General features: G+C 50.7%; 53 protein-coding genes and 5 tRNA genes (1 of these 58 running past the window's edge). 6 read left to right on the top strand and 52 right to left on the bottom strand.

The features are described from left to right. The 21 genes from DXB70_RS10015 to DXB70_RS09915 form a co-directional block, all read right to left on the bottom strand. Nucleotides 1-1,024: the 5' portion of a potassium/proton antiporter gene (locus tag DXB70_RS10015; RefSeq protein ID WP_118673224.1), read on the bottom strand. 656 nt of this gene lie to the left of the window's left edge; 1,024 of the gene's 1,680 nt are visible here — the first part of the coding sequence; the start codon lies at nucleotides 1,022-1,024; its stop codon lies off the left edge, out of view. 101 nt (nucleotides 1,025-1,125) lie between these two features. Next, on the bottom strand, nucleotides 1,126-2,406 hold the full coding sequence (locus DXB70_RS10010; RefSeq protein ID WP_118652636.1) for a DUF1576 domain-containing protein: 1,281 nt from the start codon (nucleotides 2,404-2,406) through the stop codon (nucleotides 1,126-1,128). Between the two features lie 195 nt (nucleotides 2,407-2,601). After that, the gene (locus DXB70_RS10005; protein WP_022360009.1) at nucleotides 2,602-3,138 is read right to left on the bottom strand and encodes a shikimate kinase; all 537 of its coding nucleotides are present in this window, start codon (nucleotides 3,136-3,138) and stop codon (nucleotides 2,602-2,604) included. Then, nucleotides 3,135-3,821: a flavin reductase family protein gene (locus tag DXB70_RS10000; RefSeq protein ID WP_333489860.1), complete on the bottom strand. Its 687-nt coding sequence runs from the start codon at nucleotides 3,819-3,821 to the stop codon at nucleotides 3,135-3,137. The genes DXB70_RS10005 and DXB70_RS10000 overlap by 4 nt, the downstream gene beginning before the upstream one ends. Before the next feature lie 12 nt (nucleotides 3,822-3,833). After that, the gene (locus DXB70_RS09995) at nucleotides 3,834-4,109 is read right to left on the bottom strand and encodes a type II toxin-antitoxin system HicB family antitoxin (RefSeq protein WP_107001743.1); all 276 of its coding nucleotides are present in this window, start codon (nucleotides 4,107-4,109) and stop codon (nucleotides 3,834-3,836) included. A gap of 94 nt (nucleotides 4,110-4,203) precedes the next feature. Beyond that, the gene (locus DXB70_RS09990) at nucleotides 4,204-5,868 is read right to left on the bottom strand and encodes a putative manganese-dependent inorganic diphosphatase (RefSeq protein ID WP_118652766.1); all 1,665 of its coding nucleotides are present in this window, start codon (nucleotides 5,866-5,868) and stop codon (nucleotides 4,204-4,206) included. Nucleotides 5,869-6,239: 371 nt separating this feature from the next. Next, nucleotides 6,240-7,184: an ROK family glucokinase gene (locus DXB70_RS09985; protein WP_117796613.1), complete on the bottom strand. Its 945-nt coding sequence runs from the start codon at nucleotides 7,182-7,184 to the stop codon at nucleotides 6,240-6,242. Nucleotides 7,185-7,413: 229 nt separating this feature from the next. Further along, the gene (tkt, locus tag DXB70_RS09980) at nucleotides 7,414-9,399 is read right to left on the bottom strand and encodes a transketolase (protein ID WP_022360014.1); all 1,986 of its coding nucleotides are present in this window, start codon (nucleotides 9,397-9,399) and stop codon (nucleotides 7,414-7,416) included. A 46-nt stretch (nucleotides 9,400-9,445) separates the two neighbouring features. After that, the gene (locus tag DXB70_RS09975; RefSeq protein WP_022360015.1) at nucleotides 9,446-10,729 is read right to left on the bottom strand and encodes a DUF5711 family protein; all 1,284 of its coding nucleotides are present in this window, start codon (nucleotides 10,727-10,729) and stop codon (nucleotides 9,446-9,448) included. A 72-nt stretch (nucleotides 10,730-10,801) separates the two neighbouring features. Then, the gene (locus DXB70_RS09970; RefSeq protein WP_118523954.1) at nucleotides 10,802-12,100 is read right to left on the bottom strand and encodes a LysM peptidoglycan-binding domain-containing protein; all 1,299 of its coding nucleotides are present in this window, start codon (nucleotides 12,098-12,100) and stop codon (nucleotides 10,802-10,804) included. Between the two features lie 191 nt (nucleotides 12,101-12,291). Beyond that, nucleotides 12,292-12,891: a spore protease YyaC gene (gene yyaC, locus DXB70_RS09965; protein WP_107001747.1), complete on the bottom strand. Its 600-nt coding sequence runs from the start codon at nucleotides 12,889-12,891 to the stop codon at nucleotides 12,292-12,294. A 215-nt stretch (nucleotides 12,892-13,106) separates the two neighbouring features. Then, nucleotides 13,107-14,201 carry a hypothetical protein gene (locus DXB70_RS09960; RefSeq protein WP_118638414.1) on the bottom strand — a complete coding sequence of 365 codons (1,095 nt, stop codon included), beginning with the start codon at nucleotides 14,199-14,201 and terminating at the stop codon, nucleotides 13,107-13,109. A gap of 45 nt (nucleotides 14,202-14,246) precedes the next feature. Next, nucleotides 14,247-14,513, bottom strand: a complete 267-nt coding sequence (locus tag DXB70_RS09955) for a hypothetical protein (RefSeq protein WP_107001749.1) — start codon at nucleotides 14,511-14,513, stop codon at nucleotides 14,247-14,249. A gap of 150 nt (nucleotides 14,514-14,663) precedes the next feature. After that, nucleotides 14,664-15,467, bottom strand: coding sequence for a sugar phosphate isomerase/epimerase (locus tag DXB70_RS09950; protein ID WP_243099946.1), 804 nt, complete (start codon nucleotides 15,465-15,467; stop codon nucleotides 14,664-14,666). A gap of 78 nt (nucleotides 15,468-15,545) precedes the next feature. Then, complete coding sequence (locus DXB70_RS09945; RefSeq protein ID WP_118673223.1) at nucleotides 15,546-16,694, bottom strand: ABC transporter ATP-binding protein; 1,149 nt, start codon at nucleotides 16,692-16,694, stop codon at nucleotides 15,546-15,548. A 42-nt stretch (nucleotides 16,695-16,736) separates the two neighbouring features. Beyond that, nucleotides 16,737-17,561: a carbohydrate ABC transporter permease gene (locus DXB70_RS09940; protein WP_022360021.1), complete on the bottom strand. Its 825-nt coding sequence runs from the start codon at nucleotides 17,559-17,561 to the stop codon at nucleotides 16,737-16,739. Then, nucleotides 17,551-18,441: a sugar ABC transporter permease gene (locus DXB70_RS09935; protein WP_118673222.1), complete on the bottom strand. Its 891-nt coding sequence runs from the start codon at nucleotides 18,439-18,441 to the stop codon at nucleotides 17,551-17,553. The genes DXB70_RS09940 and DXB70_RS09935 overlap by 11 nt, the downstream gene beginning before the upstream one ends. A 213-nt stretch (nucleotides 18,442-18,654) precedes the next feature. Next, nucleotides 18,655-20,022, bottom strand: a complete 1,368-nt coding sequence (locus DXB70_RS09930) for an ABC transporter substrate-binding protein (protein WP_118673221.1) — start codon at nucleotides 20,020-20,022, stop codon at nucleotides 18,655-18,657. A gap of 428 nt (nucleotides 20,023-20,450) precedes the next feature. Beyond that, nucleotides 20,451-21,800 (bottom strand): glucose-6-phosphate isomerase, encoded by a 1,350-nt coding sequence (locus DXB70_RS09925; protein ID WP_107001753.1) that lies wholly within the window; start codon nucleotides 21,798-21,800, stop codon nucleotides 20,451-20,453. 126 nt (nucleotides 21,801-21,926) lie between these two features. Further along, a complete protein-coding gene (locus tag DXB70_RS09920) occupies nucleotides 21,927-23,012 on the bottom strand; it encodes a hypothetical protein (protein ID WP_118673220.1) in 1,086 nt (361 codons plus the stop codon). Between the two features lie 329 nt (nucleotides 23,013-23,341). Continuing rightward, nucleotides 23,342-24,040, bottom strand: a complete 699-nt coding sequence (locus DXB70_RS09915; protein ID WP_022360026.1) for a 5'-methylthioadenosine/adenosylhomocysteine nucleosidase — start codon at nucleotides 24,038-24,040, stop codon at nucleotides 23,342-23,344. 381 nt (nucleotides 24,041-24,421) lie between these two features. On the opposite strand from DXB70_RS09915, the gene DXB70_RS09910 reads away from it, so the two are divergent. Then, a complete protein-coding gene (locus DXB70_RS09910; protein ID WP_022360027.1) occupies nucleotides 24,422-24,670 on the top strand; it encodes a TIGR03905 family TSCPD domain-containing protein in 249 nt (82 codons plus the stop codon). Between the two features lie 189 nt (nucleotides 24,671-24,859). Here DXB70_RS09910 and DXB70_RS09905 read toward each other — a convergent pair whose 3' ends face one another. Further along, on the bottom strand, nucleotides 24,860-25,396 hold the full coding sequence (locus DXB70_RS09905; RefSeq protein ID WP_118493413.1) for a hypothetical protein: 537 nt from the start codon (nucleotides 25,394-25,396) through the stop codon (nucleotides 24,860-24,862). Further along, entirely contained in the window at nucleotides 25,393-26,238 is an 846-nt protein-coding gene (locus tag DXB70_RS09900) for a DUF4367 domain-containing protein (protein ID WP_118629889.1), read from the bottom strand. The genes DXB70_RS09905 and DXB70_RS09900 overlap by 4 nt, the downstream gene beginning before the upstream one ends. Before the next feature lie 175 nt (nucleotides 26,239-26,413). On the opposite strand from DXB70_RS09900, the gene DXB70_RS09895 reads away from it, so the two are divergent. Beyond that, nucleotides 26,414-27,481 (top strand): undecaprenyldiphospho-muramoylpentapeptide beta-N-acetylglucosaminyltransferase, encoded by a 1,068-nt coding sequence (locus DXB70_RS09895; RefSeq protein WP_118673219.1) that lies wholly within the window; start codon nucleotides 26,414-26,416, stop codon nucleotides 27,479-27,481. A gap of 100 nt (nucleotides 27,482-27,581) precedes the next feature. Here the strand turns inward: DXB70_RS09895 and DXB70_RS09890 are convergent, their stop codons facing one another. The 13 genes from DXB70_RS09890 to DXB70_RS09830 all read right to left on the bottom strand — a co-directional run bounded on the left by DXB70_RS09890 (nucleotide 27,582) and on the right by DXB70_RS09830 (nucleotide 39,523). Continuing rightward, nucleotides 27,582-28,139 carry an RNA polymerase sigma factor gene (locus DXB70_RS09890; protein WP_227589698.1) on the bottom strand — a complete coding sequence of 186 codons (558 nt, stop codon included), beginning with the start codon at nucleotides 28,137-28,139 and terminating at the stop codon, nucleotides 27,582-27,584. A 10-nt stretch (nucleotides 28,140-28,149) separates the two neighbouring features. Beyond that, on the bottom strand, nucleotides 28,150-28,572 hold the full coding sequence (locus DXB70_RS09885) for an HIT family protein (protein ID WP_022360422.1): 423 nt from the start codon (nucleotides 28,570-28,572) through the stop codon (nucleotides 28,150-28,152). A gap of 215 nt (nucleotides 28,573-28,787) precedes the next feature. Beyond that, nucleotides 28,788-30,410, bottom strand: coding sequence for a DUF6382 domain-containing protein (locus tag DXB70_RS09880; protein ID WP_117796601.1), 1,623 nt, complete (start codon nucleotides 30,408-30,410; stop codon nucleotides 28,788-28,790). Between the two features lie 13 nt (nucleotides 30,411-30,423). Continuing rightward, entirely contained in the window at nucleotides 30,424-30,816 is a 393-nt protein-coding gene (locus tag DXB70_RS09875; RefSeq protein WP_118673218.1) for a hypothetical protein, read from the bottom strand. Continuing rightward, nucleotides 30,813-31,376, bottom strand: coding sequence for a prepilin peptidase (locus tag DXB70_RS09870; protein ID WP_117796599.1), 564 nt, complete (start codon nucleotides 31,374-31,376; stop codon nucleotides 30,813-30,815). Before DXB70_RS09870 ends, DXB70_RS09875 begins: the two co-directional genes overlap by 4 nt. A 45-nt stretch (nucleotides 31,377-31,421) precedes the next feature. Beyond that, a complete protein-coding gene (locus tag DXB70_RS09865) occupies nucleotides 31,422-32,261 on the bottom strand; it encodes a hypothetical protein (RefSeq protein ID WP_118472975.1) in 840 nt (279 codons plus the stop codon). A 207-nt stretch (nucleotides 32,262-32,468) separates the two neighbouring features. Further along, the gene (locus DXB70_RS09860; protein ID WP_243099945.1) at nucleotides 32,469-34,403 is read right to left on the bottom strand and encodes a DUF5702 domain-containing protein; all 1,935 of its coding nucleotides are present in this window, start codon (nucleotides 34,401-34,403) and stop codon (nucleotides 32,469-32,471) included. After that, on the bottom strand, nucleotides 34,400-34,588 hold the full coding sequence (locus DXB70_RS09855; protein WP_022360416.1) for a Flp1 family type IVb pilin: 189 nt from the start codon (nucleotides 34,586-34,588) through the stop codon (nucleotides 34,400-34,402). The genes DXB70_RS09860 and DXB70_RS09855 overlap by 4 nt, the downstream gene beginning before the upstream one ends. A 27-nt stretch (nucleotides 34,589-34,615) precedes the next feature. After that, entirely contained in the window at nucleotides 34,616-35,839 is a 1,224-nt protein-coding gene (locus DXB70_RS09850; RefSeq protein ID WP_118673217.1) for a hypothetical protein, read from the bottom strand. 6 nt (nucleotides 35,840-35,845) lie between these two features. Next, a complete protein-coding gene (locus tag DXB70_RS09845) occupies nucleotides 35,846-36,628 on the bottom strand; it encodes a type II secretion system F family protein (protein ID WP_182430903.1) in 783 nt (260 codons plus the stop codon). After that, on the bottom strand, nucleotides 36,579-37,787 hold the full coding sequence (locus DXB70_RS09840; RefSeq protein WP_347559613.1) for a CpaF family protein: 1,209 nt from the start codon (nucleotides 37,785-37,787) through the stop codon (nucleotides 36,579-36,581). The genes DXB70_RS09845 and DXB70_RS09840 overlap by 50 nt, the downstream gene beginning before the upstream one ends. 120 nt (nucleotides 37,788-37,907) lie before the next feature. Beyond that, nucleotides 37,908-38,912, bottom strand: coding sequence for a hypothetical protein (locus tag DXB70_RS09835; RefSeq protein WP_118673216.1), 1,005 nt, complete (start codon nucleotides 38,910-38,912; stop codon nucleotides 37,908-37,910). Nucleotides 38,913-38,947: 35 nt separating this feature from the next. After that, nucleotides 38,948-39,523 carry a prepilin peptidase gene (locus tag DXB70_RS09830; protein ID WP_181357262.1) on the bottom strand — a complete coding sequence of 192 codons (576 nt, stop codon included), beginning with the start codon at nucleotides 39,521-39,523 and terminating at the stop codon, nucleotides 38,948-38,950. A gap of 530 nt (nucleotides 39,524-40,053) precedes the next feature. On the opposite strand from DXB70_RS09830, the gene DXB70_RS09825 reads away from it, so the two are divergent. From DXB70_RS09825 to glgB, 4 genes are all read left to right on the top strand, one after another. Continuing rightward, complete coding sequence (locus DXB70_RS09825; protein ID WP_243099944.1) at nucleotides 40,054-40,467, top strand: metalloregulator ArsR/SmtB family transcription factor; 414 nt, start codon at nucleotides 40,054-40,056, stop codon at nucleotides 40,465-40,467. Nucleotides 40,468-40,548: 81 nt separating this feature from the next. After that, nucleotides 40,549-40,791, top strand: coding sequence for a YaaL family protein (locus DXB70_RS09820; protein WP_107001765.1), 243 nt, complete (start codon nucleotides 40,549-40,551; stop codon nucleotides 40,789-40,791). 23 nt (nucleotides 40,792-40,814) lie between these two features. After that, a complete protein-coding gene (locus DXB70_RS09815; protein WP_233430286.1) occupies nucleotides 40,815-42,359 on the top strand; it encodes an alpha-amylase family glycosyl hydrolase in 1,545 nt (514 codons plus the stop codon). A gap of 4 nt (nucleotides 42,360-42,363) precedes the next feature. After that, entirely contained in the window at nucleotides 42,364-44,310 is a 1,947-nt protein-coding gene (gene glgB / locus DXB70_RS09810) for a 1,4-alpha-glucan branching protein GlgB (protein ID WP_117796594.1), read from the top strand. Between the two features lie 117 nt (nucleotides 44,311-44,427). Here glgB and DXB70_RS09805 read toward each other — a convergent pair whose 3' ends face one another. The 16 genes from DXB70_RS09805 to DXB70_RS09730 all read right to left on the bottom strand — a co-directional run bounded on the left by DXB70_RS09805 (nucleotide 44,428) and on the right by DXB70_RS09730 (nucleotide 57,626). Next, on the bottom strand, nucleotides 44,428-45,600 hold the full coding sequence (locus DXB70_RS09805; RefSeq protein WP_118522887.1) for a MalY/PatB family protein: 1,173 nt from the start codon (nucleotides 45,598-45,600) through the stop codon (nucleotides 44,428-44,430). Nucleotides 45,601-45,860: 260 nt separating this feature from the next. Next, a complete protein-coding gene (locus DXB70_RS09800; RefSeq protein WP_207663864.1) occupies nucleotides 45,861-47,006 on the bottom strand; it encodes a PLP-dependent aspartate aminotransferase family protein in 1,146 nt (381 codons plus the stop codon). Between the two features lie 547 nt (nucleotides 47,007-47,553). After that, complete coding sequence (gene pdxT / locus DXB70_RS09795) at nucleotides 47,554-48,141, bottom strand: pyridoxal 5'-phosphate synthase glutaminase subunit PdxT (RefSeq protein WP_118673215.1); 588 nt, start codon at nucleotides 48,139-48,141, stop codon at nucleotides 47,554-47,556. 1 nt (nucleotide 48,142) lies between these two features. Continuing rightward, the gene (pdxS, locus tag DXB70_RS09790) at nucleotides 48,143-49,018 is read right to left on the bottom strand and encodes a pyridoxal 5'-phosphate synthase lyase subunit PdxS (RefSeq protein ID WP_107001769.1); all 876 of its coding nucleotides are present in this window, start codon (nucleotides 49,016-49,018) and stop codon (nucleotides 48,143-48,145) included. A gap of 364 nt (nucleotides 49,019-49,382) precedes the next feature. Continuing rightward, complete coding sequence (gene rsmI / locus DXB70_RS09785) at nucleotides 49,383-50,234, bottom strand: 16S rRNA (cytidine(1402)-2'-O)-methyltransferase (protein ID WP_107001770.1); 852 nt, start codon at nucleotides 50,232-50,234, stop codon at nucleotides 49,383-49,385. Between the two features lie 15 nt (nucleotides 50,235-50,249). Next, nucleotides 50,250-50,981, bottom strand: coding sequence for a tRNA1(Val) (adenine(37)-N6)-methyltransferase (locus DXB70_RS09780; RefSeq protein ID WP_118673214.1), 732 nt, complete (start codon nucleotides 50,979-50,981; stop codon nucleotides 50,250-50,252). Then, complete coding sequence (locus tag DXB70_RS09775; RefSeq protein ID WP_022360400.1) at nucleotides 50,971-51,882, bottom strand: stage 0 sporulation family protein; 912 nt, start codon at nucleotides 51,880-51,882, stop codon at nucleotides 50,971-50,973. Before DXB70_RS09775 ends, DXB70_RS09780 begins: the two co-directional genes overlap by 11 nt. A gap of 4 nt (nucleotides 51,883-51,886) precedes the next feature. After that, on the bottom strand, nucleotides 51,887-52,876 hold the full coding sequence (gene holB / locus DXB70_RS09770) for a DNA polymerase III subunit delta' (RefSeq protein ID WP_022360399.1): 990 nt from the start codon (nucleotides 52,874-52,876) through the stop codon (nucleotides 51,887-51,889). Between the two features lie 260 nt (nucleotides 52,877-53,136). Beyond that, on the bottom strand, nucleotides 53,137-53,754 hold the full coding sequence (locus DXB70_RS09765) for a guanylate kinase (RefSeq protein WP_117796591.1): 618 nt from the start codon (nucleotides 53,752-53,754) through the stop codon (nucleotides 53,137-53,139). Between the two features lie 98 nt (nucleotides 53,755-53,852). Continuing rightward, nucleotides 53,853-55,445 carry an aminotransferase class I/II-fold pyridoxal phosphate-dependent enzyme gene (locus DXB70_RS09760; RefSeq protein WP_243099943.1) on the bottom strand — a complete coding sequence of 531 codons (1,593 nt, stop codon included), beginning with the start codon at nucleotides 55,443-55,445 and terminating at the stop codon, nucleotides 53,853-53,855. A gap of 92 nt (nucleotides 55,446-55,537) precedes the next feature. Continuing rightward, the gene (locus DXB70_RS09755; protein ID WP_118673213.1) at nucleotides 55,538-56,659 is read right to left on the bottom strand and encodes an MBL fold metallo-hydrolase; all 1,122 of its coding nucleotides are present in this window, start codon (nucleotides 56,657-56,659) and stop codon (nucleotides 55,538-55,540) included. Nucleotides 56,660-56,979: 320 nt separating this feature from the next. Further along, a tRNA-Lys gene (locus tag DXB70_RS09750) sits at nucleotides 56,980-57,052 on the bottom strand. A gap of 3 nt (nucleotides 57,053-57,055) precedes the next feature. Next, nucleotides 57,056-57,127 (bottom strand) — tRNA-OTHER (locus tag DXB70_RS09745). Nucleotides 57,128-57,322: 195 nt separating this feature from the next. Further along, nucleotides 57,323-57,396, bottom strand: a tRNA-Met gene (locus DXB70_RS09740). A 66-nt stretch (nucleotides 57,397-57,462) separates the two neighbouring features. Further along, nucleotides 57,463-57,544, bottom strand: a tRNA-Tyr gene (locus DXB70_RS09735). A 9-nt stretch (nucleotides 57,545-57,553) separates the two neighbouring features. After that, nucleotides 57,554-57,626 (bottom strand) — tRNA-Thr (locus DXB70_RS09730). Nucleotides 57,627-57,671 lie beyond the last annotated feature (45 nt).

Genomic DNA, 57,671 nt, shown 5'->3' with positions numbered 1-57,671 from the left:
GCAGACCCGCCCAGGAAATAACCAGATACTGCCCGATCGGCGGTTTCGACGGCGCGAGCAGCAAGCCAACCGCCACCGGACGAGCCACAAATGTTAAAAACAATGCGATTGCGATCGCCGGAAGCACGATCGACGGCATCTGCGAGGGAAACGCCAGAAGTCCCAGTAGGAAAAACAGAAGCATCTGCATCATGCCGGTAAACGCATCAAAGAAGCCAACCAGCGCTTTCTGGTTCTTCAGCTCCTGATTTCCGAGGATAATACCGGTCAGATACACGCTTAAGTAGCCATTTCCGCCAATCTGGGATGCAAGCGCGTAGGAAATGATTGCCGCCGCAAAGACAAAGATCGTGTCAAATCCCTCGCCATAAAAGGCATACCGCTTTAAAAGCCATGTCACCAACCACGCGACCGCCGCGCCGGTCAAAAGCCCAAATGCGAGCTGGCGGATCAAAAGCAGAACCGCCGAACCTCCGCTCACACTCCCCGTCATCGCAGACAGCAGAATCACCGTCATCATGTACGCAAACGGGTCGTTGCTTCCGCTCTCTAACTCCAGCATGGATGCCGTGCCGTATTTGAGGTTCAGCTTGCGCGAACGCAGGATCGAGAACACGGATGCCGCATCGGTCGATCCAAGGACTGCGCCGAGAAGCATTCCTTCCATCAGTGCCATCTTAAGCACCAGATGACAGAACAGCCCGGTCAAAAGCGCCGTCAGCACTACACCCGCCGAGGATAACAAAATCGACCGCCCCGCGACCGGCTTCGCCTCACTCCAGCGCGTGCCGAACCCGCCGTAAAACATGATAAAAATCAGTGCCACCGAGCAGACCTGTTCCGCCAGTGCAAAATTGCCGAATGGAATCTTAAAAATACCGTCCGATCCAAACAGCATTCCCAGCATAATAAAAATAAACAACGTCGGCACCCCCAGCCGCCCCGAAAGACGGCTTCCCGCGATGCAGACAAGAATAATAATCGCTACGACCAGAAGCGCAAATGAAGTTGAAATATGTATCATTCCTTTCTATGTTTAGTAGGTATCATAAATGTGGTGTTTTTATAATGATACAATATCTCTACGCCTCTTTCGTGTTAAGATTCCATTAAAAAGAAGAAATCTTACAGCGACAGATCTCCCTTCGCCCGCGCCCTCCGGTCGCGGATCGACTGGATCACCGGCACCAGGAACATCGCGACGATACCGCCCGCAAATCCATTGTTATAGAGGTTCATGCCCCCATACACGATCCCGACATTGAGCGCCACCGACGCGTGCAGAAAACCGGCTAACACGCCGCATAAAATTCCAAACTCTCCGGCGATCGGCGCCAGCGTCGTGGAAAAGAGCAGCGCCAGAAGTGCCGACGGATTCGTGATATCCCACGCCCGGACGGTACTCGCAATGCAGACGCCCGCCATGATCGGGAAAATATTCCGCAAATGTTTTCCAGTCGCACTGAATCCAACGATGGTAAAGATTCCGCCGATCGTCGGTCCATTTAGGTTTCCGCCGACTGCCAGCACAAAGAAGGTCGCAAACAGACCATTGAGTCCCATATTGAGAAGCGTCACCGCACCGCCCAATTCCAGCAGGTAATCGGTACCGCCGATTCCCGTTGTCGCAAGGAGTTTTTCATACCCTAAAAGCGTATCTTTTCCGCGCCACAGCACTGCCACCACCGACATGCCTGCAAACAAAACAAATAGCAGCCCTAAAAGCATCGCATCATTGCCGGAGGACCAGATAAGACGCGCCTCCGTCTCAATTCCAAAGGACTTAAACGTGGAGACCAGGACCGTCGCAATGATGCCAGAGGCAAATCCCACATTATAAAGGGAATATCCCTTATGGGCATAGTGGGAATGCGTCGAGAGCGGCGGAAGCACGAATCCGATACAGATTCCCACCAGAATCGTCACACAGAAGCGCTGCCAGAGCGGCAGTTCCACCACGTGCATCAGCTGTGTGATGATCGGAGACAGGCTTGTTCCGTAGATGCCGACATAAATATAGTTGGATAAGTGCATTTTATGATATTTTGCATAGAGAAATACACCCAGAAAAATCGCCCAGATATTCATCAGATTTTTTCCGAACAAAGAGAATCCAAACATCAGACAGCAGGATGTGATCGTATGCCCGTCCATCTCCATCCCAAGACTATAGACAAAGTAGATGCTGATAAGCGCCATCATCCCGGCATTGACAAACGCGGCTCCCATGCCGCCGACCGCAATATAATCGGTGATCAGGAAATCCGGTTCCCTTATGATTTCATAGATACCAGTCACAATGGAGTCAAACGGCTGTATAATCAGCCCCACTGAAATGAAATAGATCGGAATCAGTGCCAGAAGAAAGAATTTCATCTCTCTGGACAGAGATTTCACTGTAGTCATATACGCACACCTTTCAAAAAAGGGATGCAAAAAAGATTCCGCATCTTTGCACCCCCGACTGTTAACATTCTATAAAAATGGTTACTATTCTATTGTATTGGATTTTCAACTGTTTTGCAACTGATTTTTTCTCACTGTAACCCGTTATGAAACCCGTCCGGCAGAACCGGCTGCCCCCATTCTCATGTGAAATTGTTACTCTTCCTCCGGCGCACTTCCCAGCACATAACCGCGCTCTTCCAATATTTCGCGTAGCTCATCAACCACCGCCCCCAGCTCTTTACCTTCCTCGTCGATCGTGATGTCCGCGTATTTCTCAAAATACGAGATCCTCTCATGGTAGAGATCCAGAAGTGTCATGCCGTCTTTCAGCGCTACGCCGCGGTCCTTGACATCGCCGACGCGTTTTACCAGCTCGTCATAGGTAATTTTCAGATAGACAACCAGTCCGATGGATTTTAAATGTTCCATCGCTTCCTTTCCGTAGATCACGCTGCCACCCGGTGCGATGACCGCCTGCTCGGCTTCCACCCCCGCGTTGACGCGGTTCTCCACATCGAGAAATCCGTCCAGTCCCTGTTCTTCGATGATCTCGCGCAGACGCTTACCTTCCTGTTCCTGAATCAGCAGATCCACATCTATAAAGGAATAGCCCAGTCTCTTTGCTAAAAGCACTCCGACCGTGCTCTTTCCTGCGGACGGCATACCAATCAAGGTTACATTATTTTTCATCTTTGGCACCTCTTCTTTTTCTTTACACTCCATCCAAATGTTCCAAGAAGCTCTGAAAGCCCATAATAGCCGCCATGCGAATACACAATCGGTTCCGCCTTTGCAAGCTCCAGGCTGCCGCGCTCGTTGAGCCACTGCTCGTCCACGCTGACACCCGTTACCTCTGCCAGAAACATATGATGTGACCCCAGTTCCTTGACTTCGGTCACCCGGCACTCGATCGCGACCGGGCTTTCGGCGATCACCGGCGCCTTCACCGTCTGCGCCGGAACCGGTGTGAGCCCTGTCTCCTTCCATTTATCCACATTCCTGCCGGAGCGGACGCCGCAGTAATCGGTCGCATACGCCATCGACTCCGTCGCCAGGTTGATGACAAACTCACCGCTCTCCCGCAGCATATGGTAAGAATAGCGCTCCGGGCGCACCGAAATGTACGCCATCGGCGGGTTCGTACAGATCGTGCCCGTCCAGGCAATCGTGATGATGTTGCTGTTTCCTTCGCAGTCCGCCACTGTGACCAGCACCGCCGGAACCGGATAAATCATATTGCCCGGCTTCCACTGGGCGCGCGGTCCCGGAGTGTTCCGGGTCTCCATCCGTTTTTTCAACTGTCCTTCCGGGTTCTGCCTTGCTCCTCCCCGGCGACGCTCTTCTGGCTTTCCAGCCGCTCTCTTCTGTGCCATCCCTATATCCTCTTAATCGTTGTCCGGGAGAAGTTTGATCCGGACCATGATCTGTTTCACCATGCTTCCTTCCGGCAGGCTCATATCATCGATATGCGTCTGTGCCGGCAGATCGCCCTCTTCCTCCAGCTCCAGGCTGATCCAGTTGTACGCTGCCTCCCGCGCATTTTCCACCGCATCCTCCAGATCCGGACCTTCCGCCTCGCAGCACTCCAAATCCGGGAAATATGCATCATACCCTTTTCCATCTTTCTTAGGCGTAAAAACCGCCGGATATACAAATGTCATGGTATCCTTCCTTTCCGTCCGACCTTCCTGCCCTACACGAACTATCACTGGATTTTCCGTATGAAACAATCCCGTCCGCGCACTGTCACCTGATTTACTGCTCCAGTGTCACTGTCAGTGCCGGAATCAGCTGTTTCTTTCTGGAAACAACGCCCGGCAGTGTTGCCGTCTGCTTCAGCTCTTCATTTGCATCACCTACGTGGAACGCATCTGCCACAACCTGTGCCGCCCCCTGTCCAACACAGAGAAGTTCGGTCGTCTCCGTCAGGATATTCGTCAGCATGAAGAAGAGCATATCCAGACCTTCGTCCTCACGCGCCTTCTCCATAAACGGCAGCATACGGTTCTTCAGCTTTCCAAGCTCCTCTGCATTCAGGGAGTTGATCTGACCGACGCCGAAGTTTGTCTTTCCAGCTGAGAATTTCTTGAAATCCAGATACAGAATCTCTGCATCGCTCTTGCCCTTTAACTCGCTGCCTGCCTCAAACATCTGGTTTGCGAACTCATCCAGCTTGATGCCTGCCATCTCAGCCAGAGAAACCGCTGCCGCCCGATCCATCGGTGTGCAGGTCGGAGAACGGAACAGAAGCGTATCGGAGATGATCGCACTGCAGAGCAGACCTGCGATGGTCTTGTCGATCTCCAGCCCCTGTTCGCGGTACATCTGGAAGATGATTGTTGCCGTACAGCCGAGCGGCTGGTTACGGAAGAAGACCGGTCCGACTGTCTCCACAGTACCCAGACGATGGTGGTCAATCAGTTCCAGGATATTGGCATTCTCGATGCCGTCTACCGCCTGGCCGCGCTCATTGTGATCGACCAGAATCACGTTCTTGCCGCGCGCACCCAGTAAGTTACGGCGGGAAATCAGGCCTTTGTATTTGCCTTCTTTATCGAGTACCGGGAAATGACGGAAACGCTTGCTTGCCATCACATCCTTAATATCATCGATGAAATCATCTGTATCGAAGGTGATCAGCTTCTCGGTCTTCATGAAATAGCTGATCGGCATACTCTGGTTAATGAGACGGGCTGCCGTGTAGGTATCATACGGAGTTGTGATGACGGTACAGCCGCGCTCCTGTGCCAGTTTTTTGATCGTCATGGAAACGCCAGCGCCCTCACACACGATGATACAGCTTGCACCCATCTCGATCGCGCACAGCTGCGACTCATAGCGGTTGCCGAGGATAACCAGGTCGTTCTCTTCAATATAATATTCCATCATATCCGGATTAGCTGCCGCAATCAGGACTTTTCCTTTATCAAAGTACGCTTTCTCATCGCCAACAAAAATCGCGCCCTCCAGGGTCTCGATGATATTTGCATACTGGGTGCATGCCTTGGAAAGAATGCTGCTGTCGTATACATTCATATAAGAACGGGTGATATCGCCGACTGTGATCAGACCTTCCAGTATATTCTTATCGGTAACAGCCGGAAGTGTTACCAGACCGTCCTCCTGCATCAGGTTCCATGCTTTTCTCAGGGAAATATTCTTGGAAACACCTGGAGTCTCGCGGATCTCAATATCCTTGACCTGCGTTTTGACGGATTTAATCAGTTTCGGCACATCTACCTTAAAGTAATCCAGTACGAAGGTTGTCTCCGGGTTCAGTTCTCCGGCACGGCACGGTACATATTCGCCACCCGTCTGAAGTGTTTTGAAATTCGCATAGCCGATTGCAGAACAAATCGAATCCGTATCCGGGTTTTTATGTCCAATTACAATCGTTTTCTTTGCTTTTTCTGCTGCCATTTTTTCCTCCTGATTCGCACCGTGCGCTGCAAATTCTGCCATTTTTCTTTCTATCCTCTGTTTTGATAGAGAAACCTCTGATTCATGAAACTTTTTTGTACAAAATCGCCAATTTTCATAATCTGTTTACACGGTGTTCATATTTTATTCATATCTTATTTTTATACTAAAAGCATAAAAGATTTCACTTTTCAAATTTGTTTTATAGTGATTTTGCACATAGATTTTTCATAATTGCCCCGGATGCTTGACCGCTCCGGGGTCTCCTCTTGTCTACAGCATCTTTCGGCATATCTGAACGTTTTTCTATCCCTATTTCCTTCAAACGTCCAGACCATTTACCCTGCACTCTGTCACTCAAAACAAGGCGCCTAATCTAAGATCAGTCTTGCCGCCCCATAGATACCTGCATCATTTCCCAATGTTGCCAGGCGAACCTCGCCCTTATTCTCAGAGATCGGGGTCAATTCGCGGTAATAGCGGTCAATCCAATCCGTTAAAAAAGTCCCCGCCTTGGATACACCGCCTCCGATGACGAAAATCTCCGGATCCACGGTCATCGAAATGGTCGCCAGCGCCCATCCGAGATAATAGCACACGGTGTCCATAACCTCCAGCGCCAGTGCATCCCCGGCTTTTGCCGCATCCAGCACATTTTTTGCGGTGATCGCATCACCGTAGGCACGCATCACCGATGCATCCGGCTTTGCTGCCATCTTCCGTCTCGCCTCCCTGGCGATACCGGTCGCGGACGCTACCTGTTCCAGACAGCCGTGTCCGCCGCAGTTGCAGGTTTCTTTCTCGCCCTCGCGGATATGGATATGACCGATCTCGCCGCCCAGTCCGTGGCGTCCTGCAACGATCTTCTGATCGTGTACCACGCCGCCGCCGACACCGGTTCCCAGCGTCACCATCACGATATCATGGCAGCCCTTGCCGCCGCCCTGCCACATCTCGCCGAGCGCCGCCACATTAGCATCATTACCGGAGCGGACCGGCATTCCATCTAATAACTCACTCAAAATCTTCTGCGGGTTCAGATCGCGCCATCCTAAGTTGACGCAGACCTCCACATAGCCGTCCGGCTGCACCGGCCCCGGAAATCCCATGCCTGCGCCGATCACGGCATCCATCGGGATTCCCCGCTCGTTCAATTTCTTCCTGATCGAAGCGGCTACATCCGGAAGAATGTACGCCCCATTCTCTTCCTTGCGGCTCGGAACCTCCCACTTATAAACAAGCGTTCCGTCCGTCTCAAAAATACCAATCTTAACCGTCGTTCCGCCGACGTCTATCCCAATACATTTTTTTTCCATGTCTGGATCCCTTCCCTTACGGCTGCACTGGCAGCCTTTCTTCTATGCCCTCATCTTTTTTCTGCGCTGGCTCTTATTATACGCAATGCATCCCCGTTTTGCAAGGTTTGGAAAGCAAAATACACCTGCCTGCCGGAGAAAGGCGCATTTCTGCTTAAGCAGTACCGCATTCTTTTCTGCCGACAGACAGGTGCCTGTCTTTTATCTTATTTTTCTTTCAAAATCAGCATTATTTCAGGCTCTTAGCCACCTCTACCACATGCTCAACGGTAAAGCCGAACTTCTTGAACAGAAGCCCTGCCGGTGCGCTGGCGCCGAAACTTTCCATCGCGATGATCTTGCCGTCTAAACCGGTGTACTTGTCCCAGCCGAAGCTTCCAAGCGCCTCTACTGCTACACGGCGGCGTACTTCTCTCGGAAGTACGGACTCCTTGTACTCCTCGCTCTGCTCCTCGAACAGATCCATACACGGCATGGAGACAACGCGGACTTTCTGACCTTCTGCTGCCAGAGTCTCTTTTGCATGAACCGCCAGAGCCACCTCGGAACCGCTGGCAATCAGAATTAACTCCGGTGTGCCCTCGCAGTCGTCGATGATGTAGCCACCCTTTAATGCCTCACGGCTGCTGCCTGCCATCGGCTCCAGATTCTGTCTGGTCAGCACCAGTGCGGTCGGTGTGTGCTCGGAAGTAACAGCACTGTACCAAGCTGCCTCTGTCTCGGTCGCATCACACGGGCGGAATACATGGAAGTTCGGCATCGCACGCAGCGCTGCCATCTGCTCGATCGGCTCATGGGTCGGTCCATCCTCGCCAACGCCGATGCTGTCATGCGTAAATACATAGGTCAGCGGCACGCCCATCAGTGCAGACAGTCTTGCCATCGGTTTGCAGTAATCACTGAATACAAAGAAGGTCGATACATACGCACGCAGACCGCCGTGCAGCATGATGCCATTTCCGATCGCTGCCATCGCAAGTTCGCGGACACCGAAGTGCAGGTTACGTCCAGCTCTGTCCTCCTTGGAGAAGTCGCCCGCATCCTTCATGTTGGTCTTGTTGGACGGTGCTAGGTCAGCAGAACCGCCAAACAGGTTCGGCAGAACATCCTTGATGTAGTTGATCAGGCGTCCGGAGATCGCACGGCTTGCTTCCGGTTTCTCCTGTTTTGCCCAGAATCCGGCGTCATCTTTCAGCGCCTCGCCCGCCTTTGCATTGTGATACTGGTTCCAAAGCGCTTCCATCTCCGGATATTCCTCGCAGTAAGCGGCAAACATCACGTTCCATGCAGCTTCTACCTCTGCCTTCTGCTCTGCGATCTCGGAGTAGTTTTTGTATACCTCTTCCGGTACGAAGAACGGCTCTTCGCTCGGCCAGTTTAAGTTCTTTCTGAGTGCTTCCACATTCTCCACGCCCAGCGGCTCGCCGTGTGCGCTCGCCTTGCCCTGTTTTGCCGGGCAGCCGAAGCCGATCTGCGTCTTGATGGTGATAAAGGACGGATGCTCGGTATCTGCCTTTGCAGCCTCGATCGCCTTGCCGATCGCGTCGATATCATTGCCATCTTCTACCGTGATCGTCTGGAAACCAAATGCCTGCATACGCTCCTGTACATTCTCACGGAATGCGATGTCGGTGCTTCCCTCGATGGAGATGCGGTTGGAATCATAGAGAACAATCAGCTTGGAAAGTCCCAGGGTACCTGCCAGAGAGAATGCCTCAGAGGAAATGCCTTCCATCATACATCCGTCGCCGCCCAATACATAGGTGTAATGGTCAACTACCGGATAATTTTCTTTGTTGAATACGCTTTCCAGATGTGCCTCAGCCATCGCCATGCCGACTGCCATACCCATACCTGCGCCCAGCGGACCGGTCGTTGCCTCAACGCCAACGGTATGACCATATTCCGGATGTCCCGGAGTCTTGGAATCTAACTGGCGGAAGTTCATCAGATCTTCTTTGGAAAGATTTCCGTAGCCAAACAGATGCAGCAGAGAGTACAGCAGCATGGAACCATGACCGCCGGATAAGATGAAACGGTCTCTGTTCTCCCACTTCGGGTTGGCTGGGTTATGGTTCATATGATGTGCCCACAGTTCATAAGCCGCTGCTGCACATCCCAGCGGAAGTCCCGGATGACCGGAATTTGCCTTCTGGATTGCGTCTGCGGATAAAATCCGGATCGCGTTTACGGATAATGTGTCAATCTGATTCATAAGTAACCTCCTGCTATGTATCTTAATTTTAAAAACTAAACGTGTGTTATTTGAGGCGGATCTCGCGCATCCGGTCGCCGCCGCTGATAATCAGTGAATTGAACGCGCGGCCGCGTGTTACCTGCGCCACAGAGAAATCAAACTCCCCGGCAAACCGCTCCTTGCCGGACAGACTGTAGACCCGACAGGAATTTTCGTTATTTAGGATGACGAAATCGCCCTGTATATTTATGTTACGCCACGAATACGAGAAATCTGCCGTACCCATAGCGGTTCCATCGGATTTAAACATGCTCAAACGGCTCTCACTTCCGCCCTCGGTGTTGTCCGAGATGACCGCCACATAGTCCTTCGACCATGCCACGCCGCGGACTTCCCCGTCGATCTCCGCCTGGCGCACCAGCGCCGGGCTTGTTACATTTTCCAAAGAGAAAAATGCCACCTGATCATCCGCAAATGCACACGCGTGATCCTCGTCGAGAAACCGGACGCGCGGACAGATGCTGTCTCCCAGCTCATCAAAACCTCCGACCAGACGGTCTGGATAATTCTTTCCATATTCGGAGAAATTGTAAAATACAATCCGGTTTTTGAGTGCCCCGTCCTGCAGATACAGGTCGGAAAGCATGACCTGCGTACCATCCGGCGATAAGGAAACGTCCATCAGGTAACCATTTCCCGACATAACCGTCTTGATCGCCCAGTCAAGCTCGCTGCCGTCTTTCTTGAAAAAGGTCACATACGAAGCATTGCTGTCCTCCACCAGCGCCGCCACGATGCCGTATGCCGATACGCTGACGCGCAGGATCGGCAGAAGCGTCGTCGCCTGTCCCTGGCTTCCGGTCTTGTCCACAATATAAATATCATTGCCCTGCTGGTCCCCGATCACGGCATAATCGCCGTTGACATAGCAGATCGGTGATTTCAGCTCATAACTCATCGACCAGACCGCCTTGCCGGACTTGTCCAGATAGGAAGCTCCGTCCTTCGTGTATTTCAGGACATTTTCCCCAAACGGGACAAATTCCGTCGTGCTGCTCTCACTCGCCGCAATCTCTTTTTCCCACGCCACCGTATAGTCCGTGTAGGCATGGTTATCTTTATAATACATAAAACCAGCCGCCAAAAGCGCCGCGATTAACACCGCCGTCAACACCCTGCGGAGACGTTTCCGTCTGGAATGGCGCTCGGCTTTCTCCGCCACCTCTTCCTCATTTTCCCCGTGGCTTATGCCCCGGCGGGGAAACATGTCCTGCGTGGCGGTGTCGATCACACGCCCTCTCAGCTGCTTTTTCTTCTGTTCCCGTTCAATCGGGTTCATCTCACTCATTTTTTTATCTCCTGTAGCTGGACTGCCATCTTGATTATACACTATTTTAGATGGTTTGGCATTATCTTTTTGCTATTCTCCGGACACATCCGGCAGCACCAGCGTCTGCCCTGCGATAATGCGGTTTTCATCGGTCAGATGGTTGACCGCAAGGATATCGTCCAGATGACGGATATTGCCATAAAGCTTAAAACAGATCCCATAGAGCGTCTCCCCGTCCCCGACCGTGTACGTGCCGCCGGGCTTCAAGTTTGTGACCGGATAGTCCTGTCCCGCCGTCGAATTGCCGCCCGGATTCGGCAGGTCGCGCTGTGCCTCCGGCTCCGGCAAAATGTACGGGGCTTTCGTCTCCGCCATTTTTCCGTCCTCTTCGCTCTGCCCGCCGGAAGCCTGTCCATTCTGTCTGCCTGCTATGGCAGTGCCCTCTGTATCTCCATCCGCCGCGCTCTCAAGTGTCCATTTATGCGCCTGTCCTCCGTTTTCCGCTGTTGTTCCGTCTGCATCCACATCGCCGCTCTCAAGCGGCGTCACACTGCCGCGGAGCTGTTCCACCGTGACCGCCTCTTTCCCGTCCGCAGTGCCCCGCACACCATCCGGGAGGACGGATACCAGCACACTCTCCATCTCGCGCATTTTCTGGTAATTGCCGAAAAGCACCACGCCGCCGGCAAGCACCGCGACCGAAAGCACGCCGCACAGCGTCCCCAGCGCCCGGATCGTCCCGTAACGCGACGCCGCCTCCTGCTGCCGCTCTTCCATCCGGTTACGGAAATCGCGGATCACCCGATCGCCGGTGCCTGTCTCCACCCGGCGGGCGTCCTTCCGCAGAATCATATAGTCCTGCATCATCTGGTTTTTCTCGTAGTATATATGATATCCTTTCAAACGGTAAAATCCGTCCTCCGACATCACATAGTATGCCGCCTCACCGTCCACACCGCTGTTTATGTACATAAGCTGGTTTTTCCCACCGAAATACTGCTTGTGCAGCCGCCAGTAGGTCAGGGGACTTAACATACACCCCGGCGCGCCGCAGATAAACCACCCCTGCACGGTCTTTTTCGGAAATGTCTCCTCCATCCGCTGGTATGCCTTTTTCCATGCCGCCTCCGAAAAGACAATCTTCTCCCCGGACGGCACAACCTCCTCCATCTCCAGCGCCCCGTCCACAAAGAGGCACGGAACCTCCTGCTGTGGATCCGAATTTCCGAGCAGCAGCCCGACCCGGAGTCCCGGTCCGCCGGATGGATATACCTGTTTCAAATACGTGTTTACATAATCCTCCACATACAACCGGACCACCTCATCCCGCTCGCCGATCTGCCGGATATTTTTCGGCAGTTCTGCGCGGGAACCAGAATATTCTCCCATATGTTCACCCCGCTATGATAGATTCTCCTGAAACCGGGTCTGTACTTGCTTCCATGATTTGATTGCTGCACCGTGCAGCATTTTCAGTGCTGAAAATACCTGCTCAAATACAGTAACATGATTTTCCGTAATTTCAGGAGTATGATGAATTTCTTTCCGCCTATCATAACGCCGATTGCATGCAAAATTTGTCAAACGGAGGCAGCATCCAGGCAAAAATTTTCGACAAGCCCGATCCCCGCGCTGATGCAGTCTGCCAGCTGCATGACGAGTGCCAGGCGGATACTCTGCAGCATCATCGGATCGTAATGGCTGCAGCCCGCCACGATCCCGGTGATAAAGAGATCTCCGACCGCGTGAAGCTCCTTGCAGACGCCAAGCCCCGGCTTTAAAGCCCCACGCCCCAGCGTGACATAGCCGACGTGGCTTTCATCGCCAACCGAGGCATCGACCGCCACCACCAGCGCATCCGGGTACCCATTTTTTAAAACCTGCACGTAATGTTCCAGGTTCATCGCGTGCACGGGGCGATCAAGTGTTCCAAATACCAGCGTACCGCGCCGCCGTTCCTGTTTAAGTTTATATCCGATCAACGGTCCCAGACTGTCTCCGGTCGAGCGATCCGTGCCGATGCAGAGGAAAACCAGTTTCTTTTTATGCCTTCGGGTCATTTCTTCCTGAATCAGCCCACTTAACTGCCCTGCCAGCTCTCCCACCGCGTCCCGGCGGGCTGAATTGTAGTAATATATCTCCGGACTGCCACCGAACCGGCTGCGTCCCCGTCTGTTCATCTCCCACACCGTCCTGTTTTCTCCCTGCCTGTTGGACAGGGGTTGTTTTACCTTTATTATAGGCGGGGTGGCAGGAAATTATGCGAAAATTGAAGGCTATATACACGGACGAAAAAAGATGTGACAGAAGGCAGCTTTACAGCGCCCGGTGTCACATCTTTTTTCTGGTTGTTCCTATATCTAATTATTTATTTTTATGAAATAATTTCCACAGTTTACTTTCCGCCGCGTTCGCGGTACTCTGCGATGACCTCGCTTAAATTAACGGCTGTGCTGTTATCCAGAATATGTTTTAGCGCGTCCAACTTTTCTGGATTCAGAAATTCCTTGCCTAAGTAGCACTCGTAGGTATCTGTGATAAAGATTCTCTTTTCCTTGATTACCGTCTCGGTATAGTGCAGGCGGCTCTCGACCTCCTGATGGCCTTCTTTGAGTTGTTCGAGCTTTGCACGGCTGTTGCTGGTGATCTCATCGGTCAGGATGGTTTTTGTCACATTTTCGAAGGTGTTTAATGCGTCCTTTTTCTTCTTCGCCGTCTCCTCCAGATCCTGCTCCATCTGGGAGATCTCATCGTCGTATTTTTCCAGATCGTAGAGCGCTTCACTGCGATCCCGGCGGATCGAGGAGGTGATCACCGCGATCTTGCGGTTGTTCGCCGCGATCAGACTGCGGATCGAACGTCCTTCCTGCAGCGCCGCCAGATGGCGATCCTTCGTCCAGTTTCCAATCAGGATATACAGTCCGCCAAAAACAACCACATCCACGCCGTAGATCATCGCCAGGTATAAAGTCTTCTGTTCTGGAAGCAGCTTGTAGATGCCGCACGGGATCAACAGGAAACAGATCGCAAAGGTAATCAACACCGTCAGAAATTCTTTGAATCCCCTCGGGAAATACAGCGCATAGTACAGTGGGCTTTTGCAGACAAATGGAACACGATCCGACTGGAACAGCGTCCGCATCCGCACGGAAAGCTCTCGGTTGTGCGCGTGAAGCTCCTGCGTTTCTTCCTTAATCCGCTCCTTGATGCCCTGGTTTTTCGCCTTTTCGCGGCGTGTCCGCGTGCGTTTCAGCTTATCCTGCAGCTTCCCAAGCTCATCGTCATAGCTTTTTTCAATCTCATCCCGGCGCCTTTTCACGGTCGAATTCACGGCATCCGCCACCGCTTTCCGCTCCGTCTCCAGCACGCGCAGACGCTTTTTCTCTTCCTGAGCAAGCGTCTCCTCCTGTTTTTCAAACTCCGCCAGCTCCACCACTGCCTGTCTGGCGTCTTCCAGAAATGTTTTCACATCCGTTATCGCCTGTGCCATCTCGCCCCTCCCGGTCTTTGTCTTTTTGTAACGGCTGCCTGCCCTTTATTCTTCCAGCACCTGTATCTCCAGATAATCGAAATCGATGCTCTCGATAAAGTTGTCCTGGGTAAAACGCGCCTTATCGTGACGTTTGAACTCCTCGATCGTCTTATCCAGCCAGACCGGATGCCCCAGATCAAAGGCATAGCAAATCTGGTCGATCGCGTCAAACACCATCGCCGTTCTCGACATTGTATAATCACCGTTGCTGATCACAATATCCCTAAGCATCCGGTTTTCCTTCATCATTTTTCCCCAAAGACGAAACATCCTGCCGTTCCTTTCCCGCTGTCAAATTTCATTTTTACCGTGTCCGGATGTTCTCTCCGGACATCTTTTCTCACAATCTTATGTCCAGTATATCAGCTTTTTTAAGAGTTGACAAGGCGGGGCTTTTCGGCAAAATTCACTGCCACTGTGTCATCGTGCAGCACTTCCCATTTTCAAAAGAAACTGCAGATCTTCCTCAATCCCCCGCACATTTCCAGAAACGTCCATCGCATACTCCATGACCCACTCGGCATCCGGCGTCGCCTGCTTTGCCAGTTTTAAAAAGCAGTCAAAATCAAGTGTTCCCTCATGAATCCTCTGATGGCTGTCGTGGACACCGTCGTTGTTGTGGAGATGGTACGCCACAATCTGGTCCGCCAGCGCGTTTACGACCCGCTTAAGCGACCAGCCGTTCGCCCAGGCGTGCCCGATGTCGATGAGCACCGCATACTGTTCCCGGCGGCACAGATCGATAAATTCCTGCTCATCGAAGAGACGGTTTCCGCGCTCCAGAACTCCGGCATTCTCCACGACCACCTGGGTTCCCGCCTCCTCACACAGCTGTTTCACGGTGTGATAATTTTCACAGGAAACACGGCCGCGGTCTTCCTTCTCGCCCGGTATGATGCGGCAGTTGTTGTGATGATAAACGAGATATTTGCTTGAAAGCTCTTTCGCATACGAAAGCGTCTTTTCAAGCAGCTCCATCGTGCGCGCATACTCTACAGTCCCCTCCGCTGCCGAATGCTCTGCCTGATAATATGGACCATGGAAGCTGACCGGGACTTCCTTTAAGAGCGGCATGGCGTCCCGCAGGTTCTTCTCAAAGCATTCCTCATGAAACATCGGAAACACCTCGACTCCCACCTGTCCAGGAAACCGTTTGAGATACGGAAGAACCTGACCGAACTCGCTGCCTTTATACATATTAGTGCTGATAAGAATTTTTCTCATGATTGCATGTCTCCTCTTCAAAATATACGTTCATAATCTTGTTTTGAAAACACTTTTTTCGCTCTATTATCTCTATTCTTACTGGGCGATCGCCTTTTCCAATTTCGGCACCGCCAGCTTTTCCTGTGCGCGGATCACCATCTCCGGGTAACCGAGCGATTTCTCCGTCCCGCGGTCAAACAGATGCAGCTTTTCCGTCTCCACATGGATGTATACCTTCTCACCCGGCTGTGGAATCTCGCCCTCGCGGATGGCAATCAGCTCGTTCTTGTCTCCCTCGACCTGAATATAAACACCGTACCGGTTTCCGTAATCCTCCACGTAACGGACCATGCCCTCGATCAACCGCTCCTGCGGGGTGCGGCTCATCATCACGTGTTCCGGGCGGACACCGGCGTACAGCAGTCCCGACGGGCACTGCGCGGCGATCCGCTGCCAGATACCCGGAAGTTCTACCTTCTGTTTCCCGATGACAAGCGCCCCGTTATGATATTCCGCCTCCACGATATTCATGGACGGCGAACCGATAAACTTCGCACAGAACACGCTTGCCGGACGATTGTACACGTGTGACGGGGTATCGAGCATTTCCATCTTGCCCCGGTACATGAGCGCGATCCGATCGCCAACCGTCATCGCCTCGATCTGGTCGTGCGTAACGTAGACTAACGTCGGGTGGTACATTTCATGGATTTTTACCAGTTCTTTTCTCGCACGCATCCTAAGCTGTGCATCCAGGTTTGACAGCGGCTCGTCCAGAAGGAAATAGTCGGCGCGCTTTACCACGGCTCTCGCCAATGCCACTCTCTGGCGCTGTCCGCCGGAAAGCTCCTTCGGCTTCCGATCCTCCAGCCCTTCCAGTTCCAGCATTTTGAGGACTTCTTTTAAGCGCGCATCGATCTCATTCTCATCCATCTTGTGCGCTTTTAAACCATATATGATATTATTCTTGACGCTCATATGCGGAAACAGCGCATAGTTTTGAAACACCATCGAGACACCGCGCTCGCCGCACGGCACATCGTTTACCACCTGGTCGCGCATCCACAGGTTTCCGGCGGTCACATTTTCCAGTCCCGCAATCATGCGAAGTGTCGTCGATTTTCCACAGCCGGACGGACCTAATAAAATCAGGCGTTCGCCCTCCTTTACCTCCATGCAGAGGTCCTCCACGACCACATTTTTGCCATACGCTTTTTTAACATTTTCAAATACAATATTTTTCATTGAATTAATCTATCCCTTTCTTATGTCCGACGCAATCTCCCGTTATCCCTTCAATCCAGACGCCGCAAATGTATTGATGATATAGCGCTGGAAAATGATATACAGTACCAGCGGAATCAGCATCGTGAGCACCGACACCGCCATCGCGATCGTAAATTCCGTACCGCCCTCGGCGCTGATGTACATCTGCAATGCCAGCGACAGCGTATAATTTTCCTTGGATTTTAAGATCAGCACCGGCCACACATATTCATTCCACGAATTGATAAAGAAAATAATGCCGGTGGAAATAATGGACGGACGCACCAGCGGAATCACAATGTCGCGCATGATTTTCATGTGCCGGATATTTTCCATCCGTGCCGCCTCAATGAGTGCCAGCGGGATTCCACGCATTGCCTGGCGCAGCAGGAAAATTCCCAGCACATCCGCCAGCTGCGGCAGTGCGACGCCCCAGATGCGATCGCGCAGACCGATCTTAGAGATCAGAAGATAATTTGGAATCATCGTGACCGTAAACGGGATGAACAGCGTGCTTAACATAATAAAATACAAAAATCCTTTTCCCTTAAACCGGAAATAGACGAACGCATACGCCGCCAGAAGTCCCGTAATTGTCTTAAAAATCGTGACCGTCGATGCGATCAGAAACGTATTCAGCGTGATTTTCACAAACGGCAGTTTGTCAAATACATGCCGGTAATTTTCCAGCGTCGGATGCAGCGGAATCACCTGAAAAACCGTGTTGAACGCCTCCTGCATCGTCTTGAAAGAGTTGGAAATTGCAAATACGATCGGCATCAGAAGGAGGAAAACGACCACCACCAGAAACAGATGCCAGCCGATCTGTCTGTCTTTAGTTTTCATAGTAAACCCCCTTTTCTACAAACCGGAATTCCAGCACCAAAAGAATGATAAAGAGTGCCATCGTCATGACCGATACCGCCGAGGAAGTTCCTGTTTTATAGAGTGTAAACGCCTCATGGTACGACATATAAATCAGGTTCGAACTGGCATAGTTCGGTCCTCCCTGTGTGACGACCTTGATCGGCGTGAACACATACTGGAGTCCCTGCACGATCGTCGTAATAAACACATAGATTCCAGTTGCAGAACTCATCGGCACGACGATATCCTTAAAAATCTTCCACATCGGCACATTTTCCAGACGCGCCGCCTCGATGACCTCCATTGAGACACCGGAGACACCCGCCAGAATGTTGATGAAATTGTAGCCAAACGTCTTCCAGGTCGTGATAATGCAGAGTACCGCGATGACCCAGCCCTCCGTTTTCGACCAAAACGGCAGTTTCAGCCCAAACCAGCCTGCCACAATCGCGACTGGACCCGAAATCGGATTCAGAATCCATGTATACAGAATCGAGCCGACGACCAGCGAAATCACACTCGGCAGGAAAAAGACCGCCTTGTAAAAACTCTGTCCCTTTTTGATGACGCACGAAAGAATGAATGATAAAATGTACGGCATCACAAAGTTAAACACCAGAAGAATCACGATGTACCAGAATGTATTGCCAAAGATTTTCCATGTATTCGGATCCTTCAAAACGGAAATATAATTCCCCAGTCCCACAAACTTCTTGACCGGCTTTACCATGTTCCACTCAAAAAAGCTCAAATACAGCGTGTAAAAAAGCGGATAAAACATAAATACCGCAAACATGACGAACGACGGCAGCAAAAAAACATATCCAAGCGCTGCCTGTTTTTTGTCCTCCCGATTCAAACTATTTCCTCCATTCCAATGCATTTTATGAAGGGGCTGCCGCCAAACAGCTCTTTCGCGCTCCGGCCGCTTCCTGCGTCTTATCTGCACGCAGTCCATTCTGCCAAAACACGTTCTGCTATTCCGCAACAACCCCATTCTCATTTCTGTCCTAAATTTTGTAATGATTTTTCTGCCACCCGAAAGCCGTTCCAAGCGTCAGGCTGCCTGTCCCTACTGTGCATCCAGCAGCTGGTTGATCGCATCCTGTGTGCTCGTCATACCATCTTTCGCAGATACCTGACCGCCCAGAATCTGGTCTCTCATATCCAGAAGAAGCTGCTCTGCCTCAAGGCCTGCATCGCCCGGGAATGCGGTCCATGATACAACGCCGTCCATCTGCTCAATCGCTGCATTCATCATTGTGTTCTCAGCCAGAAAATCTTTCAATCCATTTTCTGCCTCTGCCACATCTTTTCTCGGCGGTACATAACCGGTTCCCTCGGTCCATGCTGCCATTGATTCTACGCTGTAAAGATACTTTTCAAACTCCCATGCCGCCTGAATCTGCTCGTCGCTCTGCGCGGTGATGGCTAAGAAACAGCCGCCTGCCGGAACCTTGCGCTCCTTGTCGTTCCACAGCGGGGATTTCACGGTTGCTACGTCAAACTGTGCCCCCTTCTGTACGGAAGCGCGTCTCGCAATGGTGGTGTAAAGCATCGCGCAGTTGCCGTCGATAAAGCTCTGGCAGCCCTCTTCCCATGAAACATGAAGGGCAGAACCATCTTTTACCATATCCTGCATCATCTGCATTGCCGCAATGCCGTCCTCGGTTGCAAAGCTTGCTTTTTTCTTGCCGGATGCATCCGCAGTCAACATATCCGCTCCCGCGCTCTCAACCAATGCCTGCTGCGCCCAGAAGTCTGCCGGTTCCTGCATATAGAAACCATATTTTCCTGTCTTCTCTTTGACTGCCTCGGCAAATTCCTGTACTTCCTGCCAGGTCTCCGGTCCATCTTCGGAAAGGCCCGCTTCTTTTAAGAGATCTTTATTGATGTAGAGAACCGGGCTGCTTAAGGAGTACGGGATTCCGACCTGCTCGCCGTTGCTGTTGACCGCCAGGTCTAAGACATTTGGAAGGAAATTGTCGGTTAAGAAATTTGCATCCTCGCTGTCGAATTTATCAATCGCATCCTGCGGCGCCACATAGTCAAAGTTATTGGAGAAATAATCCAGAAATGCCCAGCCAATCTGAACAAGCGCCGGTGTATTTCCGGTCGCCGCTTCCGCCTGCAGATTCTGCATCAGACCTTTGTACATATCCGGGTTGTATTTCGCTACTACCTCGATGTGATCATTTTCCTCATTAAATTTCTTTACCAGATCGTCTACGACCAGACCTCCCTGGGTTTCTGCGTTACAGTGCCAGTATTCAATCACCGTTTTATCGCCGGATGCCGCCTTCTCTGCCCCGCTCTCTCCGGACGCGCTCTGTGTGTCGCTGCTTCCTGTCGCCGAGCAGGATGCCTGGCTGCATCCTGCCATCAATGTCATCGTGCCTGCCATCGCAAGCGCCATCAGACGTCTCATACTTACCTTCATTCGTTCTCCTCCTGCTGCGGTGTCCCATCTCCCAGTCTGTCTTACCTTGGAACCAGCCATCTATGTCAAAATCGTGATCGGGAGTCCTTTGCCGCGCTTCTCTTCTGTCAAATCACTTGTGCTGTGTCCAGATTCTATCTTAAAGATGGTTTGTAAAATGCAGGAGGTGATTTATGTAAAAATTATCTATAATTTTTGAAAATTGTTTTTTCGAGGTTCTGCGGCATAAAAGAATGTGCCTTTTTGTGTAATGGGGAATTCCAAGGAATTTCCTATTACACAAAAAAACGCCTCTATCAGTTTTTGCTGATAAAAGCGTTTTTTATTCTATGTTCCGTTTTCTATGTTTATATCCGGGCTGCAGTTTCCTTCATGGAACATGCCGGAGAGAATGCCGCAGAACGCATACTTTTTTATATGTCCGCCCCCTACAGTCTCTTAAGCAGCGCCTCTCTCGCTTCCTCATAGCCCGGTTTGCCAAGCAGTGCAAACATATTTTTCTTATAGCTCTCTACGCCCGGCTGGTTGAATGGATTGACACCCAGAAGGTATCCGCTGACGCCGCAGGCAAATTCAAAGAAATAGAAGAGCTGTCCCAAGCTGTATGCATCCATCGCCGGGATCGTCACTTTCAGGTTCGGCACACTGCCGTCGGTATGTGCCAGAATCGTGCCGTTCATCGCACTCTTGTTGACGAAATCCACGCTCTTGCCAGCCAGATAGTTCATACCGTCCGTGTCAACATCTTCTTTCTTCAAAATGATCTCCGCCGGAGATTCAGCCACTTCCAGAACTGTCTCAAACATGATTCTCGCGCCATCCTGGATGAACTGACCCATCGAATGAAGATCGGTCGTTAAATCAACCGCTGCCGGGAAAATACCTTTCTGATCCTTGCCCTCGCTCTCGCCGTAGAGCTGTTTCCACCACTCCGATACATAGTGCAGGCTCGGCTCATAGTTTGCCACAATCTCGACCTGTTTGCCCTTCCGGAGCAGAATGTTGCGGACCGCCGCATATAACAGAGCAGAATTCTTCTCAAACGGAGTCTCCAGTGCATTCTTTCTCGCGTCTGCCGCGCCCTGCATCAACGCATCTATATCCGCGCCGCTGACCGCGATCGGAAGCAGACCGACTGCCGTCAGGACGGAGAAACGACCGCCAACATCATCCGGAACCACGAAGGACTCGTAGCCCTCTTCATTTGCCAGATTCTTGAGTGCGCCCCGCGCCCGGTCTGTCGTCGCGTAGATTCGCTTGTTTGCCTCTTCTTTACCATATTTCTCAATCAGCATCTCCTTAAATACACGGAATGCGATCGCCGGCTCCGTTGTCGTACCGGACTTGGAAATAATATTGATAGAGAAATCTTTTCCATCGACCAAATCCATCAGATCATGGATGTATTTGCTGCTAATGCTGTTGCCAACAAAGTAAATCTCCGGTGTTTTTCTTTTTTCTTTCGGAAGATTATTGTAAAAACTATGGGACAGGAACTCGATCGCCGCTCTTGCGCCCAGATACGAACCGCCGATACCGATTACCAGCAGGACATCGGAATCCTTCTGAATCTTCTCCGCAGCTTTTTTGATGCGTCCGAACTCTTCCTTATCATAGTCCACCGGAAGGTCGATCCATCCAAGAAAATCATTGCCCGCGCCGGTCTTTTCTACCAGCGTCTCTCTTGCCGCCTGCACGCCCGCCTTGATACCGGCGATCTCTTCCTCATGAATAAATGCAGCTGCTTTTGAATAATCAAAGATCACATCTTTTCCCATATGTTTCCTCTCCTTTGCATTTCAGCCGTCCGCAGGCGGCGTGATTACTTTGTCAAAAACTTAACTTATCTTTATTATAGCAATCTGGACACCCATGTGCAACCGATTTTCAGTTGGAATCATTATTTACAATCCCGATAAATACTCCCTCATAATATCCCCCAGAACCTGCGCCTCCTCGCGGCTCAAACCTTTCATCCAGTCACCCGCATTTGCCTCGCCATTTCGTGTTTTCCGCGTATCCCGGCTTGCTGCAATCTGGTCGAGGCTCTGCTTCAAATACTCCATTTCCTTGTCGCCGGGACGCTCCTTCGCTTCCTGCCTGGGACCCGTATTGTTTCCCGTTTCATTTCCTGATACCATCCGGCGATCCGTAAGATGCCCATCTGTCTCATGCTTGTCCCGTTCCTCCGATTCGCACGGTGCAGTGCGAACTGCCCGCATCAGATTCTGTGCCCGTGCATCCCGCTCACGGAACGGATTCACTCTCATCGCTGTCCGCGATTTTCCTTTTTCAAACTCCGTTTCTCCCAGATCCCGATTATTCGTTTCTGCGTCATCCCGACTGCTCACACCACGCTCTGCCCGCAAAGCACTCTGCAGCCGTTTCGGCATTTCCCGCACATTCGAATCCGCGCCAGCAATTCCGCCGGATACTCCAGAAGCTCCTGACATTTCCTGTCCGCGCGTCTCCTTCTCACGTGCCGCCCGAAGGAACACCGAATTATCCACATACTCCAAAAGCGCCGTTTCCAGCCGCTGCTGTTTCTGGTCAATCTGGAAACAGCTCTCGATAAATGCCAGAAACAGACCGCTCATGACAGCTGCCGACGCATACAGCACAATATAGCTCGCATCCAGCTCATACCAGTACGCCAGAAATGCCTCCGCTGCTCCGGTCAGAAGCCCTAAAAGCACCATTTCCATTGACACGCCGTTCCACGCATCCAGCGAAATATGTAAAAATGAAAATCCGTCAATCTGCTTGTCCAGATATGCCTGCGTGTTCACGATGTTCTGTCCCAAGCGGCAGGTATTTTCCAACCGCTGCTTCAGATTTTGAAGATTCTTGTTCCGGGTCATCGCCATGTTGTCAGTTTCTTTTAATAATCTTTTGTAGAGGCTCCGTGTAATCAACTTGCTGACAAATCCGATCATTCCGATCGCCGCAAGAACGGACAGCGCTTTTCCAGTTTGTAAAAATTCCAGCATAAAAAAGCTCCCCTTTCTCTACTTCCGGATCACTTCCGGATGGCTTGCCACAGGTCAGGTTTAGGCGCTTCGCAGTTTGTCTCTTGCAATTTGCTTTTTACAATCTGCTTTTTGCATTCTGCTTTTCACATTCTGTTTTTTGCGCCTGTCAAATCCCGCCTGCATCGTGGCTTTATTATATCCGCCGAAAGAGTCTTTGTGAAGATGAGAAAGGGGAAAATCGTTCGTCAAATTCTGCCTTAATTCGATTTTTATAGGTATTAATAATGCGTATCATGCAAAATTTCTGGTTGTTAAAAATTCCGTCTGTGAATCATATTTATGACTCATTATGCCTCATACCGGGATGCCATTTCAAGCAGTAGGTTTACCGAATGCTTGATCGCCTGCGCCTCAAATGCCGCATAGTCCATACCTGCGCTGTCATCCGCCTTATCTGAAATGGCACGGATAATCAGGAACGGGATTCCGTTTAAATATGCCGCCTGTGCGATCGCTGCGCCCTCCATCTCGGTACAGCTTGCGCTAAACTGCTCGATCAGCCACTCCTTTTTTGCCTTATCCGAGATAAACTGGTCGCCGCTTACCACGCGTCCCGGAAATGCCTGAATCTCCGGATTGACCTTCTGGTTGCACTCAATCGCCAGCTCGCGCAGCTTCTCATCCGCCTCAAATGCAAAGGTATCTACACGCGGAATCTGTCCGATCCGGTATCCAAATCCGCTCGCATCCATATCATGCTGCACCGCATCCGTCGATACAACGATATCGCCAATGTTGATCTCTGCACGCAGGGAACCGGCGATACCTGTGTTCACAATCGCACTGATATGGAACCGATCCGCCAGAATCTGACTGCACATACCTGCATTTACCTTGCCGATACCAGAGCGAACCACAACTGCGTCCTTTCCGCCCAGTTTGCCCTGATAAAAATCCATACCGGCTACACTTGTCACGGTAACATCCGTCATTTTCTCCTTGATCTGAGCCACCTCTTCATCCATCGCTCCGATGATTCCTAACATCTGTTTGCCCTCCTGTTTTTCTGTTCTTTATTCTTCTGCCTTTCTTTTATAGATTTATAGAAAAAGAAATTCTTACTATTTGATCTTCTGCGCTTATACCCCTGCATCTCTTTCCTCAAATCCATTGGCTGACTCGGCTCTACAGTCAGTGTGTGCCTGCACCATCATTTTTCATTTGAAAATCGTTCATTTACTTTATAATAGCGCAGCCGCATCGTTACCATGTATACCTTGTACAAACAATAACACCGTATCTTTTCATGAGTATACTGGATTTTTGTTATCTTGACAACACCTTTACTGGCAGACTATAATCATTTTACTGCGGTGGATTCCCGCCACAGCAGATTAAAACACATACCATTTTGAGGAGGTTTTACCATGACATACAAGACAAAGGGAGTCTGTTCCCGTGAGATTAATTTTGAAGTAGAAGATAATAAAGTAAAGAATGTGCAGTTCGTCGGCGGCTGCTCCGGCAACACACAGGGCGTTGCCCGCCTGATCGATGGCATGGATATTGACGAGGCAATCTCCCGCATCGAAGGCATCCAGTGCGGCTTCCGCCCAACTTCCTGCCCGGATCAGCTGGCACAGGCGTTGAAGGAGTATAAGGCGAACGTGAAATAAGTATCCTTTGGTAGATTCTTTCTGACCCGCCGACATAGTGAAAAACCATTTTAAAACCCCACCTGAAAACATCTGGAATTTTGAATCAGAAATTCCTGGATGGTTGCAGGTGGGGGTATTTATGTGATCGCTTTTTTCATACTATTTCGTGTTGCAAATATAAATTTAGTAACACTGTCCCCGTTTTAATTAGTCGCCGTATTCAGTGATATTAATCCCTCCTGTTTTTGTCATAAACGACTGTCCCTTTCCATTTGCCTCGACATAATGAATTCCTACCACTCGATATTTATAACCTGTTTTCTGATTCTTCACAGTAAATTCATTTGTCATTCCCGATAAATCCTCTGTCGGAAAATCTTCCTTTTTGGCATCATATGTATATCTAGAAACCTCCACCCATTTACCATCTTCTTCTCGCTGCAATATTGCAATATTTTTTATCTTATCACATTCTACATGAGCTAATGTTTCGATAATAATTCCAATATCTCCCTTTCCCAAATTACTAATACGAGTTGTTGCCGTATCAATAATGCTTCCCCTCGGTTCTATTCCTACTGCTGTTCCTTCTGCAGAATTTTCATCCAATACTACTGTTGTATTATAATCTGCTGTTTCAACAGAAAAGCCATTAACATTTTTTATATCTGCTGCCTGAACTTGCATTGCTGCCATTACCATCATAAATCCAGCACAAACTAATGAATAAAATTTTTTTCTCATAAATCCTCCTCTAAATAAAGATTTTTAATCATTCTACAAAATTCCTTTTGTGGCATTACCCCAGAAATTTGATAATAGGCATCTTCTTTTTTGTAATAAGAACTATATTCTATTTTCCCATTTTCAACATTGGCTCTGTCTATATTAATATAGTCTCTTAAAAGTTCATTATATATTCTTTTTCCTTTTTTCCTATCTGAAACAATGCTCATTGAATTTCCAACATCTCCTGTTTGTTGTACCAGTTTTACCTTATATTCTCCATACTTAAAATATATTACTGCCCTTGTTTCTCCTATATCTGCCTTTACATATTCTAAATTTTTAGGTATATAAGCCAATTTCATTACTTCAATTTTCGTTTTTCGAGCTATCTCTATATATGCTTTATCTAATTCATCCTCCCCAGAAATAGCCTCAACATTATTTAAGACAATCTCATTCCGTACACTGTCCTTCTCCCGCACCACATACCGATACTCCCTCTTCGCCCCAGCCGAAATTCCCATCGCCACAACCATCACTGCGATAGCGGCGGCTGCTACAGAGACTTTCACAATCGTTTTCAGCCGGCGTGGTTTGCGAGCTTCTTCGTGCAGTTTGACAATGTTCTCGCTGGATGATTCTTTTTCACTTTCCGGGCTTGTTCCCACCTCCGCTTCTAACTTTGCCATCAACCTCTCAAAGCCGTCTTCTGGTTCTGGAGGTATGTCGCTGTCTTTTACTTCCGTCTGTGCAAGGATAAAATCCTTCAACAGCTGATCTTCGCTGACTCCAAACGCTTCCTGCAGCAGGCGTTCTGCATCTTCTCCAGTTTTTTTTCCGCGCCGGCTTCTGCTCACTTTTTATCCCTCCTCTCTGTCCTCGTCCTAACTTTTAGGTTGACTTTTCTTTTTTTCCGTTTACTATACTAAATGTAACCCTTTGCGGGTATGATAAAGCATAAAAACAGTTGTTTTCAGGTTATGGTTGTCCCCTCACACCGTAACCAGCGGCTGATGTGTGGAGGAAACTACTATGAAAAAAATCATTCTGACCGGCGGTGGTACTGCAGGTCATGTTACACCGAATCTCGCCCTGCTTCCGGCACTGCGCGAGGAAGACTTTGAGATTCACTATATTGGTTCTTATAACGGCATTGAGCGCCGCCTGATCGAGGCAGCCAGCATCCCTTACGATGGAATCTCATCGGGAAAACTGCGCCGTTATTTTGACCTTAAGAATTTTTCAGATCCGCTTCGCGTTCTGAAAGGATACTTTGAGGCTCGCAAGCTTATGAAAAAATACAAACCGGATATCGTCTTTTCCAAAGGCGGTTTTGTCGCTGTTCCGGTCGTTCTGGCTGCCAAGCATTATAAAGTGCCTGTCATCATCCATGAATCCGATATGACCCCAGGACTGGCAAATAAAATCTGTATTCCAGCCGCTTCTAAGGTATGCTGCAACTTTCCGGAAACACTTAAATATCTTCCGGAAGATAAGGCGGTTCTGACCGGTTCCCCGATCCGTGAAGAGCTTCTGCACGGGGATCGTCTGGCGGGACTCCAGTACGCCCATCTTTCTGCCGATCGCCCAGTAATTCTGATCATCGGCGGAAGTCTCGGCTCCGTCACGGTCAATCAGGCTGTCCGCGGCATTCTTCCGCAGCTTCTGAAAACCTATCAGGTAATACATATCTGCGGAAAAGGCAATCTGGATGAGTCTCTCATCGGCACCGAAGGATATGTTCAGTATGAGTATGTGGATAAACCACTCCGCCATCTCTTTGCAGCGGCAGATCTGATCATCTCCCGCGCGGGCGCAAATTCCATCTGCGAAATTCTGGCACTCCGCAAACCGAACATTTTGATCCCTCTGTCGGCTGCTGCCAGCCGCGGCGACCAGATCTTAAATGCCAACTCCTTTGCAAAACAGGGATTCAGCACCGTTCTGGAAGAAGAAGTTTTAACCGCAGATACTCTCAGCCAGGCAATCGAAGAGACCTATAAAAATCGCCAGCAGTTCATTGATAAAATGTCTGAAAGTCACTTAAACAATGCTGTCAAAACCATCATGGGGCTGATTCATGGTTGCATACGCAGTTAGTAGCATTGCTACGTTTGTATAGTACAAGACTAAAACACTGAATATGTAAGCTTATCATCACATCGGACAGATTCGAAACGGCTCTGCTTCGATGTGATTTTTAAATATCAAACAGCTTTGCCCTCAACACGCGCTTCTGCAGTTCTGCTTTTGCCCTGTAAAGACGTGTACAGCATACCGTTGATTTGATTTTCAAAACCGCACAGGCTTCTTCCGCCGTCAATCCCTCCAGAACACGGAGAATCAAAACATCCCGCCAGTCCTTCTTCATAGATTTGACAATCTTCCATACGTTCCAATAGATATCCCTATCGATAACCTCCTGATCCAGAAGCTGAATTCCTATCTCCCCTTCCAAAAGAAGGTTCATAATCTCTTCTTCCGCATCCGGATCTTCCAGATGCAGCATCTCGCGGCGCCGCATCTGCCTCCGGTTATCGATCCACTTGCTCCGTAAAATGCGGATCAGTAAAACCAACTTCACTTTATGATCCAGATCTAACGAATAGCGCTTGTAATATTCAATGAAAGCTTCATGCACCATATCCTCAATGTCATCGTACCCTACTCCAATTCTATACGCATATTTCTTCAGCGGTACCAGGTACTCTCTGTAAAGCGCTTCAAAAAGCGCCATTTTTTCATTCTCATGGTGCATATCCAAACTCCTATCGCGTCAGTTCTTCGCGGATGGAGCTGCTAATTTCTGCCAGCTCTTCCGGCGTTGCTTTTCCTGGCGCCCATGTCACCATATCCGGTCCATTTTCATATCTCGGAATAATATGTACATGGAAATGAAAAACAGTCTGTCCTGCGGATATGCCATTGTTCTGAACCACATTGAAACCCGTGCAGCCCAGTGCTTTCTTCATCGCCGCACCAATCTTTCCAGCTAATGGAAGAGCTTTTGCCGCAATCGCCGGATCCAGCTCACATAAATCTTTGAAATGCTGCTTCGGCAGAATCAGCGCATGTCCCTTCGATGCCGGTCCCAAATCCAGAATCACACGAAAATCTTCATCTTCATAAACCGTTGAGGATGGAATCTCTCCGCCAGCGATCTTACAAAAAATACATTCTTTGTCTGTCATGTCGGTCTCTCCTTCTCTCTATGCTTCTCCATTCCCTGGAAAAGCGGTATTTTCTTTTGTCACTTGGCTTGAAACTTCCATGTCAAGTGCCTTTATTATAGCATATCCCCATGGCTTGTTCTATGTAAATTTGCAGAAACGCGAAATTGATGTACTTGCAAAATAATTCACATCAATTTCGTGTTTTTGGTTATTATTTCATATTTTCAGACAATTTATCGGTGTTCCCAAAATTTATATCCGACATCCGCCAAATAAATGGAATCCCCATTCCCCAAACTGACTGTTTCATTTGCCTGAAGCGGATAGCCATTGACCGATGTTCCATTGGTTGAATTGAGATCTGTCAGAATGTATACGCCCTCCTTCTGATCGATCCGCGCATGAAGACGGCTGACGGTCGGACGGTCAATACATGCGTCCGACAGCCCCGGATGTTTTCCAAGTGTAAATGGAATATAGGAAATCTGAATCACTGTTCCTCCGGCTTCCACCGGCTCTAAGCGCACCGTTCCTTCCCCATTCTTTGAGGCAGACAGAAGCGTAGTCCCCGCTTCTCTCGCCCGCTCTATCTGTGCTTCTTCTTCTCTTCGAAGTTCCTGCCGATAAGCTTCTTCACTCTCCGGATAGACCTGCCAGCGGTTTTCAGGCGTTGTCTGCTGCCAGTCTTGATATGATAGAGTCCCTTCTATCCCAGACCGTTCTTTCTTTTTCTGGATCACTTTCCTCTCACCATTCCGCACACGACTACTCTTTCCACCTCGTCCAGCTTCATTCGCCTGATCCACTTCCGTGCTTTCCTCTCTATCCTCTCCCTGACCTCGATTTTTCTTCCTGCCACCATATACCTGCCATTTTCTGCGGGCTGCCAACATCTCCCTCAAAAACACGATTCCCCCGATGCCGCCGCTGATTGCATACAGCCATACATCCATTTCTCCCGTCACGTACCAATACACAATGCCAGCTGCCACCGCGCTTCCAAGTACCTTTATCCACCTGTTCTGCCATTGTCCCTTTTGTTTTCCACCTGCCCTTTCAGACTTTTCCCCCACTTCATCTGAATTTTCTACCGACTCCAGGTTCTTTTTCGTCGTTTTCTCCTGATACAACGCTTCCTGCCTATATTTCCAATCCTTCCTGGCTGGCGTTTGAGTGTCAAAAGCCATTTTCCCAGATCCAGATTCCAACGTATCCCTCCGATTTTGCTCCGCTTCAAGCCACTCCTGCCGATCCGCCCACACTCCCGCCGTCTCAGGATCCCCCTCATCCTCGTTTCGTTTTTCTGCCGAAAAGATCCGATCTTCCCCCGAAAGCTGGCGCAGCAGATCTGCCGTTCCGTAATTCTCCCGAAGACTAATCTGGTACAGATTATAAGCTAATACAACAGCCTCCCGATCCTGATGATCCGCACGTTCCAGAAGATACCCCAGCAGTTTTGAGAGCGCCTGCGGCGCCTCTTCCCGATGCCCCGGAACCAGACATAATTCCACAGTAAAATGATCGGGTTCCAGATACAGATATTCCGGATCCAGCAAAAGCTGTTCCTCTTTTAACAGGTACTCTTCCACCCGCTTCAGAACCGCCAGCACACCAAGCAGAATCGACCGGAGTTCTTGTCCCGACAAGGTCCGCTTTTCCAACACCCGTCTAAGTGGCTGTCTCGACGTTATCTCATAATAATATTCTCTCGCCTCCTCCGTCTGGCGGACCCGGAACTTCAAAAGCCCTTCGATGGCATTCGCCGACAGCATCTGTACCGCATAGCCCGTTTCTTCCTCCGGCGCTTCGATTATCATATAATTATGATTCATTTCCCGGCTGTACCGAATCTCCATCCCGTATCCTCCATCACTCTGCATTTTTCAACACTGTCAGCAAACGGATCGCCCGCTCCGGCTCCTGTCCGCGCAGGGATATCTCCGTCTCTGTACTGCTCTTTACCCTTCCGTCCAAGTCTCCCCCATCTTCCCGGATCGTCAAAACTGCATCTCCGCACCGGAAGAATCCATGCAGGCGCTGTCCAGCTCTGCTGCTTATCTCCCCCACAGTCATTCCATCTCCCCGCAACGTTTTTTCCTCCCGATACAGGCACCATTCCATCGCCTCCTGCAGGACAAAACGCCCCGTAATCCTGCCATGCACCTCAAACACTCCATTTAACAGTGCCGCGATAAAAAAGAATGCAACCGCCATCACAAACGAGGCTTCCACCGTATAACTGGCAGAAACCTCCCGCTTCATCCAAGAGATGCTATCAGCATCCAAATCCACACCGGAAGCACACACGGCAGAAATGGCAACTTCTTTTTCCGCATTTTCTCCCATAGACCATTCCCCTTTCCGCCAAGCAGTGCCGTAAGCATCCAGACACCTCCTGCCAGACTGCTCACAAATACAGCTCCCATCAAAAGTTCAAGCGTCCGCCATCCCCCCAGATAGCACCCAGTGATCAGAAAAAAGCAGCCATCTCCCAGTCCGACCGCACCTTTCGTCTGCCGCTCCATCCAGAACAAAAAAATCCCCGGCAGCATTCCCAAAAGCCATACCGTTATCTGCAACACACTTTTTTTCCAATCCCATCCATCTTTTATAACCGACAGCACACACCGTATCATCGTAAGCGCCATTCCTGCCGTTCCAAATCCATATAGCCAGCTTACGCGTATCCGTTTTCTATGAAAATCCTGCCAGGAAAAGACCATCAGAAAAAGTGAAAAAACAACCGCACAGAGGAAACATACTGCACTTTCCAAATCCATCCGCGTAAATCCCATGAAACTTATCTCTGCACTGTTTTCCATCACTCCGCCCTCTCACCCCTCCTTGATTCTTTCCGCCATCCGCACCTATCCACTTCCACAGTATGAACACACCCCCATATATTCCACCTCTGATCGCCGCACCTTCTGCACATAATATGCCAATGACGAACAGTCCTGCTTTCCATGGTAAACCTCGCCGGACGGAAGAATATACACCAGACCTCCCGCCGACACCGTCTTTCCACAGTATCTGCAAGCCTTATAACGGCATCCCCCGCTGTTTCTAAGCACCCCCGAAATTACATCTGCATACGCAGCCGCGGTGATCTGATTCGATATATAATGGCACGAAGGTGAGAGATGGTAGCGCGTACTGTCCCGCCCCACATAGACCCATTTTTCCTCCGGTTCTGAAGCGTTTTTCTCTGAGAAATACCCGCCTTCCGCCCCAATCCATCCCCGCTTCCGGCTCCGGGAAGTAAGCGTCACATGGTCAAGCGCAAATACCGAGAACGGCAGCCGCACCTGATAGGAGGCGCGCAGGTCAATCCATTCTCCATCTTCCGATACGCGGCTGGCACCACACTGGATATTGGACACTTTGTTCCCGCCCGCTGTCTGAATCTTCTCCTTTAAATATCCCTGCAGGATAAGCCCGGACGGAAGTTCTGACCAGCCCCCCGTTCCCTTTTCTTCTGCCTCTGCCGCTTTTCCCGCCTCCATTTCTGCCGGATGCACCGTATGGGATGTCCGATACACCTGCCATCCCAGTTCCCGCCCCGTCACTTCCAGCACCGTCTGCACCTTTCTCTGAGTATCCAGTATTTCCATCGGAACTGACAGGAGAATCACCGTAAACATAAACAATGTCAGACTAAGCGCCGCCTCAATCGTCAGGCTCGCACACAGGGAAGCAGAGGACAATGCCCTTTTCCAGGGTCGTTTTGTTACTTGGGCTCTATGCCGCCGAAGGACGGGTATCCCGACCGCACAGATACTTTCATTTATTCGTTTTGTTAGGTTAGTTGTCATCATCTTTTTTACTGGCTTTCTTTATGTACTTGGAGAGGCACATTCACTTGCATCATCTCCTGAAAAAGGACACTGTCCTCCACTCCCCTGTAATTGTGTTTAATATTCCTTCTGGGACGTTCTACGAAGCGGTATCAACGTTCCCTGTGCCGCATAGGACACACTTACCCCATACTGGCACTGATCCATCCGAAATCCCGGCTCTTTTTCTGAAATGCAGTTCTGAATCATATCCATCATCCGGTAACAGAAACGGCTCTTTCCCTGTATCAGGAAAAAGAGTTTCAGCCAGTCCTGGTAGTCCAGCCCTCTGTCGTCTGTCCCGTTTTTCAATGAAGGATCCGTCCCCGTTTCCAGAAAGATGGACGCGCCCTTTTCCGTCAGAGCAGAAAGCGAAATCTGCCACTCCCCCGGCTGTTTGAAAAAAGGAATTTTTCCGCCCGCCAGCAGAACCTTCACATCTGCCACCGACTCTGCAAACGCCCAGACTGTCATGATAAAGAAGGATGCCGCCGCCGTGATCGGTGTGATTCCCGCCAGCCCCGTGATTGCCAGCGCCAATGCTTCCGCCTCCGACCGTTTTTCAGAATCCGCATATAAAGCTGCCAGATTCACCGCCTCGCGCACAGCCAGAAGTTCATTGACGGTGCGTTTTAAATTTTCCCGCTCCGACGCATTTCCCTGTAAGAGATATTCCTGCTCATAATGGACACTTCCCGTCTTTTCCTGCCCGAACCGGGTAAAAAAATGCGCCGCATACGCATCTAAAAGAGCCCGTTCAAGCCCCGCCGTCCAGACATCCCCAGCTGTCCCCCGCTTTCCGCTCTCTCCGCCTGCATACAATGCCGACGGAAATGCCGCGGTCGAAATCCAGTTTTCTGAAATCACAGTTCCCGCCGGCACACAAAGACTCAGCAGATCCGTCCCCGACAGGCGGCTGACTGCTTCCAGCACATTCATTTTTTTCTTGTCTCGGACTGCCGGAACCCGGAAACGTCCATCCTTCTGAAAACCCGCTGTGATCGTCAGAACCGGCGCCCACAGCGCTTCCTCGTCCAGCTCATCGTCCTCATCGTCAGGCTCCCAATCATCGATATAATCCTGTATCTCCTTTCCTTTCCGGACTGCTTCTGCAACCACCTCTTCATTTCCGTGAGCCGTCTCTTCTGTCTTTTTTACCTCCTGGCGGCGCGCTCCATCCGCATCCAAATACGAACGATACCCCCGCATCTCCTCCTGTACCATGCCCCAGGAGCCTTCTTCCAGATCCGGCTGGGCTTCCTGCGCCTCCTGCTCCGATCCCTGCAGTTCTTTCGCAAGCCGGTCCGCCTGTTTTTCATACGCCGCAACCAGCCCCGGAATCTGCTTTAATTCTTTCTCTAAGCTTTCCGCCGATTGAAAGAACGAGCTTCCATCCGCCTGGCGAACCGCTGCCTCCATCTCCTCCAGATGTTTCTCCTGTTTTTGCAGGCAGGCTCCGATCGCCTCGATCGACTCTTCCAGACGCAGCACTTTTCTGCCATTTTCCTGATATCCTTCCGCAATCCCATGAACCGCCCTTGCTTCCGTCATCCGTTTTTCCATCTCAGGCAGTTCAGACTCCTCACTTTCCAGCGTCCAGACACCCACTTTCATATAATCGGTAACTTCCTTCGCAAAGAAATCCCCATTATGCCCGGTGATCGCATCCATCGCTTCGATCTGTACCTTGCCGCCGCTGACCGGATAAAAGGGCGCTGCCGCCAGATATGTTTCCATCTGCGGCTCCATCTCCGCCGCCAGGCGCTCTTTATCCGCACATTCCAGCACAAAAATCCGGTATTTATCCCAAATCTCCCGGTGATAACAGCTCATCAGCGAATCCAGGGAGGAATTGAGCGCCATCTGCATATACCAGCCGCTTCCGGCTGCCCGGGCGGACTCAAACAGCCCGCCCATCAGCGCACAGATACAGGTCAGAATCAAACTTAGGAAAACTGTGATCCCCCCGCAAACGTCCATTTCTGCTTCAACGTGCCGTTCTGCCCGGATCAATATACCTCCTTCGACTTGCTGTTGATCTGTTTAAAGATATTTGTAAGAAGCGTATTAATCTGCTTTTTAAAGACAATGACCAGACCTATCAGCACCACCAGAATCAGCACTAATTCAATGACCCCCACGCCATCCTCGTCCATCAGAAACGATTTTACTTCTCTTACCAGATACGCTTTATCCATATACTTTTTCTCCTTTCTCCCCATTTTTCAGATCCCAAACGCCAGAAACGCCGGGACTGAAACCATCACCATAATAATCATCAACATCAGAAACAATGGAAGCATCAGCTTTGTGGACGCCTCTTCCCCCCGGCGTCTTGCCAGTGCTTTCTCTTCTTCAAACGCCGACTCCATCTCTGTCTCCAGCGCCTTTCGAAGTCCTTCTGCCCCATTTCTGACATTCTGCTCCAAAAGCCCGGAAAGCTTCCGGTACGGTCTCAGACGGCAGCCCGCACCAAATTCCGCATATGCCTGCAGTTCCGGGACACCGCGCTGCATCCGGTGATATGCCGCTGCCATTTCCCGGTATGCCGCCCGCTCCGTCTGTGTTCCCGCCCGGCATGCCGCCTCGTATTCCAGCACAATCCGTTCCCATGCCCGGCGGACCGGAAGCCCCGCCCCGGAAAATACGGTCAGCTTTGACACAATCTCCGGGTAGTCTTCCATCAGCTCCCGCTTTTTCTTCTTTTTCGCCTCACTCTCCTTCTGTTTTTCATAAAGAGGAAGCAGAATTGCCGCCGCAATCCCCAGCACCGGAAACAGCAGATATTCCCTGTCTCCGCGCACCCGGTAAGATAAATTCTTCCCCTCATACATCTTTGGCAGAACCAGCTGCCCTTCCGTTCTCTGCGCCTCATCCATCTGCTTTAACAGCCGCTTAAAACCTGCCTCTTTTTCCTGCTGCTTCGTCCGAAGCGGCGGATATAGCGTGACCGGAAACCGGTACTCCCGGCTGAATACCCCCGCCTGCAGGGATGCGGTCAGTTCTGTCTGAATCCCCTTCTCCGGGCATTCTTCATTTAAAACAGTCCCATCCGTCTGAATCCATTCCGCATCCTCCGGTGTCCAGCGGACCCGGATGCCCTCTTCTTCCAGCCAGCCGACGAGATGTAGATCTTCCCTTACCTCCTGCAGGGACAGATTGTTTCCCCGAATTAAATCCGCCAGTTTACCTCCCGCCTCCAGCAATGCTTTTTTTGCATCCTCTTCCGCATATTCCCGCTCTCCGAGCGAAATCTCCACCGGAATCTCCTTCTCGCACAGTCCGCGCACCCACACTTCCTGCTGCCGTTCTCCTTCTCCATATGCATAGCGGTTCAGCCGGTTCCCATCTTCCAGCGCCCCATCCCGTTTTTCCACCAGATATCCCGCAACTGCCAGAATTATCCCCAAAAGAATGCATAAAACCTGCTTTTTCCCCATTTTTCCCATGCTGTTTCACACCTCAATCTGAAGAATTTTCCCCGATACCCTCCATGCCAGCAGATAGACCACCAGACACCCGGTCATCACCACCCGCCCCACCGCTGTCTCATACATCTGTGAGAAAAAGCCCGGCGATGACAAATCCACGTAGAGCACGATCAGGTACGGCATCAGGTTCATAATTCTCTGTTCAAACTGCTTTTCTGCCGTCATCGTGAGAATTTCCTCCCGCACCTGAATGCGATCTGAAATCACGTGAACGACATGGTGAACCACGCTTGCCAGCTCGCCCCGGCTCCGTTTGGATACAGTAAAAATAACAGAGAAATTTTCCACCTCATCCAGACCGCTCCTCTTCGCAAAGGAAGAAAGCAGCGCCTCCACGGTCCGGTTCATTTTAAGCTGGCTTGCCAGATATGAAAACTCACGGGTAATCATCCCTTCTTTTCCGTATTGTTCTTCCAGATCGCGCACACTCGCAATAAACGCATTTTCCACCGAATAGCCTGCAGCCAGCGCCGAAGCCACGATCTGAATCGCTTCCTTAAACTGGAGCCGCAGCTCCTCTTTTCTCCGGCGGCAGAGCTCCCGCCTCTTAAAAAACGGCCGCAGCATCCCCGCCGGAAGCATCAGAACGAACGCCAGAAATGAACGGTAGAATACATATGCCGTCACGGCGCACACCGCTGTTCCCTCCAGAAGGTAACGTATCCACTCCTGCCCCGTCAGGTGGTAAACCCGGTAATCAGAAAGCACTTCCTCCCGCGAATCTGCGCTGCCCTTCAAATCTGCCAACCTGGACAAGTGCTCCTTCCACCTGTCCGGAAGCAGTCTCCCCGCTTTCCTGAAACTGATAGATGGGAGAAAGGCGGATTTCCCCATTTTCATAGCCTATCACCTCCGTGATCTCCAGCACCTTCCGGCTCCGGTCCCGCATCCGCCCGACATGGACCATCAGATCGAGTGCTGAACCGATCTGGCTCCGGACCGCCGCAAGCGGCAGCTCTGCTGCCATCAGAACCATTGTCTCCAGTCTTGAGAGCATATCTTTGGCGCTGTTTGCATGTCCAGTTGAGAGCGAGCCATCGTGTCCCGTATTCATCGCCTGCAGCATTTCCAGCGCCTCGCCGCCCCGGACCTCCCCAACGATGATGCGGTCCGGACGCATTCGGAGACTCGCCCGGATCAGATCGCGCATGGAAATCTCCTGCGAACCATCCCGGTTCTCTACCCTTGTTTCCAGGCTGACAAGATTCGTTACATGGCGGATTTGAAGCTCTGCCGAATCCTCGATCGTGATGATGCGTTCCTCCTGTGGAATATAGCCGGACATGGCGTTTAAGATCGTCGTTTTTCCCGATCCGGTTCCGCCGCTGATGAAGATATTGAGCCCCTGCTCGACCGCTTTCTGCAAAAATGCCGCTGCCTCCCGGCTGATACTTTTTAACTCAATCAGACGTTCCATCGTGATCGGTTCCGGGAACTTCCGGATCGTTAAAATCGGACCATTTAACGCCACCGGTGCCAGCACCACGTGAACACGCGAACCATCTTCCAGTCTCGCATCCGCAATCGGAGACGCCAGATTGACCGTCCGGTTGACACGGCTTACAATCTGCTGAATCAGATCCTCTAGTTGCCCTACCGAATCAAAGTGCTTTTCTAATTCTTCCACACGCCCCTGCCGCTCGACAAAAATGTGCTCCGCGCCATTTACCATGATCTCCGTGATCGTCGGATCATCGACCAGCTCCTGCAAAATATCCAGCCGTCTGAATGAATCAAACAGCTCTTTTCTCAAAGAAAGCCGCTCTTTTAACGGCAGATACGCCCCTTCTGCTGCTTCCAGAATCGCCATGTCGATCAGGTCGCGCAGTTCCTCATCCTCCACCTGCATACGGCTCTCCATCTGCTCCATCAGACGCTGCCTCAAAACCATTTTCTGCTCCTGCATACTTCCCCCTGCCAGTTGTTTCTCTCACAACCGTTTACTCTTTAGAATGACTGGCAAAATCCCGCTCAATTTATCCCTGTCAAAAGACTTTGCCCCTTCTAATTTAATCCACAATGAAGATTATCCGCCCACACTGCTTCCCCGCAGCAGCTGTCGTACATAATCACCCAGTTCTCCCCATAAGAGCTGGTCAATATAATCGCCCCGTCCAAAACTGCCGTGATACGGAAGCTTCAGGCGTTTAATACGTTCCCTTAGCATGCCATTTCCTGTCTGTGAAAAATACTGCTCCAGCTCCTTAAGCTTTGCCAAAGACACCGGATCTTCCCGGATCGGCATATAGATTACCCGGCACAGCTTCATTACCGAAAGCGCCGTCCTGCGCCCGCTTCCTATATCCACTACCAGCGTATCATACGCACTCTCCCCGGCAATTGCCCGTATAAGCCCCGCGATCGCCTCCTCTCCTGCCTGATCCAGATCCTCCGGATAGCGCACCGGAGGAATATAGTCCAACTCCCCCATCGTGTGGACAACGCTGCTTAAACGAAGCGAATTATAGCTTCCACCGTTGTAAAAATACAACAGATCCGACAAATCACTCTTGTATTCTTCTTTCATCAAAACCGACAGACCGGAAAAGTCCTCCAGGTTCAGATACAGCACCCGCTCCTCCTGTGCCAGAAGTTTTCCTATTGTCAGGGCAAACGAGGTCTTTAAACACCGTCCAACCGGCGAATACACTCCCAAAACCTTCGCCAGCCCCCGTCCGGACACCTCCGGCAGATCCCCCGGGCTTTCCCCATACCAGGTCATCACGTCGCGCACAATCGCATCACTGGACTGGTATTTGTAGACACAGGGAACTGACGGACTAACCGGCTTTCCCCCATTATCCGATAAAAGAATGACCTTTTCCGCCCGGATAGACTCCTTTTCTTCCGCCGGAACATGCTCGCCCAACAACAGAAGCTTTACCGGATGTTCCGCCGCAAATGCCCGCAGCCGCTCGATCGAGCTGAACGCCACCACCTCAAACGGTATTTTTTCCTTCTGGTTAACTACCTCTGCAAACCGCGCCGCATAGACTGGATCCACGTCATACACAGCCAGAATATGCTTCATCGCACCGCCACCTCCCTAATCACAAGCCATTTTCCTTACAGATACCGAATCAGCTCCGCCCCAATCACTCCCAAAAACAGGCACGGTGCCAGACAAAAAGATGCCTCTTTTCCATCCCGCGCTTCCAGATAGTACGGCTCGACGCTTCCCCCAAGCGCAGACCGGTACAAATAAAACACAAGATATGTAAGCCGCTGCCTGGCAATCCCACGCCAAACCAATAAAACAACTGACCATGCCCCAGCTGCCATCAGCCCGCATAAAAGGATCCGCCCTCCCTGCTGCACCCCCGCAGCACCAAACAGAACCGCTGCCATCTTGATATCTCCCGCACCTATCATGCGAAACAGATACAGCGGAAACAGGACACATAGTAAAATCCCGATACGGACCAGGTATCCGCACATTTCACAGATGCCTGACATAAGCGCCGCCCCAGTTCCCGGCAGCCACCTGCTCCATCCGGCTGTATATCCTATTTTCATCCCCAGACCAGACCGAATTAAAAGAAACAGCAGCCCGCCAGCCAGAATCATACCATTGGAAATACGGCGTTTTTTCAAATCCCAAAGCGCACAGCCGCCGGTAAACAACAGCAGCAGTAAGGTCAATCCATCCCCTCCTTCTCTTTCGCATACATGAAACGGACAGTTCCTGTACAGTATGTCCCGTTTTCAAAACACCTGCCGAAAACAATAGCTGCCAGTCCTGCGCCAGTTTTCACCGCCACCATTTTCCATTCCTTTCCTGTATGCACTTGAACCACTTCTGAAAAATCATCGAACATTTCTCTGAACTTAACTTTTAGAATCTTAATAATAGATCAACGGGAAATCCGGATTCCCGTGACAGATGGAAGAACCCATCCATGAATGTTCCTCCATTATGAACAGTTTTTGTTCAAAAGTCAATCCCAAAACACCCAAAATAAGCGCCAAAAATATTTCAGAAACTTTGTGCATCTGACCCCGTTATTTTAGCTAGACAATTTCGTTATTTGAAAATAATTGCCAAAATATCTCTTTATTTTTTATCTATAAATACCCATTCCAGCATTTTCCTTTTCATTGACTGACGAAACAAAAAATGGTAAAATATTATTAGTTTAAATTTTTAAACCATTCGAGAAGGAGGAAGCGCGATGAAAAAAGGAACAGAACTTAAACAGCATTTTCATACCTGTATGCCTCTTTTTATCGCACTGGGTGATGAAATACGGCTGACGATCATCGAAGCACTGACGGACGAAGCCCTCACGGGACGCACAAAAAACACCCCTATGAACACAAATCAGCCTGATAAAAACGATGACCGTCCAATCAGCCTGCCCACCCAGCCCCGTCCGCACGGCTTAAATGTCCGGGAAATCACCGAACGGACCAGCCTGTCGCGCCCGGCAGTTTCCCACCATTTGAAGATCTTAAAGACAGCCGGGCTGATCGACGTCCACCGGGAGGGAACCTGCAATTATTATTACCTCTCGATCGAAGACAGCACCCGGAAATTGATGCAGCTCGGACATCTGCTGGAATCCATGCTTTCCATGAACGCCTGAACCAGGATGCATATCTTTCCATTTTCTGAATATACTGATCGTTGTACCAATTTATAGGATTCAGAAAGAGAGCATCAAACCATGAAGCACAACCGCACCCACTGCTCCGGGAGCACCAGCACGGACATTTTTTCCGCCCACCCTGACCCGGAGCTGCTGACAGAACTGCGACAGACCATGAGCACGATCAACACCGTTTTCAACCATTTTGAAGAGGTCGTCGATCCGACTCTGATTGACTGCTATATCTACGAACTGAAAGCCGCACACCTCCGGTATCAGTTCCTTTTACGACATATTAAACAACAGGAAAATACCATTTAACCGACACAAGGAGGACCTTTCTCATGACAGCCTGGTACGACAAAGCTATCTTTTACCATATGTATCCTCTGGGAATGACCGGAGCACCGTTTGCCAATCCCTATCCTGTCTCCGATGGGACAGCGGATGGCACCAGGGACGTTTCCTCCGATTCCCGCATGGACGAACTGATGCAGTGGATTCCCTATTTAGAGAGCCTGCATATTTCCGCGATTTACATCGGACCGCTGTTTGAATCATCCACGCACGGCTATGATACCCGCGATTTCCGGCTCATCGACCGGCGGCTGGGAACCAACGTTTCGTTCCGATCTTTCGTGGACTGCTGCCATGAGCATGGCATCCGCGTCGTCGTGGACGGCGTGTTCAACCACACCGGTCGCGAATTTTTCGCCTTCCGCGACCTGCAGGCGCACCGTGACCAGTCCCCTTACGCCGGATGGTACAGGAACGTCAATTTCGGCTGGGGCAGCCCGCTGGGCGATTCCTTCGGCTATGAATCCTGGCACGGCATCTGGGAGCTTCCCTGCTTAAACCACCGAAACCCGGAAGTGCGGAACTATCTGCTTGACACTGTCCGTTTCTGGGTGCAGGAATTTGACATCGACGGTATCCGCCTCGACTGCGCGGGCGATCTTTCCTTTGAATTTATGCAGGAACTGCGCCGGCTGGCAAATGAAATCAAGCCGGAATTCTGGCTGATGGGCGAAGTCATCCACGGCGAATACGCCCGCTGGGTCAATCCGCAGATGCTTCATTCCGTCACCAACTACGAGATGCACAAAAGTATCTATTCCGCGCACAACGACCACAATTATTTCGAACTGGCACACAATGTCCGCCGCCTCGAAGCGGTGGGGCGGGATCTCTACACCTTTGTGGACAACCACGACGAAGACCGGATCGCAAGCAAACTGTTAAATCCGGCACATCTTGCGCCGCTTTACACGCTGCTGTTCACTCTTCCGGGCATTCCGTCCATCTATTATGGAAGTGAATGGGGCATTCAGGGACGCCGCGGACACAACTCTGATACGGAACTCCGTCCGAGAATCCTGCCGCCGAGACCGCTTGCAGAAGAAATGCAGACCAGCGACGGACAAAACACCGGCATCCGCACAGATGGCAACTGCCAGAGCTTTTCGAGCGCCACAGGCCCAAACATACACGCAGGCGCAAACACCTGCTGCCAGACCACTTCAAGCACCACAGGCTCAAACACAGATACCAGCGCAGGCACCGTGACACCGCTTACACTTCTGATCCAGAAACTCGCCGCCATCCACGCCGCCGAACCGGCGCTTCACGGTGGGCGTTATCAGGAACTTCTGCTGACAAACCGGCAGTACGCATTTGCCAGACACGGTGACCACCAGGCGATCCTTACCGCTGCCAACAACGATGACAACGCCGCTTATTTACAAGTTCCACTTCCATTCCACACGACAGCGGAACAAGCTACGGATCTGATTACCGGAAAATCGTTTTTGATCGATAAGAATACAAACAAAATTCAGATAGAATTAGAGGGTAACAGCGCTGTTATTCTCGGAATCACGGAGGGGTAACCTTATGAAAAAAGCAGCTTCCACTACTAAACGAACCACATCGAAAAAACCAAAGACAGAAGGACTCGGCGTGATCGGCGAGCTTGACCGGTATCTCTTCGGAGAAGGCCGCCACTACCAGCTCTACCACAAGCTGGGCGCACACCCTTATACATATCGCGGACAGGACGGCTACTATTTCGCGGTCTGGGCGCCGCACGCAGCCGCCGTCAGCCTGGTCGGCGACTTCAACGCCTGGAATCCGGATGCAACCCCGATGAAGCCGGTCGCAGACAGCGGCATTTACGAGCTCTTCGTACCGGGACTTGGCGTGGGACAGCTCTACAAATTCGCCATCACCACGCACACAGGAACGATTTTATTTAAGGCAGATCCATATGCATTTTCGGCAGAATACCGTCCTGGAACCGCTTCCGTGACCGCCGATATCCGCGGCTTCAAATGGAACGATTCCAAATGGATGGAATCGCGCGCGGGCACCGATCCGGTCAAGGCGCCAATCTCTATCTACGAGGTTCACTTAGGATCCTGGAAAAAGAAAAACCGCCCGGAAAAGGACGGTTATTACACTTACATGGAAGCCGCGCATGAGCTGGCTGACTATGTCCTGGAAATGGGCTACACCCATGTAGAGCTCATGGGAATCGCCGAACATCCGTATGACGGCTCCTGGGGATATCAGGTAACCGGCTATTTTGCCCCGACCTCCCGCTACGGAACCCCGACGGAATTTATGTATTTCGTCAATTACTTACATAAAAAAGGCATCGGTGTCATCCTAGACTGGGTTCCGGCGCATTTTCCGAAGGATGCACATGGACTTGCCGATTTCGACGGACAGGCGCTCTATGAGTATGCCGACCCGCGCAAAGGCGAGCACCCGGACTGGGGTACCAAGGTCTTTGATTATGCCAAAAACGAGGTATCCAATTTTCTGATCGCCAACGCGCTCTACTGGCTCGATGAATACCACATCGACGGTCTGCGCGTGGACGCCGTCGCTTCCATGCTTTACTTAGACTATGGGCGCCAGGACGGACAGTGGGTACCAAATAAATATGGCGACAACAAAAACCTCGAAGCCATCGAGTTTTTCAAACATTTAAACAGCGTGATCCGCGGCCGGAAGGACGGCGCCATCATCATTGCCGAGGAATCCACCGCCTGGCCGAACGTTACCAAGAGCCCGGAGGAGGACGGTCTTGGATTTACCTTCAAATGGAATATGGGCTGGATGCATGACTTCCTCGAATACATGAAGCTCGACCCGTATTTCCGTAAATTTAACCACAACAAAATGACCTTCGGCATCACCTACTGCACCAGCGAAAACTTCATTCTGGTGCTCTCGCACGACGAGGTCGTCCACCTCAAATGCTCGATGATCAACAAAATGCCGGGCGAATACGAGGATAAATTTGCCAACCTGAAAGTCGGCTACACTTTCATGCTCGGACATCCGGGCAAGAAACTTCTCTTCATGGGACAGGATTTCGGTCAGTTCCATGAATGGGATGAAAAAGTCTCCCTCGACTGGTACCTTACGAAAGAGCCGTTCCATGCCGACCTCCAGAATTATGTGAAAGGACTTTTGACGCTCTACCACAAATATCCGGCGCTCTACCGCCTGGACGAGGAGTATGACGGCTTCCAGTGGATCAACGCCAACGACGGAGACCGCAGTATTTTCAGCTTTATCCGCCGCGATGAAACACAGAAAAAGAATCTTCTCTTCATCTGCAACTTCACCCCGGTAGACCGCGACGATTACCGCGTCGGTGTTCCGAAACGCGGCACCTACACGCTGCTGCTTGACCAGGAACACGGCTACTACAAGCGCGGCGATAAGATCAGCCATTACCGCTCCATCAAGAGCGAATGTGACGGACAGCCATACTCCTTCGCGTACCCGCTTCCGGCGTATGGAACTGCGGTGTTCCGGTTCTCATAAAATAATGTTCCTATGAATTCAAAAAAACTGCCGCAGACAGACTGTTTATATGGGGGGATACAGTCTGCCTGCGGCAGGTTTTATTTATACGGGTTCTGATTCGTGACCCAATCAATTTTATCCGCGGATCGCCGCTTCCAGCTGCTTCAGCGCTTTCTCCACCGTCGCCCGCGGGCATGCGATATTGATCCGCTCGAAGCCCTCGCCGTCCGGTCCGAACATCGCGCCGCTGTCCAGCCACAGATGTGCCTTGTCCACGATCAGATGTTCCAGCTCTTTTTCATTCAAATGAAGCGCCTTAAAATCCAGCCACAGAAGGTAGGTTCCCTCCGGCTCGATCAGACGGATTTCCGGCAGATGCTCTTCCAGATACGCCTTCACAAACTTCCGGTTCTCCTCCAGATACGCTTTTAGCTGTGCAAGCCACTCCGCTCCCTCTTCATACGCCGCCTGGCATGCTACCAGTCCCATCAGACCGACCTGGCTGTAGCCTGCCGCCGCGATCTCCTTTAAGAGTTTCTTCCGAAGCTCTGGGTTTGGCACAAAGATATTGGAAATCTGCAGTCCCGCCAGATTGAACGTCTTGGATGGTGCCGTGCAGATCAGGCAGTTCTGCTCAAACTCTGCACCCAGCTTCGCAAATACTGTGTGCGGATGTCCCTCGCGGGTAAAATCACTGTGGATCTCATCGCTGACCACGAGCACACCGTGACGCAGGCAAATCTCGCCAACCCGGCGCAGTTCTTCCTCGCTCCAGACACGTCCGACCGGGTTGTGCGGACTGCAAAGCAGGAACAATTTTACCTTATTTTCGACGATCTTCGTTTCCAGGTCGTCAAAATCCATCGTGTAATAGCCATCCGTGATTTTCAGCGGGCTGTTGACAATCTTACGCCCATTGTCCGTAATTACTTCCGAAAACGGATAGTACACCGGCTGCTGAAGCAGTACGCCGTCACCTTCCTTTGTATACGCCCGGACAGCCGCCGCCAGCGCGAATACAACGCCCGGTGTCTTCACCAGCCACTCCGGTTTCGTCTCCCAGCCAAAGCGCTCCCGGTACCAGTTCTGGACTGCCGCAAAATAGCCCTCTTTTCCATCACTGTAGCCGAAAATACCATGTTTTACTGTCTCTTCCAGCCGCTCTAAAATCGCCGGAGCCGTCTGAAAATCCATATCAGCCACCCAAAGCGGTAAAATATCCGCTGGTTTTCCTCGCTCGATGGCAAAATCATATTTTAAACAGTTGGTACCATGCCGGTCCACCACTTTGTCAAAATCGTATTTCATGCATTTTCCTCCCAATCCATCGTTCCTGTCAATGAACGGTTTTCACTCTGGCATCCTGTCATCCATGCCCATATCCCACTGCCCATGCAAAACCGATACCAGACATATCTATCCTCTTTTGTAACTGTTCAGTCCCTTCACAGTCACGCGCAAAAATCCATTAAAAATTGCCTACGGCAATGGGATTTTTGCCTGCTGGCCCATGTTTTCGTACGGTCAGCGCAGTAAATGCGCAGACCTACTGAACAGTTACCCTCTTTTTACGCTAACGCCTGCTCCAGATCCGCAATCAGATCATCCACATTTTCAATACCGACAGACAGACGTAAAAATGTCTCCGTAATTCCAAGGCGCTCCCGGATCTCAACCGGCACATCGCCGTGTGTCTGCAGCATCGGATAGGTAATCAGAGACTCCACGCCGCCCAGACTCTCCGCATAAGAGATAAGCTTCACACGCTCCAGCACCTTTCTCGCCGTCTCCTCCGTATCTGTACGGAACGAAATCATGCTGCCAGCGCCACGGCTCTGTTTTTGGTTGATCTCATAACCCGGATGTTCCGGAAGTCCTACATAGTAGACATCCGTTACCTTTTTCTGCTCTTTCAGCCAGTCTGCGATCTTCATCGCATTCTCCTGCTGCCGTTCCACACGCACTGACAGAGTCTTGATGCCGCGCAGGACTAAGAAAGAATCAAACGGAGAAAGTCCGCTTCCGATCGTCTTGAACAGATACCGGATCTGCTCTGCCAGCGCCTTGATCGGCGTACATAAAAATCCAGCCAGCGTATCATTGTGACCGCCTAAAAACTTCGTGCCGCTGTGGACAACCAGATCCGCGCCCTGCGCGATCGGATTCTGCAGATACGGGGACAGGAAGGTATTGTCCACGATCAGAAGCAGTCCGTGCTTCGTCGCCAGACGGCTCATTTCCGCCAGATCGGTCACCTGCATCGTCGGGTTGCTCGGTGTCTCGATGTAGAGTGCCTTCGTCTGATCCGTGATCGCCTTCTCAACCGCCTCCACATCGGCTGTATTTATATAGGAAAATGAAAAACCGCGCTTCTTTTCCAGTGCCTCAAAAATACGGACGGAACCGCCATACAGATCCTCGGTACATACAAAATGGCTGCCACTGTCAAACAGCTCCATCATCAGCGAGATCGCCGCCATACCGGATGTGCAGGCAACGGTATCAACCGCTCCTTCCAGCGCCGAAACAGTCTTTTCCAGCTCGTCTCTGGTCGGGTTGCTCTCACGCGTATAATTATGACCGGTTGATTCCCCAATACCCGGGTGGGCAAAAGTCGCCGTCTGGTAAATCGGCACTGAAACAGCGCCAAAAGAATGGTTTTTAGAAGTTTCCGGATCTCCGCAAATACAAGTTGTCTCTATCTGATAAGCCACGATGTCATCCTCCTGTGTCTATTTGCTATATCAGCAAATTCGTTTTTTATATAATTTTCTTATTTCATATTGTTTTAATTGGTTTATCAGTGATTGTAATGCGGAATTCCTACTTTGTCAATAGGAATTCCATGCAGTCCGCCATTTTACCGGGCGTTTTCCTTTCTCAGCGCAAAAACCTATCAAGGTACATTTTTTGTTTTTTCACAGACCGTACCTTCCAAACAATTCAAGTCGAACGTCCGTGAGACTTGGCGCGTGATTCTGGTCAGCGAAGCTGACATATTCTTTACAGAATCACTGCGCATCCTCGCGGAGCGTTTATCTCAGTCGGGGAATGGACTCCCCCTGAGACAAATTTGCTATTACTCACCACCGGAAGAGGTGGGAGTCTTCTCGACTGAGATAAAAAAACGGTCAGAATCAATGACATCTTCCCACATTTCAGAAATATATCATCCATTCTGACCGCTTTAAATGGCTACAGTTCTCGCTCCCCTTACCAGTAGGTTTCACTTTTCATCAACCACACACTAATTTCTACCAATTACCCTCTTAATTTTCCTTTACAGACTTCCTCTAGAAAATACCGGTGCACTGTCACATCCTCATTCAATTCCGGATGAAATGCCGTCGCAAACTGGTTTCCCTGTCTGGCTGCGACTATCTTTTCGTCCACTGTCGCCAGCACCTTAACATTTTTCTGAACCGAAGCGATGTACGGCGCGCGGATAAAAGTCATCGGAATCGTCCCCAGACCGGCAAATTCAGCCTCCGTGTAAAAACTTCCGAGCTGACGCCCGTAGGCATTCCGCACCGCCGACACATCCATCGTCGCAAAGCACGGCGTTCCGCCCTCGATCTCCTTGGCCAGAAGCAGAAGCCCCGCGCACGTTCCATACACCGGAAGCCCTGCCGCAATCTTTGCCCGAAGCGGCTCATAAAGCCCCAGCTCATCCAGGAGCTTACGCATCGCGGTACTCTCGCCGCCCGGCAGAATCAGTCCGTCCATCGGCCGCTCCAGATCCGGAAGCTGCCGGATCTCAAACGCCTCTGCGCCCAGTCTCCGTACCATGGCAATGTGTTCGGCAAACGCGCCCTGCACCGCCAGCACGCCTATCTGTTTTTTCTCCATCTTACTGTCCCCGCTCTGCCATCAAAATCGCAATCTCATTCTCATTGATACCAACCATCGCCTCGCCCAGATCCTCAGAAATCGCAGCAAGTAATTTTGCATCCTTGTAATTCGTTACTGCCTGCACGATCGCCGACGCACGTTTCTCCGGATTGCCTGACTTGAAGATACCAGATCCAACAAAGACTCCCTCTGCGCCCAGCTGCATCATCAGAGCCGCATCCGCCGGGGTGGCCACGCCGCCTGCCGCGAAATTGACAACCGGGAGACGTCCATTGTCATGTACATAGCGGAGCAGATGAACCGGAACTTTTAACTGTTTTGCTGCCTCGTAAAGCTCATCCTCACGCAGGTTCTGAACCCGGCGGATCTCCGAATTCATCGCACGCATATGGCGGACTGCCTGTACGACATCGCCCGTTCCCGGCTCGCCCTTGGTACGGATCATCGAAGCACCTTCCTCGATCCGGCGCAGCGCCTCTCCCAGGTCTCTCGCACCGCAGACAAACGGAACCTTGAACTGTGTCTTGTCAATATGGTACACATCATCCGCCGGAGATAATACCTCGCTCTCATCGATATAATCAATCTCGATCGCTTCCAGAATCTGCGCCTCCACAAAATGACCGATCCGGCACTTCGCCATAACCGGAATCGAAACTGCCTCCTGAATGCCGCGAATCATCTTCGGGTCACTCATACGGGACACACCGCCCGCTGCCCGGATATCCGCCGGAATCCGCTCCAGCGCCATAACCGCACACGCGCCTGCCGCCTCCGCGATCTTCGCCTGCTCCGGGGTTGTGACATCCATGATAACGCCGCCCTTTAACATCTGTGCCAGCTGTTTATTCAGTTCATAACGATTCTCTGCCATTTTTATTCCTCCCGTGGTTGAATATGATTTTTCTTTGTAAGCCAAGCGTCCTTACGATCCTTGCAATCAATACCCGAATCCACTGAATCATTCACAGGCAAGCGCCTCTTCTGCCTTTCTATTCTGCCTTGCGAAAAACAATTCACTGACATTCTGTATTTTTACATTCATTTCCGCATCAACTTAGTAGGAATTATAGCAAAAACTGTACTGATTAAAATATACACTTTTAAATATTTTAACCAGTACAGTTTGTTCTTTTCTCAAATCTTATTCTATTTTTCTTTTATCTGCACAAACCGGAGCGCCCCGGCATTCCACCAACGCCACTCCACTTACCCATTTTTCAGCTTTCCGTTTGTGTCTACGCCTCTTCCGCCTCCAGCAGCGCCTGGTACACATCCCGCTTCGAAACCCCGCGGTCCTTCGCCACCAGCTTCATCGCTTCCTTGCGGCTGTTTCCCTGTGATTCATAATGTTCCATATGCTCTTCCAGGGACATCTGCTGCCAGCGCGCCTGATCCTCCGCCTCGATCTCCTGGACGGATTTGCCCTCGATGACGATCACGCACTCGCCCTTCGGCTCATTTTCCGTATAATACGCCACCGCCTGCGAAAGCGTCGTCCGAAACGCCGTCTCGTATTTCTTCGTCAGCTCCCGGCAGATAGACGCCTTTCTATCCCCCAGCGCCTCGTAAAGCTCCGTGAGCGTCCGCAGAAGGTGGTGCGGCGCCTCGTAAAGCACAATCGTGCGCGTCTCATTCTGAAGCTCTGCAAGCACCCGCTGGTGCTCCTTCTTGTCCGTCGGAAGAAATGCCTCAAAACAGAACCGTCTCGTCGGAAGTCCCGAAATAATCAGCGCCGTAACACACGCCACCGCTCCTGGAAGCGCGGTTACTTTAATTCCCGCCTCGCAGCACTGGCGCACCAGCTCCTCGCCCGGATCCGAAATACCCGGCGTCCCGGCGTCCGTGATGCAGGCAATATTCATGCCCGATTTCAGCTTCTCCACCAGCACACGCGCCTTCTCGACCTTATTGTACTCATGGTAGCTCGTCATCGGTGTATGAATATCAAAATGATTCAGAAGCTTAATACTGTGCCGCGTGTCCTCCGCCGCAATCAGATCCACCTGCTTTAACGTCTCCAGCACCCGGAATGTAATGTCATCCAGGTTGCCGATCGGCGTGGCACACAAATATAATGTTCCTTCCATCGTTCTCCTATTCCATTAATACCCGTAAATATCATAAATCTCATCCGTATACACGCCCGGCTCTTTGTACACAATGATCGGCTTTTCCACTGTCATCAGCGCGCCGCCGCCGCGCACCGCCTCGATGAGAACCATATTTGCCTCTTTATCTGCAAACGGATGGACAAATTTCATCCGCTTCGGCTCCAATTTCTGACTTTTCATCGCCATCAGAATCTCAATGAGCCGTCTCGGACGGTGCACCATATAGAGTCGTCCGCCGGGACGAAGTGCCGAAGCCGCCGCGCGCACGACATCCTCCAGATTGCAGAGAACCTCATGGCGGGCAATCGCCTTGGGAAGATCGGGATTTTTCAGCCCGTGGCTGTCGTTCATGTACGGCGGGTTCGTCGTTACCACATCAAAGGATGCCTTCTCAAACAGCGTCGGAACCTCCTTGATATCACCCTGCACGATCGAAACCTTCTCTTCCAGCCTGTTGAGCGCCACACTCCGGGATGCTATCTCCGCCATCTCCGCCTGGATCTCCAGACCTGTAAAATGGCTTCCTTCCGTCTTTGCCTCCAGAAGAATCGGGATAATACCAGTTCCCGTTCCCAGATCAAGCGCTTTCTCGCCCGGCTTCACCGATGCAAACCCGGACAAAAGCACCGCGTCCATGCCAAAACAGAACCCGTTCGTCTTCTGGATGATCCGGTATCCGTTCCGCTGCAGTTCATCGATCCGCTCGCCCTCTTTAATTATCATCCAGCTTCGACTTTCCTTCCTTTTTCTCCAGTGCCTCCAGCGCTTTCAGCTCCGCATCGTTGACATTTCCCCTGTCACGGCGGCGCTTCGGCTTAAACTTGAGCTGATCCACACGGTAATCACGGATCTCCTTCTCATCCCGTCCTACCGTCACAACCACCTTTACCTGCTGGCGCAGGACGCTGACGCTGTGAACCTCGCCTTTCAGCCCGTCATCCGTTGTGACGTAATCGCCGACACTCGGCAGATGGCTGTTCAGATCCTCATACGTCTCTTCCTCGTATTTCAGGCAGCACATCAGACGACCGCACACACCCGAAATCTTCGTCGGATTTAAGGACAGGTTCTGCTCTTTTGCCATCTTAATTGAAACCGGAATAAACTCCGATAAATATGAATGACAACAGAGCGGACGACCACAGATACCGACGCCACCCAAAATCTTCGTCTCATCCCGGACGCCAATCTGGCGCAGCTCGATCCGCGTCTTAAAGACCGCCGCCAGATCCTTGACAAGCTCACGGAAATCGATTCTTCCATCCGCCGTAAAATAAAACAGCAGCTTATTGTTATCAAAGGTGTATTCTGCATCGATCAGCTTCATCTGCAATTCATGCTTGCGGATCTTTTCCTGACAGATCTGGAATGCCTCATGCTCTTTTTCTTTATTCTTCCGTTCCAGCTCCTCGTCATTCTTCGTCGCCATACGAATGACCGATTTCAGCGGCTGGATCACCTTCTTCTCATCCACCTCGCGGACGCCAAGAACCACCTCTCCGAACTCGATTCCGCGGGCGGTCTCCACGATCACATGGTCGCCCATCTTGATTTCCATCTGCGCCGGATCGAAGTAATATACCTTTCCGGCCTTGCGGAACCGGACTCCGATTACCTTTATCATAAATTTAATTCTCCTTCATCGTCAAAAGCATCAGCTCCAGCGCCAAATCGGTGTTGACGTTAGCATTCAGCCGGACTTTTGCCTTTTCAATCGCACTCAATATCTCTTCCAGCCCCTCATAGGAACTCTTCTGGCAGCAACTGCTGACCGCCGAATACTCATCCTTAAAGATCAGCGAATTCATGTCCTTTGTGACCTTAAACATCAGAATATCCCTGTACCAGAGCTGCATGAAATCCAGGCACTCATACAGATCCAGATTGTCCTCCTGCAGCTTGCGGATATAATCCAGAAGCATCGGAATATCCATGTCCTTGATATTTTTAAGCAGCGTCAGCACCTCTCGGTACAAAAGTGCAAACTCCTCCGAAGAGGCGAGATGAATCGCTTTTCCTAAATTTCCTCTCGCAAACGCCGCATAAATATCCGCCTGGCCATCCGAAACGCCCATTTTCTCCGTCAGGTAATCGCTTACCACCGAATCCTTGAGCGGACGAAGTTTCAACTGGATACAGCGGGACAGGATCGTCGGCAGAAATACCTCCGGGTTCGTCGTGATAAGCACCAGCACCGCATAGGCCGGCGGCTCCTCAATCGTCTTTAAAAGAGCGTTCTGCGCCTGCACCGTCATTTTCTCCGCCTCATCGACCAGATATATCTTATATGGACTGCTATACGGACGGATCGAAACCGTATCATTGATCTGAATCCGGACATCATCGACACCAATGCTCGCAGGTTTCTCATGTGTCACCCAGATCACATCCGGATGATTGCCCGACAAAAACTGCTTACAGGAATGGCATTCCATGCATGGCTCCGTCCCATGTTTCTCGCACAAAAGCGTCATGGCAAATGCCTTCGCGATCGTCTTGCGTCCCATTCCTTCCTCGCCCGACAATATGTAGGCATGTGAAACTCTCTGATACCCGATCGCCTTCTGAAGGTGCTCTTTTATCTTCTCATGTCCAATAATATCGTGAAAACCTGCCATCTTGATGCTCCTTTCAGGGCTGGACTCTGGATTTTAATTCTAAAATCGTTTCAATCGTATGGATCGGTTGGGATCCCTTCTATCATGCCCTTCTTTTATTATTTGTAAATCTCTATCATCTTAGTATAACACAAGATTTAACCTCTGCCTAGTACGATGAAATTCCGAATTTGTTACTGTTCACGCATACGTGCCCAGTAACGGAATTTGCCGTGGCTTCGCATTTAAATACGGCAAATTCCTGCTGCCTCCACGTTTTCTTACGGCACTTTCGGTTCCAAAAGTGCCAATCCCTGAGCCCGAATTTCCCTTACCAACGTATCCACACACGCTTCCAGCTCGCGGTTTTCAAACCGGTTTTCCGCCCGGATCCCACATTTTTCCATATTTTCGGCACTGAAATCTGCCTCATCCGCCAGGAAACGGCGGCACAGCTCCGCATACTTTGGCTCTGTCTGCTGCCGTTCCCGGTCAAGCGCACGCTGAAGGCGTTCACCGTCCTCCACCTCAATGTAAAGCGGCACCAGCACATCCGCACCGAAATAATTCCGCGTCCCCTCATACGATTCCAGCGTCCCGATCATGAAATAATCATGCGATCCCAGATCGATCTGCCCATCGTCCACCGTTGCATAACTCCACGGTCCATAAACAGTCTGGTAGGTTCTCTTTTCAATGATCTTTCCCTGTTTCTCCAAATCCGCAAGCCTTTTTCCGGTCACAAAATAATACTCCACACCGTCCCGCTCGCCTGCCCGGATCGGTCTGGTCGTATACGGCACCACCGTCCGGATCTGCGGCAGCCGCTCTCTCAATATCTTATAGATCGTGTCCTTCCCGGACGCGCTCTTTCCCATCACGTAAAATATATGTCCCATCTTCCTATTATGCCTTTCCAGCCAGTATTTTCACACGCATTCCATCGTATATATAAATCCGATTTTTCTCTGTTTCTTATGGCAAATGTGCGAACCTGCTAAATAACAACCTCTATCCACAAATCCAATTTGTCTGATTTTTCACAAATTCCTTCCACCGTAAGTCCCAGCTTCCAATCCTCACGGATCCGCGCGATCTCCCTTGTTCCAATCCGCTCTCCCGGCATCAGCATCGGCACCCCCGGCGGATAAATGGTAACGCAGGTCCGCGCCGTCCTTCCTTCCGCCTCCTCAAGCGGCACCAGCATGCCATCCCCATGCCATGCCTGCCAGGGGAGACACATCTGCTGTGGATAGTTTTCTGAATCATTTTCTTGGTTCGGTTTCTGATTCAATTGTGCTCCCGAAAACGGTTCCTGCCTGCCTTGTTTTGCATCTTTCAGCCCAACACTTTCCGCCTCCAGCTTTTCCACCCGCGCATCCAGCTCCAAAAGTGCCCGCTCCAGACGCGAAAATCCTTCCTCCGTATCCATAAACGAAGTCATCAGAAGCACATACCGCCCGCTCGACATCTCCGCCTCCAGATGGTACTCTGTCCGCAAAACCTCTGCCAGTCTAGTTCCCGTCATAAAATCTGGAAATAGCACCAGTTTTGACGGATCATATCCATACACACCTGCCGCACCACAGATTTCCTCTTTCAGAAGCCGGAAATGTTTTAGCTTCGCCAATTTTTCCCGGAGTTCCCGCAATCGCGCGCCATACCGCGCCATCTCCCCGGCTCCTTTTTCTGCCATATACCGGACGCAGTTCTCCATCGACGCAATCAGAATATACGACGGGCTGGAACTCTGGTAAACCGATAAATACTGTTCCACCTTCTTCGCATCCAGAATCTGGCTTTTCAGATGCAGAATCGCCGTCTGTGTCAAAGATGGAAGCGTCTTGTGAAGACTCTGGATCACCAGGTCCGCCCCCTCCTGTAACGCCCCATCCGGGAAATAGTTCCCATCCCCAAACGGCAGATGCGCGCCGTGCGCCTCATCCACAATCAGCGCCGCTCCATGCCGGTGCGCCGTCGCTGCAATCCCCTGGATATCCGACACGATCCCCTCATAGGTCGGGGAAGTCACAAACACAGCCCGGATCTCCGGATGCTCCAAAAGTGCTCGTTCCACCTGCTCTGGCTCGATCCCTCCCGGAATCTGAAACTCCGGCACCTCCTCCGGATATAAATATACCGGTTCCAGCTGGTTTAAAACCACCGCGTGATACGCCGATTTGTGGGAATTTCGAGCCATGAGGATTTTTTCCCCCGGCTTCACCGCCGCCGCGATCGCCGCCAGAATCCCGCACGTACTGCCATTCACCAGATACCAGCCCCGGTCTGCTCCGTACACCGCAGCCGCCGAATTCATCGACTCTTTCAAAATATCTTCCGCATGATGCAGGTTGTCAAATCCATCAATCTCCGTGATATCCACCGAAAATGGATTCGGGACGGAAGTTATCCCCATTTTCACCTGGCGTTTGTGGCCCGGCATGTGGAACGGGTAGGCATCCGACGCCGCATAGGTGGATAAACGTTCTAAAAGCGGCACTTCCGGACGTAGGATGATTGTTTCCGACCGCATTTTCCTGTCTTTATTCACTTTTTCTTCTTCCTTCTGTTTCTCTCTTTTTTCGTTCATGTCTTATTTCTATCCGCTGCACCGCATCCCAAAAGCATTTCATTTCCCTGAAAACAACTTTTTAAAATTTTATTTTAATCTTTTATAAAAAACTACCGCAGTATCTGATCGCCATCCTTGACACAAAGATTTTTCTTCACACCTAATGTTACCATCCATCCACGGACAATCGGCGTCTTATACGAACCAGCGCCCGCGACGCCATCCTGCACATTATCCCAGAGCCAGTCCGGCGTCGGCCATAAGCAGACCTCCGGTGAAATCTCCTGGTAGAGCTCCTCTTCCACACCTCTCTGCCCATGGTGCGCCATCTGTAGCACATCCGATTTCAGTTCCTCCTGCGTATGATTGGCAAGAAAATCCTTCCCTGCCTGCCAGCCCATATCACCCAAAAACAGGATCCGTTTTCCGCCCATCTCCACGCGGTACGCGACCGAGCTGTTATTAAAACTATTTTCCGTGCAGGCAAATGGCTCGTTCATCACTGTGATCTCCGCGCCCGCCACTGAAATCTTCTGCCCTTTCGTAAGCGTCCCGCATTTTTCTGCTTCCGGCAGTTTCGCAATCGCTTCCGTGATCCGATCATAACACTCCAAATCTGAATCCCGTCTTGAAACCTGCTCCTGACCTAAAAGTTCTTTATCCAGAAATGAATAATACACCTTACCGATCGAGATCGGCATCGGATCCATGTTTAAAATCTCCGTGATCGCCCCCACATGATCGCTGTGCGGATGGGTTAAAAGCCATGCATCCACATGACCGCCCAACTCCTGAATAACCTCAATCAAATGCGGTGCATCGACATCACGACCGCCATCTACCACGATCACCGCGCCTTCCTTCGTCTTCATGACGCAGGAGAGGTTCTGCCAGATATCCGCACACGCTAAAAGCCGAAGCTCTCCCCCGTCCAGATACGGCTCCTCCACGCCCGGCTCCGCCGCCTCCGCCGCAGCTAACGCTTCCATTTCTGCCGCCGACTGCTGTTCCCCCAGGTTATCTAAATCAATCGGCTGATCTGGATTTTCTCCATTTTCATCTCGGACAGCCTCCCGCTCTGTACTGTCCACGATTGCTACCGTTCCGGCTGTCTCCGGATAGTTCGTGAACCGGTGGCTGCATCCGCTCAAGTTCAAAAGGAACGTCATGCCAAGCGCCGCCGCTGCATATAAATATTTCCGGCGTTTCTGTTTCATCTTGTTTGGCTCCATTTTTCTTCTCCATTTTAAAATTTCTGCATTTGCCTATTTCTATTCTTACTTCCATTTTGGTTTTCTATTTGCTTCTGTTTTCAATCAATTATAACAGCTGCCATATCCGAAAACAAGAAATTATATATTCAAGAAAGACTCCTGTCTGAATGGCTTTTTTACTTTACATGAATGTTAAACGAAGTTTCCTATTTCTGCTTCGCGCGAGTGCGCATCATTGGCACGTTAGTGCCTTTTTGTGTAATAGGAAATTCCTTGGAATTCCCTATTACACCAAAAAACCGCCACACTGTCTCCAGTGTGACGGCTTCTCATCTTCATGAGGCATCGGGGATTCGAACCCCGGACAACTTGATTAAAAGTCAAGTGCTCTACCGACTGAGCTAATCCCCCATATGCCCAGAACCGGAATCGAACCAGTGACACGAGGATTTCAGTCCTCTGCTCTACCAACTGAGCTATCTGGGCGTAATGGTTATTGGTTTTATGCGGATTAAAAGTTTGCTTGTCGCTTTTTTTAGTCCGAAGTGCTCAGCTCAAGACCTGCGGTCTTTCGCTTACGGCATTCGCCGTATACATCTAAAAATATATCTGTTAAAAAACATGCAAGCATGTTTTTAACTTCTATATTTTTATCTGTGCACTTCTCATTGCATAAAAAAATTGCGGGGGCAGGATTTGAACCTGCGACCTTCGGGTTATGAGCCCGACGAGCTTCCAGACTGCTCCACCCCGCGCTAATTCTTACTCTATTATTATATACAATTTCTGGAAAAATACAACCATTATTGTAAAAATAATAATGGATGGAGGTGGATTCGAACCACCGAAGCGAGACGCAACAGATTTACAGTCTGCCCCCTTTGGCCACTCGGGAACCCATCCATTTTAAAAAGCCGATGATCGGACTCGAACCGATAACCTGCTGATTACAAATCAGCTGCTCTGCCAATTGAGCCACATCGGCATAAAACATTGGTAACAATGGGGCCTACAGGGCTCGAACCTGTGA

This window comes from Clostridium sp. OM05-5BH (assembly GCF_003481505.1).
Taxonomy (GTDB): domain Bacteria; phylum Bacillota; class Clostridia; order Lachnospirales; family Lachnospiraceae; genus Otoolea; species Otoolea fessa.
This window is presented reverse-complemented; position numbering and strand designations above follow the sequence as displayed.

What these genes read in the sequence shown, in the direction of transcription:
- DXB70_RS10010 (WP_118652636.1), bottom strand. Translation starts at nt 2,406, where the DNA reads ATGACTACAGTGAAATCTCTGTCCAGAGAGATGAAATTCTTTCTTCTG.
- DXB70_RS10005 (WP_022360009.1), bottom strand. Translation starts at nt 3,138, where the DNA reads ATGAAAAATAATGTAACCTTGATTGGTATGCCGTCCGCAGGAAAGAGC.
- DXB70_RS10000 (WP_333489860.1), bottom strand. Translation starts at nt 3,821, where the DNA reads ATGGCACAGAAGAGAGCGGCTGGAAAGCCAGAAGAGCGTCGCCGGGGA.
- DXB70_RS09995 (WP_107001743.1), bottom strand. Translation starts at nt 4,109, where the DNA reads ATGACATTTGTATATCCGGCGGTTTTTACGCCTAAGAAAGATGGAAAA.
- DXB70_RS09990 (WP_118652766.1), bottom strand. Translation starts at nt 5,868, where the DNA reads ATGGCAGCAGAAAAAGCAAAGAAAACGATTGTAATTGGACATAAAAAC.
- DXB70_RS09985 (WP_117796613.1), bottom strand. Translation starts at nt 7,184, where the DNA reads ATGGAAAAAAAATGTATTGGGATAGACGTCGGCGGAACGACGGTTAAG.
- tkt (WP_022360014.1), bottom strand. Translation starts at nt 9,399, where the DNA reads ATGAATCAGATTGACACATTATCCGTAAACGCGATCCGGATTTTATCC.
- DXB70_RS09975 (WP_022360015.1), bottom strand. Translation starts at nt 10,729, where the DNA reads ATGAGTGAGATGAACCCGATTGAACGGGAACAGAAGAAAAAGCAGCTG.
- DXB70_RS09970 (WP_118523954.1), bottom strand. Translation starts at nt 12,100, where the DNA reads ATGGGAGAATATTCTGGTTCCCGCGCAGAACTGCCGAAAAATATCCGG.
- yyaC (WP_107001747.1), bottom strand. Translation starts at nt 12,891, where the DNA reads ATGAACAGACGGGGACGCAGCCGGTTCGGTGGCAGTCCGGAGATATAT.
- DXB70_RS09960 (WP_118638414.1), bottom strand. Translation starts at nt 14,201, where the DNA reads ATGGCACAGGCGATAACGGATGTGAAAACATTTCTGGAAGACGCCAGA.
- DXB70_RS09955 (WP_107001749.1), bottom strand. Translation starts at nt 14,513, where the DNA reads ATGTTTCGTCTTTGGGGAAAAATGATGAAGGAAAACCGGATGCTTAGG.
- DXB70_RS09950 (WP_243099946.1), bottom strand. Translation starts at nt 15,467, where the DNA reads ATGAGAAAAATTCTTATCAGCACTAATATGTATAAAGGCAGCGAGTTC.
- DXB70_RS09945 (WP_118673223.1), bottom strand. Translation starts at nt 16,694, where the DNA reads ATGAAAAATATTGTATTTGAAAATGTTAAAAAAGCGTATGGCAAAAAT.
- DXB70_RS09940 (WP_022360021.1), bottom strand. Translation starts at nt 17,561, where the DNA reads ATGAAAACTAAAGACAGACAGATCGGCTGGCATCTGTTTCTGGTGGTG.
- DXB70_RS09930 (WP_118673221.1), bottom strand. Translation starts at nt 20,022, where the DNA reads ATGAAGGTAAGTATGAGACGTCTGATGGCGCTTGCGATGGCAGGCACG.
- DXB70_RS09925 (WP_107001753.1), bottom strand. Translation starts at nt 21,800, where the DNA reads ATGGGAAAAGATGTGATCTTTGATTATTCAAAAGCAGCTGCATTTATT.
- DXB70_RS09920 (WP_118673220.1), bottom strand. Translation starts at nt 23,012, where the DNA reads ATGCTGGAATTTTTACAAACTGGAAAAGCGCTGTCCGTTCTTGCGGCG.
- DXB70_RS09915 (WP_022360026.1), bottom strand. Translation starts at nt 24,040, where the DNA reads ATGTTAGGAATCATCGGAGCGATGGATGAAGAGGTGGCTCAGATCAAG.
- DXB70_RS09910 (WP_022360027.1), top strand. Translation starts at nt 24,422, where the DNA reads ATGACATACAAGACAAAGGGAGTCTGTTCCCGTGAGATTAATTTTGAA.
- DXB70_RS09905 (WP_118493413.1), bottom strand. Translation starts at nt 25,396, where the DNA reads ATGAGAAAAAAATTTTATTCATTAGTTTGTGCTGGATTTATGATGGTA.
- DXB70_RS09895 (WP_118673219.1), top strand. Translation starts at nt 26,414, where the DNA reads ATGAAAAAAATCATTCTGACCGGCGGTGGTACTGCAGGTCATGTTACA.
- DXB70_RS09890 (WP_227589698.1), bottom strand. Translation starts at nt 28,139, where the DNA reads ATGCACCATGAGAATGAAAAAATGGCGCTTTTTGAAGCGCTTTACAGA.
- DXB70_RS09885 (WP_022360422.1), bottom strand. Translation starts at nt 28,572, where the DNA reads ATGACAGACAAAGAATGTATTTTTTGTAAGATCGCTGGCGGAGAGATT.
- DXB70_RS09880 (WP_117796601.1), bottom strand. Translation starts at nt 30,410, where the DNA reads ATGGAGATTCGGTACAGCCGGGAAATGAATCATAATTATATGATAATC.
- DXB70_RS09875 (WP_118673218.1), bottom strand. Translation starts at nt 30,816, where the DNA reads ATGAAGCGGGAGGTTTCTGCCAGTTATACGGTGGAAGCCTCGTTTGTG.
- DXB70_RS09870 (WP_117796599.1), bottom strand. Translation starts at nt 31,376, where the DNA reads ATGGAAAACAGTGCAGAGATAAGTTTCATGGGATTTACGCGGATGGAT.
- DXB70_RS09855 (WP_022360416.1), bottom strand. Translation starts at nt 34,588, where the DNA reads ATGGATAAAGCGTATCTGGTAAGAGAAGTAAAATCGTTTCTGATGGAC.
- DXB70_RS09850 (WP_118673217.1), bottom strand. Translation starts at nt 35,839, where the DNA reads ATGGGAAAAATGGGGAAAAAGCAGGTTTTATGCATTCTTTTGGGGATA.
- DXB70_RS09840 (WP_347559613.1), bottom strand. Translation starts at nt 37,787, where the DNA reads ATGCAGGAGCAGAAAATGGTTTTGAGGCAGCGTCTGATGGAGCAGATG.
- DXB70_RS09835 (WP_118673216.1), bottom strand. Translation starts at nt 38,912, where the DNA reads ATGAAGCATATTCTGGCTGTGTATGACGTGGATCCAGTCTATGCGGCG.
- DXB70_RS09825 (WP_243099944.1), top strand. Translation starts at nt 40,054, where the DNA reads ATGAAAAAAGGAACAGAACTTAAACAGCATTTTCATACCTGTATGCCT.
- DXB70_RS09820 (WP_107001765.1), top strand. Translation starts at nt 40,549, where the DNA reads ATGAAGCACAACCGCACCCACTGCTCCGGGAGCACCAGCACGGACATT.
- DXB70_RS09815 (WP_233430286.1), top strand. Translation starts at nt 40,815, where the DNA reads ATGACAGCCTGGTACGACAAAGCTATCTTTTACCATATGTATCCTCTG.
- glgB (WP_117796594.1), top strand. Translation starts at nt 42,364, where the DNA reads ATGAAAAAAGCAGCTTCCACTACTAAACGAACCACATCGAAAAAACCA.
- DXB70_RS09805 (WP_118522887.1), bottom strand. Translation starts at nt 45,600, where the DNA reads ATGAAATACGATTTTGACAAAGTGGTGGACCGGCATGGTACCAACTGT.
- pdxT (WP_118673215.1), bottom strand. Translation starts at nt 48,141, where the DNA reads ATGGAGAAAAAACAGATAGGCGTGCTGGCGGTGCAGGGCGCGTTTGCC.
- pdxS (WP_107001769.1), bottom strand. Translation starts at nt 49,018, where the DNA reads ATGGCAGAGAATCGTTATGAACTGAATAAACAGCTGGCACAGATGTTA.
- rsmI (WP_107001770.1), bottom strand. Translation starts at nt 50,234, where the DNA reads ATGGAAGGAACATTATATTTGTGTGCCACGCCGATCGGCAACCTGGAT.
- DXB70_RS09780 (WP_118673214.1), bottom strand. Translation starts at nt 50,981, where the DNA reads ATGATAATTAAAGAGGGCGAGCGGATCGATGAACTGCAGCGGAACGGA.
- DXB70_RS09775 (WP_022360400.1), bottom strand. Translation starts at nt 51,882, where the DNA reads ATGATAAAGGTAATCGGAGTCCGGTTCCGCAAGGCCGGAAAGGTATAT.
- holB (WP_022360399.1), bottom strand. Translation starts at nt 52,876, where the DNA reads ATGGCAGGTTTTCACGATATTATTGGACATGAGAAGATAAAAGAGCAC.
- DXB70_RS09765 (WP_117796591.1), bottom strand. Translation starts at nt 53,754, where the DNA reads ATGGGACATATATTTTACGTGATGGGAAAGAGCGCGTCCGGGAAGGAC.
- DXB70_RS09760 (WP_243099943.1), bottom strand. Translation starts at nt 55,445, where the DNA reads ATGAACGAAAAAAGAGAGAAACAGAAGGAAGAAGAAAAAGTGAATAAA.
- DXB70_RS09755 (WP_118673213.1), bottom strand. Translation starts at nt 56,659, where the DNA reads ATGGAGCCAAACAAGATGAAACAGAAACGCCGGAAATATTTATATGCA.